A 57,266-nucleotide genomic window follows, 5' to 3' on the forward strand; every position below is an offset into this window, starting at 1 on the left:
CGGTGGAACTATACAGTTAGTAGTGCATGATCCGTTCGAAAACACTTGGTTGTCGTCGTCAACAAGTTTGTCGTCGTTTACTCCCAGCACATATGTCGATGAACCTTCGCTCTTGGCCGGGGCAGATATTACTACTCGCTTAGCGCCAGCCGTAACATGTTTTTTAGCGTCTTCAGTCTTAACAAATCGACCAGTCGATTCGATTACCACGTCAACATTCATGTCTCCCCACGGGAGTTTCTCTGGATCGGGTTCGTTTAAGACTTTAATCTCATGGCCGTCAACTACTATGCCGTTTTCGCTGGCTTCCACATCATGTGCGTAACGCCCGTACGCTGTATCGTACTTCAGTAGGTGTGCCAAAGTTGGGTTGTCGGTTAAGTCATTAAGTGCAACTATTTCAATATCTTTACGTTCAAACGCTACTTTAAAAGCGTTCCGGCCGATTCTTCCAAATCCGTTGATTGCTACTTTTAATGCCATGTATCACCCTTCTAAAAATCTATTACTAGTGAAATAGTATAGAAATCACCACTGTCGTGCAAACTGTTTATGCTTTAGGCAGTTTGCACTACATCGCTAATGACGTCACTGGTTAGTCCGTCAATAACTAACCGCGCTCGGCCTTCAAATATATGTCCTGTTTCTACTAAACTAACATCCGCAACGGCACGTCCGCCCTCATCGAGCCCAACAGCTTCAGTTGTAAATTGCACCGGTAGAGTTGGCTCTACCCAGCCGTGCTGCATCCATTCTTTTTCATCAGCATTGGCAAGTGTTACGGCTCCAATAAACTGACTAGCTTTTGCGATTCTTGTTTGCCCAACCCACTCCTGTGCAGCGAAGGCAGTTTTGACCTCTCGATGATGCTTCAAATCGACTCTCACGCCTGGTTCAAGAAGCCCAACTACTATTGGTCTATCACTGTTGCCTTCAGGCAAAATGTCTTTCATCTTTACGTCCAGCATAAGCAAGCGCTCACTGGGACGAATTTGCGGAGACCGTACTTCAACTGGCCCATACGGCTTATCAAAATACATTCGATCAAACCGCCTACCGACGCTATACCTGACTCCGGCACGTTGTCCGTATCGCATTCCAAGGTTAGGAGAAAAAGCAAGCGCCAATGACAAGTGACGCAATACCTCCGTATGGTCTATGATGCCGCCATACGCCACTCGCCTCATGCGCGTCAGCTCAGTCTTGCTCGCATTATCTTTTTGTGCAGTTTTATATAACTGGAATTTTTCAATTCCTTGTAAAACTTTTTCTATATTACTAAAATTACTCATCTGCTTTTTAGTGTATCACTCCATGACTTCAAGCTCGACACCACTATCAAACAAGCTCAAGAGAAAAATGCCATGTTCTTTTTGAACTGCAACGCTCAAAGTCAATGGCGATCGGACAATATCGGCCGTCTCTACTTGCGTAACCAATAGGTCTTCAATAACTGCAACAACAGTACAAGCTTTTAATTCCCCGGCCTCAAGTACAACGCTATAGGCATCTAATGCACGCTGTCGTAACTGATAACTTTCCCCAGGCTCACAACCACTCCCTAGGGCTTCATTTAATATATTTACTTGCTTAACAAATTCACCAACAGCGCATTCACTCACTTACAAGATAAAATTTCTAGCCAACACCCCTATAGTTTGTGATTCCTTCAGCTCACCGTTCTTTATTAGTTGGGCAACTTCACTCCAATTAAATTCCTTTATTTCGTGAATTATCTCCCCTTCTTCTCGCGCATGCTGGTTTGTTAACTCCCAGTTATGTGAAGTCATATAGTACAGGTCGCGTTCAAATGTAGCAGTCATAATTACTTTTTCTAGAAATTCAGGATTATCGTTAACAATAATCCCAGCCTCTTCTTGGGCCTCTTGCATTGATTTCTTTTGTGCCATATCAATAAGATCCTTGCCAGCTTCTAGGTATTCCATCCATGGCTTTGCGAAGTCAAACATTTTACCTCCAGGCAATCGCCAGTCCGTAGACTTCATTTCGCGTCGGTACTCAGACTGTAAAATAACCTTAGAGCTATCGCGGTTCAGGCACAATAACCGCACACCGGGTGGACGTCTTACACGCTCCCATTGCTTACCGTTCACATCCGCATATTCAAACACGAATAATTGTGAACCAGCTATGGGTGTTTGCTGCCAATCAGGCTTTATCATTTATGATTATCCCTGCTTGTTCCAGCGTTCAATACACTCATTAATTACGCCGATCGCAGCTTCAGTATCACCAAAGCCCAATACTTCAGTTGTGCCAGGCTTTTTAAGGTCTTTGTAGTGATTAAAATGGTGCTCTATTTGTTGCTTCCAAGCATTGCCAAGCTCGTCAACAGTGTTGATCGAGCCATAATGTCGGTCATCTTCCGGTACACAAATAACTTTATGATCCATCTCGCCACCATCGTCAAAATTAAGTACGCCAATTACTTTTGCTTTGGTAAAAACGCCAGTTGGAATTGGTTCAGACGTTACAACTAAGGTATCGAGCTCATCGCCGTCTTCGTCGAGTGTCTGCGGGATAAAACCATAATTAACTGGTTTTGCAAAAATTCCCGGTTCGACTCGATCGAGCTCAAAACACGCTAAATTGCGGTTCCATTCAATTTTTAGCATGCTGCCTTTAGGGATTTCGATAACTGTATTAATCGATCCGCTCGCTACATCGTCACCTGGTGTAAGAATTTGATTAAAATCTGGCACATTTCCTCCTATAAATAGTTCTTGGATAGTATAGCAAATTACGTTCTGGATTTAGGCCTGCTCGCTATAGCCGGCAAATTATACACTTTTTGACGATCATAAAAGTTTGTATAGTTCGCCCGCGGCTATTCAATTACTCTAACAACGCCGCGCATTGTAAATGGATGTGGTTCGCAAAAATAAACGTACTCGCCGCTTTCTTCAAACGTATAGCTAAAGCTTTCGCTATTTGCTAATAGGTCGCTATTAAGCCCTTGGGTTAAGCTATTGCTCCAAGAAACGATATTATGCCTAACATCACCAGTATTCGTCCATGTGACTGTTGTGCCTTTGCTTATAGTCAGCAGCGTTGGCTCAAAATAAAACTCACCAATGCTAACAGCAACGCTCGGTTGACCTACTGCATCAACCTCGCCATTATTGCCTGCTTCACTTAAATATGTTTGAGTGGCCTGGCTTAATTCGTTCAGAGCACTAGATTGTTCTGTGCTAGCATCCTGTTGTCTTCTGTCAGAATTATTTATCGTAAAAAATATTATGGCCGAACCGGCTATAACAAGACTAAGCCCGAAAAATAATTTATTCATAAGTATATAGTTCTTTCTTATTAAAAAATCCGACCTACCAGTGGCGGGTCGGATTTTATCTATAAACTCAAATTTATAGGTTTTGCTGTTCTGCTATTGCACCAGCCAGCGCGTCAGCGATTTCGCCCATTTGGTCATAGGCTGCAGCCTCGTTGGCAAAGTAGCCTTCAATGTCGCCTGCAGCTAGTGAATCAACTGCAGCTACAACTAAGTCTCTGTGGCCGACAAGCAATGATTTAACTGTTTCCGGTGGTAGATCCAAGCCAGCTGTTTCGGTAAAGAAAGCTGTAGCCTGCTCGCCGTATCCAGCCAGGTCGTCCAAGGTCTGTTGCTGAACGTCTTCGTCTCCGTCTAGTACACCTTGCGTATAGCTAACGAAAAAACCAATATGCTCGCGCCATAGACTTAAAAATGCCTCTTCTTGTTCTGGATAAACACTCCCTACCAGACCAGCTATAGCAACACTATTGTTATCAAGTTCGGACACCGCTGCTGCTGTTGTTTCTGAGTCAGCTCCATTAATTGCGATTGATCGCAACGCAACTGCTGCCTGAGTTACGTGTTGTTTTAGCTCTGTATTAAGCGCCAGTCGCAAGTCTGATGCTTCATCAGACACTGGTGACTGTTGCGTCGTTTGCGTAGTCTCCGAATCATCATCGCTCGCCCCGACTGTATACCCTATTACGCCCCCTAATACTAAACCTACGATGGCTAATGCCATTGCAGAACCTTTCATTGAATCCATGGATTCTCCTTTTTATAGTTATTAATTAGTCATAATAATTTTTGCTTTTAAAAAGCTCCCGACTAACTAGCAGTTAAGTGTAGGGAGCTGAATGTATAGCTTATGTGAGAAAAACGTATGACTATTGTATAACTATTCGTTGGCCTCTAGAAATTCGCGTATTTTTAGAGCTGCTGTAGCGCCTTCGCCAACCGCCGAAGCAATTTGCATAGTTGCACCGCTGCGCACATCACCAGCCGCGAACACACCATTAAGATTTGTCTGTAAATCCTCGTTGGTTTTTACAAATCCAGCTTCGTCGAGCTCAACTGAATCGCCCAAAAAGGCTGTATTTGGGCTCAAGCCAACAAACACAAACACCACGCCAACATTCATTTCTTGCGTTTCGTTTGTTTGATTGTTCTTAGTCGTAATTGAATGGATTCGAACCCCTTCACCCTGGATTTCTTCGATTTCAGTATTAAAATGAACCGTAATCTTGTCGTTTTCTTGTACTTTTTGAATCAATACATCAGACGCTCGCCAATGGTCTTTACGAATAAAAACATGTACTTGTTTGGCAAATTTTGTTAAAAACAAACTTTCTTGGGCTGCAGAGTTACCGCCGCCAATAACTGCCATCACTTGGTCTCGGTACAGAGCCCCGTCGCAGGTTGCACAATAATGTACGCCACGGCCATAGAACTCTTTTTCGCCTTTTACTCCTGCCTTTTTGTAATCACTGCCAGTCCCAATAAGAACAGTCTTAGCTTTATAGTCACCGTCTGTCGACTTCACCACTCGGTAGTCGCCTTTGTCTTCAATCGCGGTAACTTCAGCAAGTTGAATAGTTGTACCAAACCGCAGTGCTTGTTTTTCTAGATTCTGAGCAAGCTCCATGCCACCAACACCGTCTGGAAACCCTGGGTAGTTCTCGACGCTTTCAGTAACTGCAGCTAGTCCACCAACTACACCTTTTTCAAGTAAAACAGTTTCAAGATCCTCGCGGGTAGTATAAATCGCAGCGGCTAAAGAAGTCGGACCGGCACCGATACCAACTACGTCGTATATTTTGTCTTCTGAATGTTCTGCACTCATAGTTTTAAATTCCTCTTTTAACTCTTCGTTGCTTGGATTAACTAAAATTTTACCATTAATGTCCAGCGTTGGTATTTCATGATGGCCGTTCGTCTTGGCTAGCATTTCATCTACAATTTCTTGCCCATCGTCCGGATCTCGTTCGGTGTAGTCGGTTAGATTGTTTTCGGACAACCACCGTTTGACACGAACACAGTCCGGACACCAATCTGAGCCATAGTACACAAACGAAGTCATTGTCGATGCCGTAGCCGCAAGACTATGAAATAGCTGAGGCTAGCTGTCCTGGGTTGAATCCAACGACCACTTCCTCTGTTCCATCTTCTTTTGTGAACAAGGTCACTGGCACAGCCATTTGACCAGACTTTTCAATCATTTCTTGTTGTCGAGACGGATCTTTGTCGAGTTCAATGTATTCATACTCTAAGCCTTTGCCGTCCAGCCACTTTTTAACCATCGGGCAATACACGCAAGTTGTTGTACTGAAGATAGTTATGTTTTTTATATTGCTCATGTATTTCTCCTTTGATTAAAGTTTAAGTGATTACTTAAAGTATAGCAAGTGGCTGTGTAGTGACTGTTAACCCTCAACTGCTTCGAGCTCAATGTCGAAAACCAAGGTACCGAGTGGTCTTGCACCTTCGCCAGGCACGTAACCGTTAGGTGCAGCACCATATGCTAATTCACCAGGAATGATCAATCGTCGTGTTCCGCCAACCTTCATGCCAGGAACACCTTGTGTCCAACCTGGAATAACTTCATTTAAGCCAAAGGTTATTGTCTGGCCGCGGTCTTTTGACGTTTCGAATATTTCACCGTTAACAGCGTATGCGCCGGTGTAGTGCACTGTAACCCGAGCGTTCTCTTCAACTACTTCGCCGTCGCCTTCTACTAAGTCAATAATCTGCAGCTCTGTGGCTGGTTCTGCCTGTGCGTCAAAGTCTTCTAAATATCTCACTTGTTCCTCCTGTTGATTAGTGCTGTCGGTACCATCGGTTACCTCTAAGCTTGTTTCGTTATCGTTTGTGGTTTCGGCAATATCGACATTTAAGTCTGGTTCAGTTTCTGGCTTGCTTACAATAATAGCCGCCACAGCCACGCCAACAAATACCGCGACTACTCCAAATATTGCCCATTTATTATCTTTCACTAATCTCCTCCATTAAATGTTGATTGACCAGCATTGGGTTGCAACGAACTTTGCCCGCTACCTGGATTTTGCAACCCACTACTGTTTTGCGTAGACTGCTGAACGCCATCGGCTCCCTGTAGCGTATTGCCGCTACTGGCAGGAGCTTCGCTTCCCAGCCCGTTTACTTTAAGGTTTGTTGTGTTTGTTTGACGAATTGGTTGGGTGGTGGAATCGTCAGAAAACGTCTGCGCCACTGCATAGCCAGCTGCCGAAAAAACAAACAGCGATGCAAACGCCAGCATCCAAGCCGTACGCAGCAATAATCCGTGTGCGTGATGTATCAAAGCTACCCTCATAGTTGAAACAAAGTATAGACCATAACCGTATAGACGGCTACGTGGAATTTACTACTTTTTCCGCAATCTATTGTATCCCCGTTTAGCAAAGGCAGACGCCGTTTCGGACATTATGTAGTAATACGGGAATGACAATATAACTAAGATTGTGGAGCTCGCTAAACCAAATATGATTGTGTAGGCCAGTGGCTCCCAGAACGGGTCGTTTAGCGCCAATGGCAACAAGGCAACAATAGTTGTGATGGTTGTAGCAAGTAGCGGTCTAAAACGCTGCTGTAGGGCTGAGGATATAGCTTCAACTCTGCCTTTGCCGGCTTGCTTTTCTTGATTCGCATAGTCAGTTAATAGAATGGTGTTGTTAACTGCGATCCCAATCAAACCGATCATGCCGATTGCGCTAAAGAAACTCAGTGAATTGTCAGTTACATACAATCCCAAGAAGACACCAAATATGCTAAACGGAATCGCCAATATTATTAGTAGTGGTTGCAAAATAGAACGGAACTGAATCGCCAGTAAAACCAATATCGCCAAAATTGCTACCGGGAACACTACACCCAATGCTGCAAAACTCTCGGCACTATCGCTTTCTTGTCCAAAATCAAAGCCAAGCGTAATCTGGTCACCATATTCAGCCAGACGACTGTCGGTAAACTCTTCCTCAACAGCAGTTTGAGCTGCAGTTACAAGAGCCGACACATCGCTATCCTCAAAACCCGCACTCACTTCAACGTAACGATCGCCGTTGGTCCGGGCTACGCCACGAACGCCAGAAAGATCAGTTTCGGTAATAGTCGACGTTGTGCCGTTCGCTCGCTCAATAGTTCTGTCAGTTAAAAAATCCTGAATATCTTGAGCAAGTGGCACTGTGTTTGCTGGATCTTCGCCAATAATCTGTACTTTAAACGGTAGGTCTTCTACCGGTGGGCCGTTATCGATTTGGCTGATTGTAACTTCAGCAGCTTGTCCAATTTCTTGTTGCAGTGATTCTTCTAAGACCTCAATCAACTCAAACGAGGTAACTTCGCGGTCCGTAAATGGCACCAACTCAACAACAATGTCTGCTCCGCGCTCGTTGCTTGGACTAAAACCGCCATACAAAGCCCGGACCATGTTTTCACCAACTTCCTCAGTTATGACGGTATTAGCACGCTCTGCTATCAACTCGGCCTGCTGCAAACTTGTACCTTGAGCAAATTCGTAATTGATATTTAGTTGATCGGAATCGTCAGAGGCAGGAAAAATATTAAACTCAACTTTTTGGGCAAAGTACCCTGTACCCATCACAAAAACAAATGACAACAGCACCATACCCACTGCCACATGCTTACCAATTCGCGGCCGGGTTTTAAGTAGCAGCGGCAACCCCGCAAACGCCTGTGCAATAGAATCAAACATACGAGTTTTTGCATTTGGTTTGGTCTGCATGTTTTTTAAGCCAAATCGGCTCAAAAGCGGGATAAGTGTTAACGATAGTAGGAGTGACACGGTTAGTGAAATAATCACTGTTACTGGCATCAGTCGTATAAATTCTCCAAGAATTCCGCTAATAAATGTGAGCGGCAAAAAGACCAAAATAGTTGTCAGCGAGCCCGCAAAGCTGGCAGGTGCTACCTTGCTAACTGCTTCTTTTATGGCCTCTCGCGGTTTTCTGCCTTTCGCGCGGGCTGCCACAATTGCCTCAATAACTATTGTTGCATCATCGACAAACAAACCGAGCGACAGCACCAAGGCAAACAACGTAATAGTGTTAAGCGTATAGCCAACTGCCAAGAGTACAATCATCGTAACCAGCATCACCCCAAGCATAAATACAGCCGTTATTAACGAAGCTCGCCAGGTGATAAGCAGCCAGCTAATCAACGACACCGCCAAAATACCACTAAATAAATTACTTTGTAGCGAATTAATTTGAGTAGCTATCGAACTTCCGAAGTCAGCACCTATAGAAATATCAAAATAATATCCAGTGTTTAATGAATCCGTCCGCAATCGATCATCACGCTCAAGCCGCTCAGACAACTCTTTAACGACGTCGTTCAGCTCTAGAATATCAATACTGTCAGTCTTGTTTATGCCAACCGTCACAGCTTTATAAAAGATTACATCGCTAGAACCAGGGCTTGGACTTGTGCCAAAAAAGTTAAAACCTGTTTGTCGACTCACAATCTCGCCAGTTGCAGGGTCTGGAGCCTGTTGCACTAACTCAACAACCTCGGCATTGGCAATTCGCTCGTCTTGCTTAAATTCTTCAGCTACAATTGCCGCCTTGTCTTGGATTTCTTCGATGTCTACATTTACTTCTGAACCAGTTTGGTTCGGTACATAGCCAACAGAAAGCAGCAAGTCATACTCGTTCAAATAGGCCGCTGGGTTTAATGATATTGCGTCAAACTCAACTCCATCCGGGACATTGGCGTCGGCAAGCCGGCTCTGTACTTCCGTATTGGCAGCCTCGGCATCGACGTCTTCATCAAAAAAGGCAAAAAACGTAAAATTATTTGGCCCAGTGTTAGAGAATGTCTCAGTTATACCTTCAACATCTTCAATTGCCGCCAATGCCGGCTGGACCACATCACGGTCAACAGCTTCGGCGTCGTCGACAAAATACACCCCGTTTACAAGTGTTAACGGAAACTGAATCGGCGGGAACCCCTCTCGCGGCAAAAATGTCGTGTAACTAAGCAGTCCAAAAATAAAAATTAAACCAAATACTGCACTCTTAATCTTCCACTCATCAAAAAACCGCACACTTACATTACTTAAAAAATCCCGAAATCCCGAAGTACCTTTATTTGCCATTAAATCAACTCCTTAAACGTTACTTTGAGTCTATAGCAAGGAATCCCGATTAGCCAACCATGTCGTACTTCTTAAGCTGCTCAATATCAGCACCGTCTTTTTGCATTTTAAGGAGTTGTGAATAAATCCCGCCAGACTTTGCGAGCTGCTTAGGGCTACCTTGCTCAGCAATCCGTCCGCCGTCAATCACCAGTATTTTATCGACATTAGCTATGGTGCTTAGTCGGTGCGCAATAATTATGGTGGTACGATTTTCCATTAATTTATCGAGTGCAGCTTGAACCAGTATTTCCGACTTGCTGTCGAGCGAGCTCGTCGCCTCGTCTAAAACAAGGATTGGAGCGTTTTTAAAAATTGCCCGAGCAATGGCTATTCGTTGCTGCTGCCCACCACTCAGTTTTAGGCCTCGTTCACCAATAAAGGTGTCGTAGTCTTTTTTGAACTTGTTAATAAATTGGTGTGCATTGGCAGCTTTGGCAGCAGCTACTATGTCTTTCTTTTTATAAGACGATTTAGAATAAGAAATATTTTCAGTAATCGTGCCGCTAAATAAACTGGCGGTTTGAAACACTGCTCCTACAGCTCGCCGTAAACTTGGCAGATTTATGTCGGCAATGTTCTGCTTGTCGACTAGAATTTGACCGTTGTCGGGGTGATAAAACCCCATTAACAAATTAGTGATTGTGGTCTTGCCTCCACCGCTTTCGCCGACAAGAGCGATCTTTTCACCCGGTTCAATAGTAAAATTTAAATCAGATAAAACCTGAGTTTTGTCGTCATAACTAAAGGTCACGTTTTTAAACTCTACTCTACCGTCGTGTACGTGCAGGTTTTTAGCCTGAGCATTTCGTTCCTCGTCGGCTTTTTCAATAACGTCAAAATAGTCTTTGCTGTTACTAATTACCCGTTGGGTTCTGTCGACAAGGAAGCTAATAGTGAAAATAGGAATACGAATTTGATTGGAATATAAAATTAAAGCAACGGCATCGCCAGCTGTTAGTGCTCCGCGTGCTCCTTGAATAAAAATAAAGCAAAACACCGCAAAAAATATGACATTCAGCACTAATCTCCGCTTAAAATCGCTTATATGCCAATGTTTTGACTGGGGACGTACTAAACTGATTATTTTTGCTAGTTTTGATTGATAGTAATTTAGTTCGCGTTGTTCTTGGTTAAAACTTTTAACTGCTCTGATTTGGCTGATTGCCTCGTTAAAGCGACCAAACGCCATATCATTATTTTTGTTAATTTTGTCTTGGTAATCCATCCATAAGCCGCTGCTGCGCGTTGTCATAAAAATGTAAATTGGGTACAAAGCTGCTAAGAATAACGCAACTGGCAAACTGTAAAATCCAATCACTACTAGCCCAAAAATGGTGCTAAAAATAAATTGTAAGAAATTGTTACTAAACGCAGACAAAAAATCACTAATTTGACCGACTGACCGCTCCAGCCTGTTGACGACTTTGCCTGTTATTTCGTTATCAAAATACTGCTGCGGTAGAATCATTAGCTTTTCATAATATTTGTTACCCAAAATGCGCCGAACATGAAACCCCATTTGGTCGCCAATATAGCCATTAACATTAGTAATAATGTTATAAAGAATGTCCGCCAAAAAAATAACAGCTGCATAAAAAACAGCTTTAGAAATATCAAAGTCTTCGCCTTGCCCAAATAAATCAATAACTTTACCTGTAACTGCTGGTAAAAGCAGAGTTAGTAGCGCAGAAAATACTGTAAAACAACCAATTGCAATGTAATAACGTTTTAGTTCTTTGGTGGCGCTAAAAATTTTTCGGATTTGCTGCATTGTTAAAACTCTACTGTGTCACCAGCGCTGAGTCCAAGCTTAGCTACGGCACCAGCGTTAAACTCAATAACATATTTGCTATTTTCTTCGGGCTTAAAAATTCTTGGGTAGGTGTCAGGACTAATATTCGATTCTATGTGGACGACTCGTTTTTCGCTGTTTAGCCAGACAATATCAATACTAAATAGCATGTCTTTCATCCATATACCGTGTTGGGCTGACTCATCAAACACAAATAACATTGCTCGATCGTCGTCAAGTCCTTCGCGCCCGCTAAGGCCGGTTATTTGTTCGTGCGGTTCATCGGCTACTAGTAAATCAAATGTTTGCTCACCAACTGTAAATGAATATTCGGCATTTAGTTGGTCGGGCGCAGTTGCTTGTTGATTGATAAAAAATAGTCCACCAAGCAGACTCGCAGCCAATACAACTCCAATACCAATCACCTGTCGCGCGTTCATAATTTTAGTATACTGTATGTATGCCACAATTTTCGTTCGACATAGTAAGTGAGTTTGACGTCAGCGAAATGAACAACGCTATCGACCAGTCAATTCGCGAAATCCGCACTCGTTATGACTTAAAAGGTACTGCAGCATCAGTTGAATTTGCTGATGGCGATAAAAATAGTTTGCTTATTAAAGGCGACGAGGAATTTCAGCTAAACTTAGTGCTCGACATCGTCCGCAGCAAACTCGCTAAACGCGGGATAGATCAATCCGTTTTGGATACCTCCACTAAGCCCGAAGCCGGCAACCCGTGGCGCTGGACGCTTCCACTTAAGTCAGGCATTCCATCCGACACTGCTAAAAAAATCAGCAAAAGCGTGCGTGAACTGGGGCTAAAAAAACTCAACTCACAAATTCAGGGTGACAAACTGCGTGTAACTAGCCCAAGCAAAAACGACCTGCAGACTGTCATGGCGCATATTAAAAAGACCGATTTTAGTATTCCGCTGCAGTTTAATAATTTCAAATAACTCTGTATGCACACCCCTGAAACAGTCCCACCCCCAGAGACGGCTCTTGAAAGATTCCGGTCAAAAGGAGCTTACAGCTTGGCAGCGCTTGCGCTCACTGCCAGCCAGTTACTACCTACATCATCAACAGTTGAGCAACTAACTGTTGATTCACCGGTGTTTTTAACGAGCAATTGCACCGACGAACACAATGCTCCAAGCGTGTCCGACATCGAACTCCTTCGTCAGCGCGCCTATGACGACAACAAACCAGTCGCCCGTGAAAACGCCACTACAAACGATGACGTACCGAAAGAAGAACTTTCAGGCATCCATACACGATTAAATCCAGAAGATTTTTTTGAAGTAGAACGGTTCCAGCTTGATTCAATTGAACTAGAAGTTGTCTTTAAAAGTGACAGCCCGGATGCGGCTGGAATGATTAACCATATCGCGCTCGAAGAACTATTGCTGTGGCCATATAAAAACGCACATTTATTTGAACGCGAAAACCAACACCCCTTAGATCAAGACTCGCTAGAGTGCATCTACAACTACTTAACCCAGACTACATTCAAGCGACCGCTGGTGCTAAACATCCCGCATGAATTTTATAATTTTTGCAAAAATGACGACCAATACGTTAGCCCTCCTATCGGCTGCACTGCTAACGGCAGCACCAATACAAAATTTTTCGGACCATTTATATTTGATTCGCAAATTTATTTAACTGCCGGAGCCAATACGCAGATAGACCCAGAAGAAACACTGCGACGACTTATAGGGCATGAACTTAATCATTGGGTACTTGGCCGTATGTACGAGGACGCCAATGTCCGACCACCCGATAGCAAAATTAAAGAAGCAACCGCCTACGACATTGGGCGATTTATTCGTCGGTTTTCTGATCAACTACAGCCGTTAATCAACCCTCAGCAGTAGCTTACCAACCGCCGCCGCCACCGCCGCCTCCGCCGCCACCAGAAAAGCCCCCGCTGAATCCACTACCACCACTGGCCCCACTATTGCTTGGTGGCGTAAACGCATTTTGAGCTGAACTCGATAAATTATTTAAACTGTCAGCCAATAACAGCGAATTAAAGGTACGGGCGTTGGAGTTGTACCAGTCGGGTGGTTGTTGATACAGGTCCTTAAACTGCTCACTCCAGCTTTCAGTCAAACCAAACAACATGGCGTATGGTAATAGTTCTTCGTAAATGCGCAGTTTAAACTCATTGCTGGAAACTTGTTCGCTGCCATATTTTGAGCCCTCAACACCTTGGTGAAACTCTAACCTGTCCGCCTCAGCAAGTTTTATGTACTCTTCGAGCCCTTTAATGTGGTCAAAAGCGGCGCTGCCTTTTGAAGTACGAGCAGGCATGGCATTTGTCCAAAACAACATAAGTACTCCAGCAGCTATAAATCCAAACCCCACGCCGGGCAAAATAAAAAAGAACGGGACGCTCAGTAATGCCATCAAAATCGACCGGCCTACCCAGCTGGCTTTTGCTTTGTCGGGTGCAACCTTAAAATACCCTTCTTTAGCAAGCCGTGTTGGCGTATTTTTTATAAGTTTTTGCGCTCCGGTATACAGTTTGTTTTTTTGTGTATCGAGCTGGATAACTTCGCCAATAGTAGCGCTACCCGCGGCGGTCGCCTGTAAAGCACTTTCCCGCACTCCCTTAAGGTCGCCCTTAAATAATGATGTTAAGACTTTTTTGGGGTCGAATTCTACCGATTCGAATAATATCGATACTATTTCTTGTAAATCATGTGGTGCTGAACTTGGGTCTTTGGTTAATTCTAGACTTAGTTCGTGCTTGTCTTTGCGTAGTCGCCGCTTTGTTTCTTTGTCGATGATTTTTATATAGCCAAGAGTTGCGAGCTGCAATATGCCGGCTGAAATTCCAGCCGTTGTTAGCTTCTCTTTTAAAATCACTTCACTGCTAACTACATTGAGTCCTGCTGGTGGTACGTATTGCGGGGTTGTGTAACCACGCTTATTGTCATCTCGACCATGCTTTTTCCAACGACGGTAGCTGTAGCCCAGCGCTAGAATCGGAACCCCAACAAAACCAGCCGCGTTTAATAGTGCTTTGCGCTTAATCCACGGGTCGGCAAAAAATTCACCTTTTTCGAAGCCCAGTACAACCGAAGCATTTTCGTACGCTAACAGGTTGTTTGCAGTTGCAGTAACAGTTATTCCTGCCGAAGACTCATCTCTGGTGATCGTGCAGTCAGCCGCTGAAGACCCAAAACTTCCACTAAAACATTCTTGCCTGTCCTGCAGAGATTCAGCAATTGATGCTGGTATATGAAACCTCGCCTCTAAACTGCCAAATGATTGACTCCATCCGGTGCCGTTAGTGTCCCAAAATAGCTCATCGTGATCATCGAAAAAACTAATAACGTTATCGACCGAGTATTCGATTACATAGGTCTGTTGCCCGTGCACAAAAACGTTAGCATCGCCGATTCGCACAATAAGAAAGTCGCCAGACGTATAGGTTGTATAGTTCCACGGCTGGCCGTTGCCATCAGTAACCGATGTGATGTCGATATTAACTGGTGCGTTTTTATAGCTTTTAGGGATAGCCCGTTCAATGCCACGATTTTGATTAAAATCTGGAAAAACAGCAACTAACTCTTCTGTAATATCCAGCCTGCCCACATTCTGGTCGTCTTTAGATAAAAAGTAGTCGGCTTCAAACGATTCGAACACAAAGTTTTGGGTGTTTTGCGCCACTACTGCTTGGCCGCCAATCACCATCAAAGCTGCAACTAATAAACCAACTAGATACTTGTTCATTAACTTAATTCTACAGCCCAAATATATGTTTTGACTAATTTGCTCCTAGCGCAACGTGCATGCTTGTTAAATTTTCACCAACAACAAACTGCACAACCGCATACCAAACACCATCTTTTTGGTAAAATTTCCGCACCTGTGGCTCAATTTGCTGGGTAGTCTTTCCCGCTGCTATTTCAATTTTTGGCAATAAATCTTCGATACGCCCCATAGCCGATCCTCCAAAATAATTAGTTTAAAAGTTATAAATATATATTGCTTATAGGATTTTGATTTTTTGTGGTTTCGCTAAATCTTGGAGCGAAGATTTGTGTAAATAGGTTCACTCAGTGACCGTAGTATGAGTGCCTGATGTCTATAAATATACGCTTTAAGCATGTACTTGCATATTGTAGATATGACCGCCTAAAGTGTGCATAAAAAACAAATAGTTCGTGAAATTATATACAAAAAACTTCTAGTTACTATGCTTAGCTTAGTGTAATTAACCAAGAGGTATGTTATGAAAAAATTTATGTTTATTTACAAAGGCCCAGCTACAGCCGCAGAAGACATGAGCCCAGAACAATCAAAATCCATTATGCAGGCCTGGTCTGACTGGATGAACGGTGTCGAAGAAAATCTAATTGATATGGGCACACCACTTGCAAATGGCCACGCTTTATTCGACGACGGCACAGACGGAGATGGACTCGATCTTAGTGGGTACAGCATTATCCAAGCAGACTCTATGGAGCACGCCATGGAATATGCCGATAGTCACCCGTTTTTAAGTGACGAAGACGGTAAATTTTCAATCGAAATTCACGAAATGTTGCCCGTTCCAGAAATGTAGCATTCATGTAGTATTAGTCTAATATGTAAATTTTTAAAGCCCTACTTTTGGATTATATATACCTACTAGTACTGTTTGTTTTTTCAAATGCAATAATACTGCTGTCTTTTTATATTTTATCTAGAATCAGAATCCATAAGAAAAGTAATGGACTCTTTTTTATACACCTATTCGTTATTCTGGCCTGTGCTTGCGCGCTAATAATATTCTTTAGCAAATTTCTTTTAAGAATTGCTATCTAAAAACATCGTAAAAACCCAACACTATATGAATTTACCTATATAAATTACAGCCAACCAAAGAACATATTTGACCACACCGCACCGCAAGTACTACAGTTAAAGAAATAACTTATGCTTAAAGGATGGGTGCGTGAACCAAGAAGAGCCAAAACAAGAGCAAAATAAACCTAAGCCAATAACAAAAAACTCAACTAAAAAACCACACGGAAATTACCTTATGTGGGTGGTGCTCGCGGCCGTGATAAGTTTTTTGGTGTTTCTGACATTTGTCGTTGTCCGGAACGTACAGCCGCAAACAGCAACGCAGCCAAGCTTACAATTCCAGCCAGTCGAACAATTAACCCTTGGCATGATCTCTTCTGGCTTCAATTTATATCCACAAAATTCTAGTATCGAAAACGACATCATCCTTAACCGGCAAATTTTTGAAGGTCTAGTGCGGTTTGAGGATAGAACAACCGTAGTGCCTCTGTTGGCAGAGTCGTGGTCCAATCCCGACACTTCAACGTGGGTATTCAAACTAAAACCCAACATTGCCTTTCATAGCGGCAATATATTGACTGCAGATGACGTTGTTTATAGCGTAGAGCAATTCAAAAAATATCACGGAGAAGACGCTACCTACATTTCGACCATCGAATCAGTTGAAGCTACTGACCCGCAAACAGTTACTATTAAAACAACCGCTCCCGACCCAACACTGCTCAGTAAGCTGACATTGGTGTATATAATTGACTCTGAATACTCAGGAGATAACCCAGCTTTAGCAGGAACTGGACCATACCTAACAGATTCTATCCCAACTGAAGAAACTGTGCGCTTAACCGCATTTGACAATTACCATAATGGGCCAGTTGGCGGAGTTCAAACACTAACCATAACGGCAATTCCTACAGAAGAAGAAGAACTGCGATCAGCCCTTGAGCAACACCAATTTGATTACATCAGTACACTTAGTGGGCTAACTAATGTAGGTATAGACCCGAATCAATACGGCTACGAAACAATTGTTCGCGAAAGCATTTCGGTGAACTACCTTGGTCTTAATCAAGCAAAGGATGGGCCCTTGCAGAACGAATCTGTTCGCCGTGCTATATACCTTGGAATTGATGTCGACGAACTGCTAGATGCCTACGATAAAACTGGTACTCCAGCTAGCCAACCAGTCACCGTTGATATTCCCGGCTTCAATCCATTAATCGAACGGCCTGCACATAACCCAGAAGAAGCTAAAGAGCTATTGGTGGAAGCTGGTTACGCCGACGGATTAGACCTCGAGTTGACGTACTTTGTTACTGCGCGGCTCGCAGCAGAAAACATTAAAACCCAACTAGAAGAACTTGGCATCAATGTTACTCTCGACGAGCACGATAGCGGCCAAACCATTGGCCCAAAAGTCTTCGCCAGCGGTGAAGTCGACATGTTCTTCTCTGGATATTTGCCTGACATTAACGACGCAGTAGACACCCTGTCGTTCATGTTTGTAGACTCACCTAACTATTCAAATCAAAGTATTGCCGATCAAATTAATCAGTCGTCCACCATCTTTAGCAATCAACGCCTAGAATTACTGCAATCAATAGCCGACCAACTAATGAAAGATGTCGCAGTGGTGCCACTGTATGTATCGGATGTTGAACTACTTGGCTACAACGACAGTGATTATGTTTACGAAATTGACGCAAACGGCACTGCTTTTGAGGGGATCCACTATGCAGAATTTTATAAAAAACAAGCTACAGAGTAGCATTACGATGAGGATTACATAGCCCATGCGTCTCGGCTTACGTTTACGGGTTGTAGGGTTTGTCAGTTTAGTGCTTTTTGCCATTGTTGGCTGGGCAGTGGTTATGTTTTCGCAGTCCTTCGCTAGCAGACTGCGAGACGGCCTCCTAATGCAAGCAGACCAGTTTGCCGAGCTAGCAACCGAGCCTATTGGCGAGGCGTTTTTGCAATATAAAGATTCTGGCCGGGTAAGAATCACTCAGCAGATCGAAAATTTTGTTGCCCTAAATGACACCATTACTAACGTAAACATTTACGATGTAAGCGGAAACCTGCTGTATCAACAAAATAACTCATCTGACACCAGCAACCAAACAGTCTCAGACCAAGCACTTCAAACTATCGACACCACCTATCTCTACAGCCAAGACAACACCATCCAACAGGTAGTTAGTCCATATGTAGAAGACACGGGCGTGCATCGCTACACAATTGTGTACCAAATAGACTCTTCGTCGATTTCTGCAGACGTATCGCGTACCGTAAACACAACTATTGCAGTTGGCATTGCTGTTATTGCCGTTACTATTCTTGCTGTTTCCCTGTTGCTAGAATTATTGTTGCTTAAACCAATCTCTAAACTGCAACAGGCTGCAGAATCAGTAAGTAAAAGTGATAACAACACAGAAATACCAGTTTTTGCTAGAAACGATGAGATTGGTGATTTATCACGCTCAGTAGAAATAATGGCAAACAAACTGCAGGCCGATATTGAGCAGCTGCGCGGTGTCGACAAATCAAAATCAGAATTTATGGCTCTTTCTTCACATTATCTACGGACACCCATAACTGTCTTAAAAGCCTGCATGGAGCTGCTTGGAGATTCCAAAAATAACAATCAGAAGTCTCGAGCTTTAGCTATTGCAAATGCAACTCAGGCAACCGAAAAACTGTACGAACTGACTGAAAATATTCTGCTTATTGCCAGGTTCCAGGTTAATACTGGTGACATCGAATCAGAAGAAGTTGAAATCAATTCATTCCTTACGGATTTGTGTACCACTTATAAAGTCCAAGCGGCTGACAAAGGTCTGGATTTTACAGCCAAGTTTGAAGGTCAGGACTCAACTGTAAACATTTCAAAAGAATATCTTAAAATTATTATAGACAATGTTTTTTCTAATGCTCTTCACTTCACTGCTTCTGGGGGCATTACCTTGCAAGCGGCTAAGGATAATAATGCGGTCTCGATTTCTATTACCGACACCGGCCGCGGAATTGCACAAAAAGAGTTATCACGATTGTTTGAAGGTTTTCATATCGGTGAAGACTTTATGACAATGACAGAAAGCCACACCGGTCTGGGCCTCTACACTATAAAACTAATAATCGAAAAACACGGTGGCAACATCTCTGTAACCAGCGAACAAGACAAAGGTACCTGCGTTACAATTACTTTGCCGTCTATACAGTAGACCAGCAAGCAGAGTTACAGATTGCAAAGAATAGTGCGCGCGTATTGTATTAAATTTTCCGAAATACTACTTTGAAGAAGTATTTCAACAGTTCAGCTTATTCTTGAATTATCCTTAAACCCAGTCCGAATCATTAAAATGATAAGCGCTACCGTTAACCGGACTTGCAGGCATAGACCGGAATTTATCAACACAGGCCTCTATGTCACTAAAATCGTTTGGTTGCATAGCATTAATTATGGTTAGGTTTGCTGGACTTAACTCAAACCCATCTACAATAGACACACTCCTGTGGCTTTCTTGTATCCCCACCATAAACACTAAGGGCTCCCCGTCTGAAGCTTCTAGATCTTCAAGACCTTGACCTATCGTGGCAAGTGCAATTCGGTTGCCTTTTAAGCTCATGACTTTGCCATCTTTATGAAGATTAGCTTGTTCTGCAAAAACAGACTTTACGATGTAATCTGTAACATTCGGTTTTCCTTCTACTCCAAGCGCACTAGTATTACGTGGCGGTAAATCCAAGCCAGCATATCTATATTTCGCGCCTTTAATTGCTAAACGAGCGTCTTCTAAAACTCTGCCTATCGGTCCTAATTCTTCCCGTCTTTCAGACTCTATACGCTCTTCATTTTGTCGTTTTATTTCCCATGCCCTTAGAGCTTCGAATCTCTTATGCTCATCTATAACCGCTCTCTCGGCTTTCTCGCGCGATCTTTCTTCGATGGCAGGGAATATCCTACGAAAAAACTTAACAGCTTTATTACTCTTATTGAGTCTTCGCTGCGCTTGTTCGCTAATTTCCTCTGCACTAATTTCCTGTACAGGAGCTGAAAATTCTTCAATCATATTACATATTATATTACTATGTTGGGTAATTGTCAATATTATTCAGGTTTGTGTAAAATTTATAGATCTTGAATATACGATTAGATACCAGCTAGCATTAACCTTCGCTCATTTGTTGGTTCTGAGGATATAGTTCTCTTATCATTATTCGAAAATTTATCTGTTATTTGATTGAATTTAGAGTTGTATCTGTTTAAAATCTTGAAAGGAAATTTGCCTTCCTAGTTCTTTAAACCAAGACATTCTACTGAAAATTTATATACAAATGCCTGTTCGAGGAACTAAAGAGGGGAAATTGCGGTAAACTGTATGTATTCAAAATTGTTTGAATACGAAAGTTGGCAGCAATTTCTACGATGGGGCGTGGCCAAATGGTAAGGCAGCGGTTTCTGGTACCGAAGATTGTAGGTTCAAGTCCTACCGCCCCAGCCAATAAAAACGAGTCCATTTTTGGGCTCATTTTTATTGATTTGGCATGATGGACTTGAACCTAGTTAGGTGAGAAATGACTAAATGTCATTTCGCAAGACCCGGAAGCCCGGATTGGCTTGGCAGCCAACCGAGTTGAGGAGGGGTGAAACATGCTGGCAGCATGTCGCAAGGAAATCTACTCTTGAAAACTGGTTTTTCAAAGATGTAGTTTCGGGATCGCAGGATGTGATGCGGAATTTTTACAAAGTAAAAATATCTGTGACCAAGTCCTACCGCCCCAGCCTAAATAAATCAGTAGCCTCCGTCCATTCTTTGTTTATGCAAGCTGTCATTGCCGACAAGAAATAGATATGTATACCGAAATACCCGAGAACTGCTGCTTGATACTTATTGCTATACTTTTATTATGAGATCTATTAAAAGGGATATTGTTGGTGGCTTTATATTTTCCAGCGATGGAAAATTATTGCTTGGCAAAAATCGTAAAGGCGGCGTGTACCAAGAGTCATTTGTAGTCCCCGGTGGTGGAATAGACCAAGGCGAAACAAAACATCGGGCACTACAGCGTGAAATGCTTGAAGAGACAGGTATAAATATTAGAGGTTGCAAAATTACGCCTATAAACACACTTCACGTTCAATCGCAAAAAACCTTACGTGAAACTGGTGAAACTGTATTAGTTAACATGACCTTTTATAACTACAAGATTGTGGTACCAAAAAGTGCAAACGATATAAAAATAAAAGCCGAAGATGATTGGACAGAGCCACAATGGTTCACTAACGACAAACTACAATCTATAAATCTGAGCCCGCCTACAAAAACTACATTAGGCATATTGAATATACTTAAATAATGAAACAGATTATTTTTACACCAGTAAATGAACGGTAACTAGAGCAATGTCACACCACCCTCATTGAGTAACGACCAAGCATGAAAATATCTGACAATTATTTCGTTACTAAATTGACTAAAACAATGTTTTATTATAATGTCAGTCCATGGAAGACCACAGTAAGTTACCCCCATACCTAGCAATACCGCAATCAATAGATATTACTCCAGACGGTACGGTAGTAAGAGAAGATGTACTTATGCCAGAAGATGCTGACCCACAGCAAGTAGCAGAACACATGGCTTTAGATCGGGGTGTAGACCCAAGCGATATAACGGTTAAAGAACAAGGCACGTCAGCTAGAGATGCAAGTCGTGGCAATAGAGCTGGAAAAGTTTTTGGCTTCAGTAACTGGAATGGCAGCAAATGGGAACCAAGAGGCCCCAAGGGTGACCCGACCCTCAACTAATAGTATTGGTTCCAAATTTTTGAGTTTTTTCTGTATCTACAGCCGTGCTAAACCCTCCCACTGCGCAGCGCAGTTCTACTCTACTCATACCTCAACGATTTAACCGGGTCTTTGCGACTAGCTTTAATTGCTGGGTATAGTCCGAAAATAACACCTGCCAGCACCGAAACAACCTGCACATTTATAATAAAATTTGCATCAACAATCGCCACAGTTCTAGCTATAATCACATTTTAGTACTCATAAAAATTTAAAAAAATTGCTGAAACTATTATTTTTATTAAAAATTAGATCGATGTTCGTGAACCGACTACAGACTATTACAGATGGCTAACTCAATATCTAATTACCGCAAGTTGCTAGTGAACGTGCGAAAAATCCAGCTATTGCAGCTGCTATAAATACGAACCACAAAACAAATTTAGCCAATATGCGTATTGATTTATGTGTAATCTTACCAGCATAACGATTAAGCTTTACCGTTATAAAGATCGCTAATGCCAGCCCACCAAAGTACAAAAGGTTTGCTCTTAAAATTTCGTCGCTATCGGGAGCAGAGCCAGTGCATAAGAAGGCGATAGTTTGATAATTCATTAGTTAAAGTATACATCAGCAGTATAAAATCCCGCATATCCTTCTTTAGGCGCATGCCTCAAATAACAGCACAATCTACAGCATAGTCATGAGCTGCTAGAACTTCGCCGTTTTATAAGATTCTCCCATTTTGTATCATAGCCAAACACAATTGCATACGGTGCCGATTTAGTCATAAAAGCATCGTCACCTTGCGCTTCAAACTGGATATTATCTAAATCGACTGTTTCTAAAAAGATTCTAAATCCTTCGATCTCTGGCCAAATTTGGCGAATCTTTTTCGTATATAGCCAATATTTACCAGCATGCTTGATCCAAAACTTAACTACTATATAGGCTATTAATAAATACACTGGGAATAAAAGAAACCCAAGCCCGAACGTTACAATCAACCCAGTAAATATTGAATACAAGCTAAGTGGACCATATTCAACACCGTTCCAATTTGTCGGCAAAAACGCAAAAATCATAGGCAGTAAACTTATTATAAATACAGTCCTGGCTATGCGTTTTCGCCGTTGTCTTCTAAAATCGTCAACCACAAAGCCTTTTTGACTTAACTCATGTCTAACAGCAGCCGTAAAGCTTGTAAGATTATGACTCACAGGAATTGTGAACGAATATTCTTTTCCATTAACAAACGCACTAATTTGATTAGTATCTTGAATAACATCAGGCTGGTTTTTGTTTGATTTGGTGAAGAATTCGACCGCGATTTTTTGATGCTCTTTAGCCAAAGCTAACTTAGACGTATCAAGTATCTTTACAGAATTCATGCCAGTTATGCGTAGGGCGCCCATGTGCTCAAGTTCCAACACAGACGCAATCACTTCTTTTGTGTCTACCTCCATGTCGTACAAAAGCCCAACTTCAGCAGCCGTCATACCTTGCGGCGGCTCGAACTGACTAATAATGGTGCCAGCTCGTTCGTTTGCGATTTGTGTTGCTTTTCTGCGAACTCGTGCGGCAAATAAAATTACTGGTGAAAATAGCAAAAACACAATAAAAAACAGTACGAAAAAAAACAGCAAGATTATAATATATCCGGAAAAATCATCGGTACTTGCACTTATTGTCGCTGCAATACTATCCATACAACTAGTTAAACATCCTTAATTGGTGGCAAAAAGCGAATTCTGCTCAAGCGCTGTGCTCCATCGGCTCCTGGCTTGCAGTCAATGTCGTGCAAACTGGCAAAGTAGTCGCCGTCACTTCCCCGGTATAAAATTTTGCAGTCTTGAATATAATTTCCGTAGATTTTAGGGCCATTATAAATCTGAAACTCTCGTCGTTCACCGGGCTCTAATTGTCGTTGTAACTCCATTTTTTTACCAAACATATGGATTTCATCTAAGAAAACAATTTGTTTCGAATTGTTAAGAATAAAGGCGTCACAGGTCATTATATTTCCGTTAAAACTACAGTCGTACCGCTGATCAATAAAAACCTCTGGCACATCTTTACCATCTATTCGGCTTGGTCGCTCGGTCGGCTTGCTAGTAGCTTGTTGGTCGTCAGGCTGAAATACTGGTTCACCGCTGAGCATTCTTTTTATAAATTTTCCTAATGCCATATTATTGGTAGGAGTTAAGTTTCTCGAGTAATTGCGACGGAGTGTTTTCAGCTTTGATAAGAAAGTCGGCTACTCCGAGGTTGATTGCCTCTGACACAGTTTCTGGCTTATTGAAGTCACTTAAAACAATAACCTTAGTCTTCTCTGGTTTATCAAATTGTTCCAGAAATTGGATGCCGTTTATTTTAGGCAGCAGCAGGTCAAGCAATATAAAGTCGAATTCTATGTTTTGTAGCAACTCAAGCGCCTGGTCGACGTCGGTAACGGTTTCAACCTTATATTCACCATGCCGTTCTAAATAATCGCCATAAATTTTGTGAAGGACCGGAAAGTCTTCGATCATTAAAATTCGTTTCATTTTTTCCCACTTCTTTCTAAGATTACTGTTGTTAGTGTACCCTGCTTTCCACTATTCATCCGCAAAACTCCTTTATACGATGTGATTATTTTATTCGCTACAAACATTTCTAGTCCAAAACCTTGTATTTCGGGTTTGTCAGTATCAATCTTAAATTTAGAAAAAATCTTTTTTATCTCCTTAGTCGACAGTTCGACTCCGCCGTCTTGAATAGTAACAATGACTTTTTCTTTAGTAATTTTCAGCCCAACCCTAATCAACTGCTTTTTTTCACTGCGTAAAAACGCTGTTTTAAAAATATTACGCATAGCAATTTGTAGCCGATTTTGTTCGGCGTTAACCATGGCAGTTTGATCTTTATCATACTCAATTTTTAAATCTGCTTTTCTGTCAAAGCGTTCTGCTATTTGTTCTGCTGCTGCCGTGATAACAGTAACCACATCAGACTCAAAATCTTGTGACACCTTTTTTTCAGACGATAGACTTTCAAATAAATTATTCAAAGACATCAACAAGTCCTGATTTTCGTCTTTTAATATTTGAATATGTTTCTTGAGCTCTTTAGGCTTAACACCCGAGTCATCCAAGACATCAAGCACCGAACGAGCTGTCGAAACCGGGTGCATTAACTGATGCATTATTAGGTGCAAGAAATTATCGAATGACTTTTCTTGAATTTCAAAGCGATCAAGCTTCATTAAATAGCCAACAATTACCCCAAGAATCACGAAGAACGCCGGATAAAATAACAGTGGGACTAAAAAATCGTCCAAAGCGACCGATTGTGAATTGATTTCACTCAGTACCACTACTGACGCATAGGCTAGCGAGGCAATGATTGAGGTTGCAAACACCATTTTCCGACTCGAAAGCAGGCCTGCCGACACAATTGGCAATGCAAACAAAGCCGTCGTTCGTGCTTCAAGACCACCCTGGTCATAGGTGATAAAAGCAGCCAACACGACGTCAAACAATAACTGCCCAACCAGCACGGCCCGTTGTAGTTCAAGTTTTTGGCTGTTAACGTGCGCAAGTAGCCAAATACCCATGTTTACTACTAGTGCAGCTCCGCCAATCAATACGTAGCGAATGTAGGTGTCGGCTGGCTCGTGTGCGAAAAAACTAGCCAACGTAGCACCAAGCCCAAGCGCTGTAACATATATAAATCGCAGACCAACCAGACGCAGATTTCGATCGAAAATAAATAAGGATTTTTCCTTAGTCGAATTTATATCGAAATAACTTAAGTCCATTGCGGCCTATCTATTGCTATTGCTCATTATACACAAGCGTTATAGTTCGCTCGCTAGTGGCCATGGATTAAAGGTGCAGCCCTGAAGATTGATCGATTGTTGCTGCATAACAGGAGCCGGCTGTCCTGTTCCTGGGCAATTACTGTGGCCGTTGCCGAGCCAATGACCAACTTCATGATTAATCACCATGTGCTGATAATCCCTCAAACTACCGCCTGCGCTATTCCAGCTATCTGTTGCTGTTCGCCAGCGATTATCGTTAATAATTACGTTACGTCCAACACGACACGAATACACCGCAGAGCAAATTGGTGCCGCCGACTCTACTCGCTCTGGACTGGCCAACACTAACGTAAAATTGCCGCCACTGCTGACTTGCGTAAAGCTATTTCCACCACCCGCCCAGCCTCGCCCATCAGCCAGCGTCGCTGCTGCCTTGGCCTTAAAGTCGTTAAAGTCAGATTGGGTCGTACCCCAAATCTCAACACTATAGGTGTACGAATTTAGTTTTATGCTGTCATCTACGGTAACTTCGGTTGAATCAAACGGCACTTCACTGAACTCAAACGACAGGCTTGCACCCTGCGACTTTTGAACCGCCTCGACAAGCTGAGCAGCTATCTGTGACTTGTTGGTAACTTGCGTCCCGTTAACCCCAGCTGTTGTTATTTGCGGCGTTTTACCGCTCACATAAACGCTGGTAACTTCATTGACTGGCGGTTTTTCAAGTTGCACAGCAACAAAATCTACAAATTTACCAACTGCCGCCTGATCAACAACTACATTTTTTTGCTCATCTAGATCGAGCCAGCCAACAATTTGTTCAACAGACGCGGCAACATCATTGATAGTGTAAGACTGGCCTATAATTAGCTGCACTATTCCCTGTTTTGACTCAATTTCTGACTCGGTTACCGGTGGTGTCAGTGGGCCTGTCTGCAACGTGACAGAAATTGACTCCATTGACTGACTATATGAATCCCGCAGCCGAGAGCTCAGTTCACTAACGTTTACGCCAAAACCCTCAGCAGACGGAGTTGGCGCCAGACCACCACTGTCGTTTAACCCAAAGTCGGCTGATACTGGTTCAATAAATGTATCGTCGGTAAACTGCTCAGTTGCCCGCATAACGTCTTTACGATCAATTCCCACCGCTGTGTCTAATCTAGACGACCCTACGTACGGAAATAGCTGCCTAACTAGAGAACGCGTAGTTAGTAGCTCCTGAATGTCTTGCTGTTGAATTGTAATTCCTATCTGGGGAGCTGTGTAGGTTTGGGTTTGGCCATCAAGAACTAGCGTTACTTCACTAGAATTCAAGGTGGTAGAAAGCGTGTTAACCGCTTGGTCGATAGTGTTACCTGACACGTCTATGCCGGCAATTTTAGTATTGGGTAAAAAACTACTACCATACGTTATCTTGGAAACTGCTAAACCGGCTAGCGGCACTAAAGCCAGCACACCTACCAATACGCCTATTAACTTAGACCTTCGGCTACTAAAAGACAAACCTGACAAGCGTCGTTTTTTGACCTTCAAAACACCCCTAAAATTTACTACTTCAATTGTATCCTAGAATCGCTAAACTCGCTTGTGCTTAGGCGGTAATATTTTGAATTCCAGTAATTATAAGATCAACACCAAATGCTCCAACAATAAAACCATTCAGTCGCAAAATTATTTCAATATTTTCATCAAAAACAGTTTTAAACCTATCAACAAGTTTATGTCGCACAAATGCCAGGCAGGCTACGATAGCCAAATTTGCAATCATAACCATGATAATTGTCAGAATTGTTCCAAGTGCTGAAAACTCACCACCAATTACAACGCTAAGCGCAATTGTGCCTGCGCCCACCATAAACGGCAAAGCAACTTCGGACGCAATCTTGCTAAGCTTGCCTTTTATAGTAATAAACGACTCTTTACCTTGAACTATGTAGCTTAAGGCAAAGGCTAGCAATACGACACCGCCAAAAATCCGCAAACTATCAAAACGTATTTTTAATACATGCTCAAATAGATAGGTGCCACTTAGGGCGAACAGTAAGTAAATAGAAGCTGAAATAAGCGACGCAAAGGTCATGATCTTGATGTAGCGGCCAATACCAAACTCTTTTTTAAGCGGTAGTGTATACACAAAAAGAGCGAATGGATTTAATAGCGCTAAGAAGTAAATAATATATTCAATCACAGTCTGCAAATGTAGTTAAAAACAGTCTCTGCGTCAACCATATTATATTTGAATTAGGTTAAGTTGCGTGGGTGTGGTAAGATTGTCAAAGTTGTTTTTTAATGATCTAGTAGTTATTTGTTTATCTAGGACTCATCAAAGAACACCCTAGATACAACATAACGAAAGGTTATTCTCTTGAAGAATGGTTATAAACCACGCAACGCACGTGGAAAAAATTACTCGCGTAACTATAGTAGTAATAATAGACGCCGAGGTGGCGGTGGTGGTAAACGAAAATTTGGTAAGACAATCGACCCAAAACGGTTTGTTAAGCCTGCAAAATTTAGTGAGGTCAAAGAATACGAACCAACAAATACGTTTTTTGACTTCGGCTTTAACGAAGTTATTACACAAAACCTCGTAGCAAAAAACTTTGAAAAACCAACACAAATCCAAGACAAATCGATACCGGTTATCTTACGCGGCGAGGACGTAGTTGGAATTGCCAATACCGGAACCGGCAAAACTGGGGCATTTTTATTACCGCTGTTACACAATTTAATGGCTAATCGTTCACAAAAGGCTTTAATTATTGCTCCAACCAGAGAGCTTGCTATTCAAATTGAAAAAGAATGTGCAGCCTTCGCCAAGAAAAGCGGACTTTTCGGCACACTACTAATTGGCGGCGTGCCAATCGGGCCACAACTGCGAGACTTACGCAGTCGGCCAGAGATTGTTATCGGTACACCCGGAAGAATCAAAGATCATTTGGAGCGTAAAACACTTAAACTGCACGACTTTAGTTACGTAGTGCTTGATGAGGTTGACCGTATGCTCGACATGGGCTTTATTAACGACATCCGCGACATTCTAAGTAACTTGCCTGATCAGCGCCAATCGCTGTTCTTTTCAGCAACTATGAGCAATACAATTAAAGGCTTAATTGAAACGTTCACCAATAGCCCTGTGCACATAATGGCACGGACTGCTGAGACGAGCGATAATGTCGACCAAGCTGTCATTAACTACAAACAAGATGTTGATAAGATCGAACGATTGCATGAATTGCTGGTTTTAGAAAACGTCCAAAAAACGTTGATCTTCAGAGAAACCAAATATTCAGTTGAAAAACTGCATAAAGAACTAAAAACTCGCGGATTTTCTGCTGACTACATGCACGGCGGCAAGAGCCAAGGTGCTCGCCAACGAGCTTTAAAGAAATTCCATAAGGATGAGGTTGATATCTTGATTGCAACCGACGTAGCGGCTCGTGGGATCGATGTTGACGGAATTAGTCACGTGATTAACTATGATATTCCTCAAACCTACGACGACTACACTCACCGCATTGGTCGAACTGGCCGCGGCGGTGAAATTGGCTACGCAGTAACGTTTGTTGGCCACAGGCGCTAGTACCAAAACCAAAAACAACAAAAAACCGACTTGCTTCCAAGTCGGTTTTTTTGATCTACACTAAAATATTTTAGTAACGTCGATCGTTGTTTCGAGGCTCTTGTGGACGAGCTTCGTTAACAGTCACAGAGCGACCATCAATTTCTTTCCCGTTCATGCCATCGATAGCAGCTTTCGCTTCTTCAGCTGATTCGAATTCTACGAATCCGAAGCCTTTTGATCGGTTTGTTTCACGATCTACGATAACCTTAGCTGATGATACTTTACCAAATTCAGCAAATGCGTCTGCTAAAGCTTGGTCATCTACACCCCAACTGAGGCTGCCAACAAATAACTTTGTTCCCATATTTTCCTTATTTTCTCACCGGCTCACTGAAATTCAGTCGCTGCTTCCCAGATACGAACTTTTAACTATTACTCACACTCAAAACTTTAAGCAGTTGTCTTAAGTTCTATAAGAATACCACGTTTTGGGCTTATAGTCCTATTGTATCCGTAAATGCCTTCGCCCACACCTTATACCCCCAATTATTCGGGTGAAAGAAATCGGGGGCATAGTGCAACCAATGGTTAAAGTTTTCCTTAGTTTCTGCCTCAAGTGGTACAGAGTTAAGACGTGGCTGTTTTGATAGTTCATCTCTTACTATTTTGGAGGCAGCTTCTGCCTTATTTACTAATGGTCCCGTACCAAAATCAGGGATGTCTGCTACATATGCACCATCCGGCAGGCCATCTATTAACTGCTTAAACTCACGCCTAAACGTAGCTGGCTCAAAGTCTTTTATGTTATTTGCGCCAATTTCAACAGTAATTACGTCCGGCTTATATTTTGCAAGTTCAGGAAGTTGGTCATTAATCGCTTCCGTTATAACTGCGCCACTTTTACTTAAATTAATGATTTTAACGTAAGAGCCTGTTTTTTGCTCTAAATGCTTAGCAACCAAGCCAACATAGCCGCGCATTGGGCTCGTAGCTCCAATTCCTTGTGCGGCAGAATCACCTAAGGCTACATAAATCAATTCTTGCTGGTCCCCCCTAAACTTACTCTGCTCAACATTTAGTTTGTCCCAGTAATTACTGTACATGCCAACTTGGCTTCGTAGAACCAATAGCAACAATACCTCAACAATAAGAAGTGCAGCCAAGGCTAATCCAATAATCCACAGAGCTCTTTTAACAGGCCCAACTGTAACCGGCGGAAGAATTTTACTTAAAATTTGCATTGATTAAAAGTATACACTGTTCTGGTATCATTATAGTGTTTACTTAAAATGAGGATCAGGAATTTATTATGAATAAAACAACGCTTGGCGTCGGTATATTTGTGGCTCTATTCGTAGCAGGGTTAGGGTATTTAATTGTTTCATCAGACGACACACCGGACACCGCCAACACTTCACCGTCCTCAAATTCTCAAACCGAAACTAGCACCACTCAAGAAGACGGCTCGTCTGAAACAAGCCAAGCAGTTAGCGGTATCTATACCGACTACTCACAAAAAGCTCTAACTAATGCCGAAGGCCAAGTCGTATTATTTTTTCACGCACCGTGGTGCCCGCAGTGTCGACAAATGGAAGCTGATATCTTAGCGAACGGTACACCAGCTGGCTATACCATCCTAAAAGTTGACTATGACAGCAACCAGGACTTACGCGATTTCTACGGCATACGGCTGCAAACAAGCTTCATTAAAGTTTCAAACGACGGAACTGCTCAAGACGAAGTTTACATAGCCTACAACGAACCAACGCTAGCCACTTTAGCTAATGATTATTTAAACTAAGCTCATGACTCAACTAATTATTTCATTCGTTGCTGGAGTTTTGACTGTACTTGCCCCGTGCGTTCTGCCATTGCTGCCAGTTATTTTAGGCGGTTCGGTTACTGCAGCTAGCGAACCGTCAAAACCCAATCTTAAACGACCACTGGTTATCACTGGTAGTTTAGTACTTTCGATTGTTGCATTTAGCATATTGCTTCGCTCAACAGTGAGCTCGTTTAGTATTTCTGACCAAACGCTGCAAATTTTCTCTGGCACAGTTGTTGTTTTATTTGGTCTTAGTTTTGCCGTTCCTAAATTATGGGAATGGGTAGCTCTAAAAACTAAGTTCTACCAAAAATCGACTGGGTTTTTTAGTAAATCTACTGCTAAGAAGAGTAAGTACAGTGACGCTATTTTAGGGCTTAGCCTGGGGCCAGTTTTTACAAGCTGCAGTCCAACCTATTTTTTGATCGTTGGGCCACTTATTGCCAACAACTTCGCAGAAGGGTTACTAAACCTTATTGTGTATAGCATTGGCTTGGCTGGAACTCTGCTGCTAATTGCTATTGGCGGACAAAAAATTGCCAACAAGCTTGGCTGGCTGACAAATCCTAACGGTAAATTCCCGAAAATACTGGGTGTAATTTTTATTATTGTCGGATTAATGATTCTATTCGGTATCGATAAAGAAATCCAAGAATATATCCTTGAACAGGGATGGTACGATCCAATTGGTAATTTTGAACAAGGTTTAGGTATATAGCCGTATTGTAAGCTCACCAAAATTGCCGCTGTGGTCTTACCGTAGTACCACAGGCGATGATGCTGGCTGGTAGCTGTGACTAAAGCGCTGTTTAATTTGTTGCTGGCTCTTGCTAGTCCAATTCGTTAGCCTTCCGCCTAGCCCAACAACCCACCCTCACGCACTCAAACCCTCACACATTCACACCCTCACACGTTCATACCTTCACTCCAGCCTATCCACAAGTAAACCTCCCAACCTCATACCTATACACAATTTGACGATCGTCAAATTGTGTATAGTGCTGCCGCGAGCACTGGCTGTTTTTTGGTTTTTGTTATTTTTCTGCTCACTTCAATCAGTTTGTTCGCGGCCAAACCAATACGCCCTGTATGCTGTTCCGATCAACAATTGCATTGTGGTGGCTGTCCGCATTGTCGCCTTCGAGCCAAATTTTATCGCCATGATCTTCTATCCTGACTATTCGCTTTACCACATCAACGTTTTTGTGTCGTGCTAATGCGATCGAATTCAGTCTAAAGGTTTTCTTTCTAAAGACCAGAATTTGGCCTTCGCGGAGTGTTGGTTCCATGCTGTGACCGACTACTCGGCGCACATATAGTCTGGGTAATTTCATAGTGCTCATATTCTGCCATTTACTTTAATGTTAGCTAAAACTGATTTAAATCAGTTTTAAATCAGTTTTCGTTAGTGTTTGTTTTTTTTATTTTTTTACATCTATAGACTGCGATCGGTGCAAGCCTCTTAATGATACTTTTTTGCAGACTTAGCTTAAATTCTTAACAACTGCCGAATAATTGTAGTTATCTTTCGTTGTTGCAAATAACTCCCCTACTTGGTCAACGAGGTTTATTAAATCTTCTGCGTCAGAAAGCTCAACAGTTTTTTTAGCCTGACCAGCAGCCTTGGTGGCTCTCCATATTAAATCGTGGAGTTCTGGGTGAGCCTCGGCGTGTTCTGGCTTAAAGTAATCGGTCCATAGCACCCACAGGTGGCGCTTCACTTCTTCTGCCCGCTCTTCTTTAATGGCAATTGCCCGGGCCCTAAACACCTCATCGTCACTGTCGTGATACTTTTTAACAGCATTTAAAACCGATTGAGCTTCTATGCGAGCTTGTGCTGGGTCATAGACACCGCACATTAAGTCGCAGTGTGCATGAGCCGGTTTAATAAATTTTATACGCATAAATGTTCTCCTCGCTTAATGTCGCCTATACCTAATAGTATAGCTTGGTTTGTATACATGCAGTAAAACCTTCATGAACGAACAGATGATAGCAGCCTAAAGCAATTCGACATCAGTAAGTGACAACGCAGCAACAAGACTTCTTCCCACATCTCTGTCTTGAACACCCGTCCTATTAAGCTTTGCGATAGTTTCTTGGGCTCTCAACTCTCGAAGAACACCAACAATAGTGCCAATGTTGTAATCACCGGACAGCACCTGTCTTGGTGGTATACTATTAAATACCATAAAGCGAGCAGTTAAAGATTGAGCAATGCCTGAAACCAATCTTTCTCTGCCATAAAACGCCCCATAATCGTTGTTATTAAGTCGAATTGTATCTAGTAGACCGGCTGATTCTTGAGGGACATCTTCACGACGTGCAAATTCCTTAACTGCAAGATCCCACAAACCCCGCGAGTATGATTTTAGTCCAGTCACACTCGGCGGCAACACTCTTCGGGCAATACTCGCACTGGCAATGCCGACAATTGCAGCTTGACTGCACAATTCTAATGACTCTCGGTCCAATGGCTCGACAAGCCCAATCAGTTGTTCGCTGAGAGCTTTTGCGTCTTCGGTGTACGTTGTAGGTCTTTTTAAATCATCTTTGGTTTCTAAGACTGCAGCTTTTAATTGGAATTTCGGTGGTTGATAAATATCATCCACTAAAAGCTCGTGTTGTATCCCTTCAAAGGGGCGGCCTAGTTGATCAAATAAACCATCTAATATCCTGTCGTAGCGAACTCCACGCATAGCTTCTGGATCTGGCAAGAGGTTGTCTACAAGTTCCGTTACCCCAGGCTCTTTTTTTAACCTTCGGTTACGATATTCATTTATATCGGTTACGGTAGCTTCAGCACTCATACTAATACCGTACAACTTTTGCATTATATGTCAACCTTTTTGGTTATCAACTCTCCATTTTTCTACCGCCGCGTGATTTCCGCTTTTAAGTATCTCTGGCACTGTAAGCCCTCTAAATTCATCTGGTCGGGTGTATTGTGGATACTCAAGATTGTCCCCATGGCTGAAAGATTCTATCTCAGCACTTGCTTCTCCTCCTAAGACCCCAGGAATTAGCCTGACTGCTGCATCTATAACCGACATAGCCGGCAGCTCGCCGCCAGTAAGCACGTAATTACCGATGCAGATAGATCCATCCACGAATTCCCTAATGCGCTCGTCAAAACCTTCGTAACGCCCACAAACTAAAATAAGTTCAGCTTCACGAGAGAGCTCTTGAGCAAATTTTTGGTTAAACGTTCTGCCGCGCGGCGACATTAAGTATGCTTTTGCTTTTGGCAGCTTTTCTTTAGCGTACTCAATTGCGGCTACTACTGGCTCTGGTTTAAGAAGCATGCCGTCACCACCGCCATAGACTGTATCGTCGACTTGTTTACGCGGGCCAAGCCCAAAGTCACGCAAATTAACAACTTCAAGCTCTAAATGACCATTTTTTTTGGCTTTAAGCATCATAGAGTGTTCAAAATAGCTTTCGAACATTTCAGGGAATAGGCTGATTGTAAATATTTTCATATCTGGGGTAATTATACGTAAATAGTGATAAATTAAAACACCATCGCAAGCGGCGCGATGGTGTTTACACATAAACCTCTCTCGTGTTTTGGTTTGAATGTGTTTATTTTTGAGTCCTGATTGTTTTAAACAAAAACGGCTACATACCAAGCGCTGTTTTCGTTTTCAGGTTATGTTAATTATAGGCCGATATCATCGAGATCAGCAAGATCTTTTTTGTGCTTTTCAACGGTGTCATCTTCTGCTTCTGTGGATGACTCTTCTGGCTCATCTGTTGTGTTGTCCACATCCTCATCATCAGAATCGTCATTAGATGAACTTAAGTGAGCCCATTGGCTAGCGGATTCACTTGGTTCAGGAGTCGGAACTGCTGCCGCTGCTGGTTCTGCAGTCGTTGTTTCTTCCGTCTTTTTGTCTTCGTCTTTTCTATCATTTCGCTCGGCACGGCGGGCGTCGCCCTCTGGATCAACAATTTTTAAATTGTAGCGAGCGTCATTTTTTGTGCCCAAAGCACGTAAAAGTGTACGAATACTTTGTGCCGTATTGCCGCGTTTACCTATAACTCGGCCAAGATCTTCTTGAGCCACACTAAGCTCTAAAAGCACACCCTTTTCATCAATTGTTCGGTTAATACTTACTGAATCTGGATCGCTTACTAACGCCTTTACAACGAATTCAACGAACTGCTGGTCTATTGTCGCCATGGACAGTCTCCTCCCAAGTTGTTAATGACTAAATTGTATACGAAAGAATTAGTTTAGTAAAAAACAGACTATTCTGCTTTTTCTTCGTCTTCAGGCTTGCTTTCTTTGGTTTCTGCAGGTTCTTCCGCTTTTGATTCTTCTTGAGCTGGCGCTTCCTCTGGTGTTGCTGCTTCTTCTGCCGCCTCTGACTCTTCAGTCTCAACTTTTTTTGGCTCTTTAGTTTCAATAACTACCCAGTCAGGCAGTTTGATGCCTTCTTTTTTAAGTAAAATTGCAACTCGGTTTGAAGGCTGCGCGCCGTTACCTAGGTACTTCTCAATTTCGTCTTTTTTAAATTGTGCTTTCTTTGTATGTGGGTCGTAACTACCAAGATACGCTGCTACTTTGCCGCTAGTTGGCTGCAAGCTGTGTTCTTGTGCAATTAATCTGTATTGTGCAAGTTTTTTTCTACCTACACGCTGTAAGCGTAGTGCTAACATGGATCTCCTAAATAGCCTTTATTTTATAAGTGATTATGACTCGTGCTACATTAACAGATGAACAACAGGGGTGTCAAGCGCCATAATGATCAAGCGCTTTTTCGGCTGCAGCTTGTTGAGCCGTCTGTTTTGACGGGCCGTCACCCTGTCCGCGCAAATCATCGCCAACGTACACGCCGACAGTGAATACCTTGTCATGATCAGGGCCTTTTTCGCTTAAAACTTTGTAGGTTGGTGTGTGGCCTTCTTTGGCTTGCGAAAGCTCTTGTAAACGTGACTTGGCGTCCTGCCACGAGCCAGTTTTTAAAATGCCATCAAGCGTTACTAGCACAGTCTTTTCAATAAATTGCTGAGCGGCATCGTAGCCCTGATCACAATAAATAGCCCCAACTATCGCTTCGTAAGCATTCGCCAGCATCTGTTGACGAGCGCGAGCGCTGGCGCTTTTTTCACCGCGGCTCATGCGCATCATTTCAAAAAAACCAAGCTTTTCAGCGGCATCACCAATGCTTTCGGTGCGAACAAGCGCACTACGCCAATTGGTCATAATGCCCTCGGCTTCGTCATAGTGACTATATAAAAATTCAGTAGTAACCAGCTCTAAAACTGCGTCACCTAAAAACTCTAGTCGTTCGTTGTGTTCAATTCCTTTACTGCGTCGGGCTTCATTAACCCACGACCGATGCGTAAGCGCCGTTTGCAGTAAACCAATATCTTTAAATACTACCCCAAGAGTATGTTTTGCAAAACCAACGTAATCTTTTTGACTCATATTAAATTCCTAAAATTTAATAGAGTACTGAGTGCAGAGTTCAGAGTGCGGGTTTTAATCATTATACTTTCCTTGTTTAGTAGACTTAATGAGCCCGCCAAGTAATCTCCGGACTTCATAAGACATTTTCTTTAATGTAGCGTATTCCGCTTCTTTAAGATAGCCCAGGTCCTTGGCCAATAGGAGTTGATTCTGAACCTCAATTAGAGAGCCCTGAGCAATAATGTAAAAATGTAGACGGTCCGGACTAGTTGATCGGCCAAAACCTTCAGCTATATTTGATGTAATCGAGACCAGCGCTCTTCTAGTCTGGCTAGTTAGCCCAAAATTCTCTTTCGACGGATACGCGTCGATTTGTTTGTATGCCGCTAAAATAAAAGTGTGGGATTTTTGCCATGCTACCAGATCTATAAAATCAGAGATTTTCTGTGCTCTATTCTCCATACACTTTACTCTGCTCAAATAGTAGGACTATTTGAGCTGCCCGCTTCGTATTCGTTTCATGGCAAGCAAGACTAACTTACCAATATCGTCGTATTCAATAATGTCAAAAGCCTCGGTTGCAGGAAACCATTTAATGTCATTCATCCAAGATTCTTTACGGAGTTTGTTGGTATCGCCCAATGCTTCTACTAAATACACGTGCATAGTTATAAGTACTAGACTGTCTTGTCGGCGATAGCGAAAATTAACTTTGCCAAGGTGAGCATGCACATTCATTTTTTGGAGCCCAGTTTCTTCCATAATTTCACGCTCAGCAGTTTCGTCTGGTTTTTCACCTTCTTCAATATGACCTTTAGGTATTGTCCAACGGTCTTTAGCGTCTTGAATTAAAAGAATTTCTATACCGCCTCTGTTATTGCGACGATAAATAATCCCACCTGCCGTTAACTCACGAACAACTTCTTGAATGCCGCCACGCCGAAAAAGCTTTTCTGCACCGCGTTTTATTGGGTTCATCGGGTTTGGGCGGTGTCTTTTTTGGTCTGCTGGTGGAGTTTTTGGTTTACTAGACTGGTTATTAGCAGGGCGATTTTTCTGGTTGTGGTCTTTATTCTTGTTATTCTTTGCCATCTTTTTCCTCTAGATTCTTTAGAGCAGTACCCAGCACACCGTTTATAAACTTACTGGAGTTATCGCCACCGAAGGCTTTCGCCAGTTCGACAGCTTCGTTAATAATAACCTTAGAAGGCGTTCCGTCACCTTGATTTAATTCAAATAACGCAACACGTAAGATAATTTTATCAATTCGAGCAATTTGGTCTACAGGCCAGTCAGGAGCAATAGGAGCAATAATTTCATCAAGCTCGGCGGCTTTTTTACTAACACCAAGTACTAGCTTCTCTACGAAATCAGTATCATCGATTTGCTGCTTAAACTGATCAATGTTGCGTTTATATACAACCATCAAATCAAGACCAGAATCTTCACCGCCACGAAAATCGTATTCGTACAGTGTTTGTAGTGCAACTATTCTACCAAGGTGTCTATTACTGGCCACAAAGGCTCCTAATTGTTAAATTACTTGTTTTTCTTGCCAAATTCTTTTTTGGTTGTAAAAGCCTTAACAGGGCTGGTTTTATTAACTCGTCGAGCTAAATCTAAAACTCTGTGACTTCTACGGTTGCCGGTTCTTCGCGGTGTTACGCGCTTTTTTGGTGTTCCACCAATCATAAACAAACACTCTCTTATCTATTACTTAACTTCTATGGCATTATAGAGTATCATCTGATCCATATCAATACTAGGTATTGACTTTTTTAATATTATATTGTAATATTGTTTCATTAATCATAAGGATTATTACACATGGCAAATAACGAAATACCATACGAATCTAGAACATTACGCGAAAGACTAAAAAGTCGTACCGCTAAGGTTATTGCCGTAGTAGGTATCGCTGCTACATCATTTATGGCAGGTAATGCAATGGGTCGTGACGCTGGATACAGCACCGGTCACGAAGCTGGCCGTCAAGAAGTCTACCAACAACTGCTACCACATATGCCGGCTGTACAATCTGAAGCTCCAGCTAGCGCTGAAGGCACCGCCCTCAGCCCCGAAGAAAACGACAACGATGTTATGTCTCATGAACACGAAATACGTACAGGTTGGGAAGCCTCTGGTGTTGAATTCCCGGACTATTAACCCTCTACCACAAAGTTAACAAGCCGCCCCGGAACAGTAATAGTTTTCTTCAACTCGCCGGATTCCAAATATTCGGCGATTTTTGTATCTTCTTTTGCAGCTTGAACCATTTCTTCCTCGGTTGCTTCAGCCGACATCGTAATATTTGCCCGTACTTTACCGTTTATTTGCACGACTACAGTAATAAGCTCTTCTTTAACTAATTCATCGTCCCATTCTGGCCACCCGCCGATATGTATCGATTCAGTGTTGTGACCAAACGACTGCCACAACTCTTCTGTCATGTGCGGGGCAAATGGTGCAAGTAGTCGTAGAGTGCTTTCAATGGCGTGCATCCACGTACGTGGGGCATGTCCAAACGGCAATTCTTTTTGTAATTCTCTTAGCTCATTACTTAGCTTCATTTGTGCTGCAATTGCAGTGTTAAAACTAAGATTCTTAAGGTCTTCTGTAACTTTTTTAATAGCCCGGTGAGTACTGCTTGCAACTGCGGTTTCTAGATCAGAAACATCTTTGCCTGGGTCAGCCGGCCTAGCTTCCATAAATTCTTGAACAAAATCCCACACACGGTTTAAAAACCTATATGTTCCCGGTACCCCGTTTGGGTTCCACACAGCATCTTGGTCATATGGACCAATAAAAAGCATGTAAGTTCGTAGCGCGTCAGCGCCGTAGCCGCTATCAATAACTTCCAGCGGGTCAACCACGTTACCTAAACTTTTACTCATTTTGCGACCGTCAGCCGCATTTATGTAGCCGTTGTATACAAGTTTTTTAACTGGTTCGCGAGTTTGTGAGTCTATATAGCCTTTGTCCGCAAAAAATTTATTCCAAAATCTAAAATACAGTAAATGACTAACCGCGTGATCACCGCCAAAGTAAAAATCTACTGGGAACCAATAGTCAGCTGCTTCTTTTGAAAATGCAGCCGTAGTGTTTTTTGAATCTGTATAGCGGTACATATACCAACTACTACAGGCGTAGCCATCCATTGTGTCTGTTTCCCGTTTCGCTGGCTTGTTACATGTAGGGCACTCGACGTTTACCCAGTCCTCGACACTAGCAAGCGCAGTTTGACCGTCGTCGGTCGGTTGATAACTTTCAACCTCGGGCAGTACAACTGGTAAATCCTGTTCTGGCACGGCAACAGGGCCGCAAGCATCACAATGAATAATTGGGATCGGCGCGCCCCAGTAGCGCTGGCGACTAATCAACCAGTCGCGCATTCTGTAATTAACCTTTTCTTGAGCTTTTTTGTCATCGGCTAATTTGGCGACAATTTTTTCGCGGGCATCCTCGGTCCGCAAACCATCAAACTCACCTGAATTGATAACAACCCCTTCGCCACCAAATTTAGACTCTTCTGGGTCAGCCTTTTTATATGTTTCTACAATTTTAAGTTTAAACTTGTCAGCAAATTCATGATCTCGTTCGTCGTGTGCCGGCACAGCCATAATTGCGCCGGTTCCGTAGCCCATTAAAACGTAGTCAGCTATCCAAATTGGAATTTTTTCGTTGTTTATCGGGTTAATGGCATAAGCGCCGGTAAACACACCGGTTTTTTGCTTTTCGTCCTTTTTGCGCTGCAGATCAGTCTTTGATTTGGCTTCATGTACATATTTTTCTACTTCTTGTTTTTGCTCGTTGGTAGTAATCTTTGAAACTAATTCATGCTCTGGCGCTAACACTAGATAGGTAGCACCGTACAAAGTGTCAGGCCGTGTTGTAAAAACTCGTATTTGGCAGTTCGTATCGTGCAGTTCGTTGCTCGCAGCGCTCTTTTCCCTATTCTCTGATTTTGCGACAGCAAAATCTATCTCTGCTCCTACGGAGCGGCCTATCCAATTCCGCTGGCTTTCTTTAATGCCGTCTGGCCAGTCGAGTTCATCAATATGTTCTAGCAGTTCGTCTGCGTAGTCGGTAATTTTAAAGAACCACTGCTTTGTGGTGCGTCGCTCTACTTCTGGGTCTTCTGGCTTGTCGTGTCGCCAACACTTGTTGTTTTCTACCTGTTCGTTGGCCAGCACTGTTTTACATTTAGTACACCACCATTGCTGGCTTTCGCCTTGATAGGCTAGGCCTTCTTTAAATAATTCCGCAAAAATCCATTGGGTCCATTTGTAGTACTCTGGTTCGGTCGTATTAAGTTCGCGCGACCAGTCGTAACTCATGCCCAGTCGACTCAACTGTTCTTTGAAGCGGGCGACGTTATCTTTGGTTGCTTGCTGAGGCGATATGCCAGTTTTTATAGCATAGTTTTCTGTTGGTAAACCAAAGGCATCCCAGCCCATGTTAGTCATTACATTAAAGCCGCGCTGGCGATGAAAGCGCGCCACGGCATCGGCGATTGAATAATTAAAACAATGCCCCACATGCAACCCAGCACCACTTGGGTACGGCAGCATAGGTGTGGCGTAAATTTTTGGCTTGTCTGAATCTTCGGTTACTTCATACAGCCTAGTGTCGGCCCAGGTTTTCTGCCATTTCGGTTCTATTGTTTTAGGGTTATAGCGTTGCATACCAAAACAGTATACCGCCCATCTGTTGCAATGACTAGGCTGCAGCGATTTCCAAGCTGCTTTGTTCTAAATTAGTTTCGGCAACAATTTTGCCAAGTTCTTTGTAGCGAGCATTCTGTCTTTGCATGTGTGCCGTAAACTGCTCTTTGGTCATTTTCGGTTTTTGTAAAACTTCATTCCACTTACGCTGAATAAGCCGAAAGCCGTTATGGAGTGCTCTTCTGTCTTCTAGCGTTAACGGATTACCGTCAATGTCTTTAAATTTTGTAAGATCGATCACAACCTGACGGGCTTTATTGCCATTGGCCTTCACCGCACCTACAGCCCCCGCAATTGCGGGAATACTTGATGTTCGGAAAAAATCAACGCCATCAAGCTTAACCACAGGGTCAAGATATCGGTCTTTTTGAGCCCGTAATTCGATAACTATGTGCGTGGGGTCGCTACCGCCAATTAATTTAGTATGCTGCTCGTCATCGACGTCGAGCCTAACCTGTCCCATATGGAGCCAATCAGGTAAATGGTCGGGGCCAGTATAGGGGTTGGCGAAACTATACTCAGCATGAACCGGTCGCTGCTGAGCAACGATGGCATCAATAATTCTACTTGTAGTGTTTATAAAACCGTGGCGATTACCTGCTGCCCGCAGGTGCTCTTGGTGGTCTTCGTGGGCCACATATAATGTATCGCTCGGGTGGGCTTGATTCACATAATTAAAATCCGTATGCGACGAAGCTAGCGCAAATTTAATTTGCTGGTTTGCAAGGTCGGCAACAGTAAATCGAACTGGTTCTGCCCAGTTTTCGGCTTGTAAACGTGCTTGTGTGCGCTTCCATAAAACCGCTGCATCAATATTCGTAAACACCAACTGTTCGCCATAGGGTGTGTTGTGCATGTGCTGTATATGTTGCAGTGACTCTTGTATATCATTTTTGGGGGCCGCCCAAATATACCCTTCTGAAGCAATGTAAAATCGGTCAATTTCCATAAAGCCATTCGGCTGGCAAAGTATACCCGTCTCTGTCTCTTCCTTAACGAGATCATCAAGAGTCATATCGATACCAACAAACCTATTACCTTCAACTAGCCCTATGTCACGCAAGTGGTCATAAAACCCACTTCGCTCACCGTTTTCGCCAAGCACTTCGTCGTGATGATTGCCTTTGTGTTTTGGCTGAAATAAAATTTCGGTGTCATGCGAACCGAGTAAATGCGCTTCATCATGAAACGCCATAACCATTACTTGTTGAGCGGAGCAGCCGTACTCAACCGCCGCAATTACCGAAGTTATTTGGTGCTGCGCTCGTGACCATCGGCCAATGTCAGGCTTTATACTACGTGCTTCTGTTTCACTAAGTTGGCGCGTACTCGAACTAAGCCCGCCGTACTTCCACAGTTCTACAATAAACTGCTCTGCAGCGTGCGCCCCTTCGCCAACTGACTGCTCATTTATAAACGACCCGTCGCCAATTGTGACAATGCGGTTAAAAACTGGCTCGTAAAACCCCAAGGTGTCATCGCCATAATCAATGACATATGACTCATGCTCTGAAATACTAGCGACTTGCCCGCCACCATACTCACCAATTGGCGTCGTGTAGTACTCGACTGTCGAACCCTCGCGTCTCATTATTTTAATTGTATATTATTTTTTCTAGAGTTTATTATTTTTCTGGTAGAATTATCAGCTACGGGGCTATAGCTCAGCTGGCTAGAGCGCTTCGCTGGCAGCGAAGAGGTCTGGGGTTCGAATCCCCATAGCTCCACCAATTCAGACTATTGTATTTTTCATACTTTATTGTATTATATCCTAATGCCATCGACTACTGTAACCACACCACAAGAACAGCTTATTATTGGGTCACCTGAACGTTTCTTCGTCGATCCATACACTGTTGTCGAAATAGGTCACGGCGAACATCCAATTTGGATAAATAATCCAAGCTTTTACGAAACTACCGCTAAATATATAGGGGTAGAGTCTTGGTTGCGCTGCACTAAAGAAATTGGTGATTTATTAGTTAAAGAGGCGCTTCAGCATCCTGCGGCTAAAGTGGGATTCCAAAAGATAAATGCTTCTCTAGAAGTCTATGACCCTACAACAGAACTTCCTTCAGGGTTAGCTCACGAGGTGGTGCTTAGTAATGTTTTTACAGATCCACAAATCGCAGATAATTCTGAGCACACACAGCGGCTACTGCAAGAGGTGTCGCGTTTACTTGACCCAGATACTGGGATAGTTGTACTTCGAGAAACGCTAACACCAGAAATTATGAATATTGATGAATTTAGTTTATTTGCAGATAAAGCTGGATTAGAAGTAGCGGGGATAGAAAAAAATGGTGGAGAATTTTGGCTTGAATTAGAGAGACTTTACTGTGCTTCAGGGTACGGAGGGAAGAGAAATAGTTTCTACATGTTTTTACAAAACTCCAAGCAGCTCCTGTGATCCCACCCAGAGAGCAATAATAAATAAAGCCCCCTGTTCACACGAACAGCGAGCCTCACACTGTCTTTAAGCATAACCAAAAAAAAGCTACGAGGCAATAAAATTTGCTTACGTGTCTGAACTATACAGATTTTTACGATCGTCAATTTTTGTATAGTAGCTGCGCGATTGTGGTTTGTTGATTTGGATTAATCGCGATGGAAAGTCTACTGCGTACGAATGATTATAGGGCTGTGATCTAGTAATTAACTAAATTTTACAGCTTATTTATATAAAGTGGTTATACTTAAAACATGGTTCTACTCTTACAGTTTAGAAGTGACGCTGCTGGTTGGCATGAACTTAAATGCTTTTGTGACGCACTGGAACTTCCTTACCACCAAATTCAAACCGTGAACCTGCTCAACCCAAACACTGACTGGCAATTAGTACGAAAATTAGCTGCTCAATCAGACAAAATTATAATTGGCGGCAGCGGTGAAACAGGGTACGAGCATCCTGACCATGACCACTATTTTGCTATGCTCGACTCGTTCCGCCCGTTTTTAGCCGAACAAGTTGACAAAGGAAAACACATTTTTGGAGTATGCCTTGGCCATCAGATATTGGGTGACGTCTTTGGTGGCAATGTTCAACCCAGTCCCAAACACGAAGAAACTGGCACAGTTCAACTCGAACAAAGTGCAGCAGCTCGCAATGACCCGTTATTTAGCGATCTACCAGAAACGTTTTTCGTTTCAACCGCTCATAAAACATCCGTTCTGTCTGTTCCCAACCATGTTGAGGTGTTAGCAACTAATCACAACTCCCCGATTCAAGCTATGCGCTACAAAAACGCCTGGGGTGTTCAGTATCATCCAGAGCTCGATGATGAAAAACTAACTTTTCGCCTAAAGCTGTACCAAAGCTATGTCCGGAACCAAATAGATGACGTAGAGCCAAAAGACTTTAGTGCTGCAAAAGAGGTGCTTAAACGCTTTATTCATCTCCCATTATAGATTGTTCGGCATCCGCAAGAGATCGTACTCCGATTGCTAAAACGCTGCGGTCAACAAACTTAATCTCGCGTGTAAAATGCTCGCCCTCAAGCGTAGCGGATAACCAACTGTGGGCATCATTGGCCTGAGCCTCAACCAGCAAGCCTGATCCTTCAGCTCGACGATGTGCAGCATCGATATCCGTAACGAAAAAATCGACATGATCAACTGTGCCAATCTCGTCGCTTGATCCAGGGCGACGTTGCATTAATTTCACCACTTGTATGCCTCGCGCAAAACTTTCCGAAAACACCAAGCTAGCAATTTTTCTATCGTTAACTGTGCCTATATGCACCTGCTCCACTCCACCCCAAAACTCCATTATTGCTCTTAAAGAGCTGTGAAAATCGGAGCCGGCAACTTTCCAGCCTATAGCAGTCGGTTTTTCTAACAAGTCCCCGAGCTCTGTTTGGTCGACATCGTTAAAATATTTTTCTACATGGCGTTCAAAACTATCTTTATGCATGTATTTTCTCCAAAAATTCTTTAGCTGTTACTTCAGACACACCTAAGCTAGCGGCCTTTCTACGTTTACTTGCGCCTGGCTTTTCACCGACAACCAACATTGTCGTGTCTTTACTTACAGACGACTGGACTTCTCCGCCATTTTTTCGAACTAATTCAAAACCTTCTTCGCGGCCATAGCCAGGTAGCGAACCAGTAATTACTACCTTTTGACCAGTCATGCTTCCTGTAGTTTGTTTATATGGCTGTGGCCAAACGTGGTTAGCCTTAAATTTCTCTAGCATAGCTATTGTTTGGTCGGCCGATAGCCATTCCTCAATTGAATGCGCAACCACTTCGCCAACGCCCTCTATTTCTTCTAACTCTTCGAAGCTTGCGTTCAGAAAGTTCTCTAACGTGCCGTATTTTTTGGCTAAATCAAGGGCGGTTTGTTTGCCAACGTGACGAATGCCAAGCCCAAAGATGAATCGTGCTAGTTCGGGGTTTTTCTTTTCAGCAATGGCGTCTATTAGCTGTTGGGCCGATTTTTCGGCAAAGCCTTCTAGGTTGTAGATATCAGTGTAAGTTAGGCTGTAAATGTCAGCTAAATCGGTTGCCAAGTTTTGGTCTACCAACAGTTCTACAACTTTTTTGCCCATTCCATCAATGTCCAATGCACCCTTGCTGACAAAATGCTGCAAGCTGCGTTTAAAAATTTCTGGGTCGTTTAAATTCACTGCTCGCCACACGGCTTCACCGTCTTTTCTTTTAAACTCCAGCGGGTGATCAGCGAGGGCTTTTTGTATATCGTAGGGTTTTTCGCTGCCATCACGCAGACTTTCGATTGGTCGAACTACCTCTGGAATGATATCACCAGCTTTTTGAATAATTACCGTGTCACCAATACGAATATCTTTGCGAGCAATCTCGTCTTCGTTATGGAGCGTTGCACGCTGAACCGTACTGCCCGCTACCAAGACTGGTTCCATTATTGCTACCGGTATGGCGGCCCCTGTGCGACCAATGCTAATAACAATGTCCATTATTTTTGTCGTAGCCTGTTCTGCTGGGTATTTATACGCGCAGGCTCCACGTGGAGCTTTGCCGACAACCCCAAAATCTACAAAAGCCTGTCGATCATTGACTGTCAATACTACCCCGTCAGTGTTATAGGGCAAGCCTGTGCGCTTTTGTTCCCTGTCGGTAATATAATCCTTAGCTTCGCGCGGGCTATTGCAAACGGTGGCGTATGTATTAGTAATAAACCCTAAGCTGTTGGTTACTTCATATTCTTGCTTCTTAGTTGTTATGTTGTCGTGAAAAACAGCGTATGGGTGAAACTTAAGCGGTCGGGCAGCTACTAGACTTGAGTCAAGCTGACGAATTGATCCTGCTGCGGTGTTCCGTGGATTCGCGTACTGCTCAAGGCCTGCCTGCTCGCGTTCCTTGTTAAGCCCTTCAAAGTCCTTATTTTCTAAAATAATTTCACCGCGCACTTCAAGCCTGCCTGTCAAAAAAACCGGATTAATAGTATCGCCTCGCAAACGGAGCGGAACTGTCTGGATAGTTTTTACATTTTGCGTTACATCCTCGCCGACATATCCGTCACCTCTGGTAACAGCGGTGGTTAGTACACCGTCTTGGTAGATCAAAGCACAGGCTAAGCCGTCGAGCTTTAAGTCAGCTAAGACTTTTTTATCCCAGTCAGGGTTTAGTTTCAGTAACCGTTCGTACCACTTGTCGAGCTCGTCAAAGTCAAACACATCATTTAAGCTAAGCATTCGCTGGCTGTGTTCAACTTTACTAAAGCCTTCGGCTGGAGCACCGGCAACCCGTTGCGAAGGAGAGTCGGCTGTGATCAAATCAGGGTACTCGGCTTCTAGCTGGGTTAGCTCATGCTTCAAGCCATCGGCTGCAGCCTCTGACATCGTCGACTTGTTTAGTACATGGTAGTTATACCGATAGTCGTTTATTTCCTTGCGCAGTTTTTCTAGTCGGGCTTTAGCTTCGCTTTTTTTCATAGCTCAATAAATCTCTATATAACACAAATACGTAACTCCAAAACAACGGAACCAATACTGCAATTGAGTAGTTTGGTATTTGCAAACCAAACACCTCACGCCCCACTGCAAAAGCACCGACAACTGCCGCTACCAAAAGAGCTGAATATATAATTAAAAACACCGAAACTCGCCACGTAACCTGAATCGTAAAGCCTTTAACTAGCTGTTTAGCAGCCTGCCATGCAGCCACCGGGCGGACATCGGGAATGGTAACAATTAAAAGAGACATCAACGTTGTGCTAAGCCAGTACATGCTTGGCAACGACAAAATAAACCACAGTATTCCAAAAGCGATTTGCTCCCACAGCAGTATGGCGATGTCGGAAGCAATGGCAATTTGAAAAATAAGTGCACCGAAAGCAAATGGCAGTATTTGGATAATTGTCAAAGACAATAACGTTATAAAGCCCATTATCTGGCTTGGACCATCAAAAAATGACGTTTGTACTTTTGGTTTTGGGTTTTCTCTCGCGGCTTCGCGCAATAAATGGATATACATCATGCTGATCAACAGTGCGACTATTACGCCAAAATATACTTGGGCATTGGTTTGTAGTATTTCGTCACTAATTACAAACACGATAAGTAATGAATGGGCAACAAAAAATATGCCAAACTGCCGCTTAATTGACCACAATACCTTAACTGCCTCCCATGCAATTCGCCAAAACGGCAGTAATTTTAATTTTTTATAACGCTTGGCTTCTTTTTTTTGGCTTTTTTTGTGCTTTTGATCTTGCTTAGCATCAGTCGTTTTACTCGATTTTTTAACAGCCTTTTTAGTTTTTGTAGTTTTTTTCTGTACCACTACAATTGAGTTCCGGCTTGGTTAATACGCTCAATTCGTTTGGCAATCGGCGGGTGAGTGCTAAATAAGTTCGCAATAAAACCGGCGTTTTTGTCGGTCTTTTTAAGAGGGTTTTCAAAAAACATATGAGCGGTTGCACTACTGCCGCTACTAGTCGGACGCGAATAACTGCCTATTTTTTGTAAGGCGCTGGCTAGTCCGTCCGGGTAACGAGTCATCATAACTCCTGATGCATCGGCCAAATATTCCCGTTGCCGCGACACAGCCATGCGGATTAAGCTCGCGACCATTGCAGCTAAAATTGACACCCCAATACCAATCAACAACGTCACGCCATTATTATTTCTGTCTCGGCTACCGCCGCCCCACCATAAACTACGCAAAAAGAAGTCACTAATGAGCGAAATAACACTAAACATGCCAAAAACTATAGTGGTAACTCGTATATCGTAGTTGGCGACGTGACTTAGTTCATGCGCCATAACACCTTCCAGCTCGCTGTCGCTTAACATATCAAGTAGACCTGTGGTGGCGGCCACACTGGCATGATCTGGATCTCGCCCGGTTGCAAAAGCATTAGGGGCTGGGTCGTTCATAATATAGACCTTAGGCATGGGCATGCCTGTAGCAATAGTGAGGTTTTCAACTGTTTTGTATAAACGAGGAGCGCTTGACGCGTCGACTTGCTTGGCTCTTGAAATACTTAGCGCAACTTTGTCGGCAGCGTAGTAATTAAACAGGGTGTAAATCACCGCACCAACACCAACAAAAAGCGTAATACTTGGACTGTCGTACAAAACAGAAATAACGTACCCTATTAGTATGATTAGTCCAAATAAACCGAGGACTAAATACACCGTTTTACGTTTATTTTCTGCAATCTTAGAATACATATCTAAAATTTACCCCTGTCCTGTTGCAATGAAAAATATTAGAAAGAAACTTGAACGTTTTGTTTTTCTACTTCGTTCTCGACTTCAAAGAATTCTCGTTCAGTAAAACCTAATGAACGTGCGAATAAATTTGTAGGAAACACTTTGATCTTAATGTTTAAGTCACGCGCAGCGCCATTGTAAAAGCGGCGAGATGCTTGAATTTTGTTTTCTGTATCACTTAGTTCGCTTTGTAGCGCCAAGAAGTTTTGGTCTGACTTAAGCTGTGGGTAAGCCTCAGCAACTGCAAACAGGCTTTTTAATGCTCCGGTAAACATGTTTTCTGCCTGAGCTTGCTCGGCTGGACTACCAGTAGCGTTAATAGCATTCGCTCGGGCTTTAGTTACGTTTTCAAAAACTTCTTTTTCTTGTTTAGCAAAACCTTTAACGGTGCTGACCAAGTTTGGGATCAAGTCGTAGCGTCGCTTTAGTTGTACCGAAATATCACTCCACGCTTCGTCTACGCGGACGTTTGACTTCACAAGACCGTTATACACACCGATCAGCCACAGCACTAGCGCACCAGCGACTATAAGCAAAACAATTAATACTGTCATTACATACCTCTTTTTAATTGTTTACATTTTAACAAATTTTATAGCTAAAGTGGTAGCGGCTTATTTTGCGTCGCCAGTATCTGGAAGTTCAGCTTCTTCTTCTGGTTCAGATTCGGTATCAACCGGTTCTGGCTCAACACAGTCTGGGTCGTCGGCAGTAAGTATGTCGCTGTACGGGCAAGGCTCTGGCTTAACACAGTCTGGGTCTGTGCTTAGTATGGTGGCATTGTATTGACACGGTGGAGCTTCTTCAACTTGCGGAGTAATACAATCTGGGCTATCGGCTGCTAGTGTTGCGTCAAATTCACACGGTTCAAAACAATTAGGGTCGTCAGCTTCAAGACTTGCATTAAATTCACAAGTTTCAACCTCAACACAGTCGGGGTCGTCGGCTAGTAGCGTGGCGTCATACTCACAAACCTCTTGCTGCACAACCGGCGGTGTTGTTGGTTCTGGCTCTGGCTCACCTCTATTCATCAATAAGAGCGTTCCAAGACCACCGATAATCACCAGCGCAGCAATTGCTCCAACTATCCACCATAATTTCGAGCTGCTTTGTGGCGCCTGTACTGGTTCTGGCTGAGAAACAACCGGTGCAGGAGGTACAGGTGGTTCTTGAGAAGGCGGCACAAAATCCTCAGCATGCGCTAAGTCTACGTGTGCGCTTGATAATGCATTGTTTTTTTGAACGGCTTTAGTTGCCGCTATATCACCATTCACTTTTTTAATTTTCCTCTGTTTTTGTCTCTCGCGTTTTTGATTTTATGCGATTACAAATATTTAACCATAAACTCTATGGTAAAATCAATCGTCTTTGTCAAAAAACATAAAGTGAACCATAGCTGCCTTGCCCAAAAGGCCAGACACTCTTCGACCAACTACCCCTGCAACCCATTCTGCGCTCGATTTTGCAGACTCGGTTACGCCCTGTCTAACAGTAGTAATCATACCCCCAGCCGAGGCTAATATTTCTTGTTTTGTGCGACGTCTTAGCTCTTGCTTGATTAGCTCTATGCTTGCTTCTGCCAGTACCAACTCGTGGGCGGTGGGATTTTCTTCGTCATAAATTCTGAGCTGATCGTGTGCAAGCTGCTCAAGATCAGTTTTTGGCATTTCCGAAAAAGGAGGCACAGCAAGCATAGGGTTATTGGTAGCAACCGGCTGTTCTGCTGTAGACATTACCTCTACTATAGACGCTAGCGTTTATATAATGCAAGAATACTAGGCTGCTCGCGGTTTGCCACGTAAGGGCAAGCCGCGCTCCGCCTGTTCGATGCCACACGAAAACCAAGAAATTGGTTTTCATCCTCAGCTCACAATAAAAAAAGACCCAAAATCGGGTCATTTCTTATTTGGTGGGCGAGGAGGGGCTCGAACCCTCATGCCAAAAGGCACGGATTTTAAGTCCGCTATGTATACCAATTCCATCACTCGCCCGGACTCGTAATATTCTAAGTGTCATCTGTAAAATTGGCAATAGTAATCCAAAGCATAAGTTTTTTATTTAACATTCTTTACACAAGCACTATAATATGATAATATAAATACAACAACTAGAGGTGGTTGTAATTAACAAAGGAGTTTGTAAATGAAGAAATTATTACTCGCAGCATTTCTGCTTATGGGTGTAGGTGCGTTTTTTACCTACGGTTCACCAGCAGCTGCTCAATCAACAGAATGTCAAGTTAGCGGCGACTACGGTGGTATTGAAGTTAACGGCAACACAGTAACTGGTACGTTTAGCATGAGCGGCCCAGAAGACTGTACTGAAACAACAGTAAACCTAGCTGTATGGCTATGTCGACCTGAAGGCTGTAACGAAAACCTTAAGGACCAACTTTTCTATGGTTCTGATGGCGGACGTTTTGACTACAGCGATACTACTGGCTATAACCGTGCACACCCTGTAGCAAGCATTACTACTAACCTTCCTACAACTGAACGTGATGGTTTTGGATGTAAGATCCAAATCGACTTGGTACGCGGAAGTGACCGAGCTGATCCAGATCACCAATACCCAGAAGGTCCATTCTACGATGAACGACGAATGTTGGCAGTTATTGTCGATAACCCAGCGTGTGAAGAGCCACCTGAAGTAGTTACAGAAACAGAAGTAGTACGCTGTAACACAGAAACTGGTGAATTTGTAACAGTGCCAGAAGACGAAGCAGATGACTACGCTGACGTAAACCACGAAGCGTGTAGAGACACAACAACCGTTACAGAAACTGTAACCGAACGAGAAGTTGTTCGCTGTAACACCGAAAACGGTGAATTTGTAACAGTTGATGAAGACGATGCTGATGACTACGCAGACCCTAACCACGAAGCGTGTAAAGACGAAGTAGTTGTTACTCGTACTAACACAGTTGTAGAGCGTGAAGTAACTTCACTCCCTAACACAGGTGCTGGTGCAAGCTTGCTTGCCATCCCAACACTTGGTGGTGCAATCTCAGCCTTTGTTAAAAGCAAAAACGGTCTTCTAGACGCTTTCTTAAGCAAATAAACATTGTAACTAAAAACCAAAGAACCGCTCTGCCTGAGCGGTTCTTTTATTTCTTTGGGGTTTACTTTCATTTAATAAATCGATGAGAGGATTCATCGATTTAAAAGGAAGATAATCGTTTTGATGAATTTATTTAAAAACTTGTTTTTAAACACAGAATCAATTGATATTTATCTGACGTGGAGGTGCGTACGGGTAACGCTCCCGTCTACTAGGTTTTGTCTCCCTGCGGGAGATCTACCGAAGGTACGACAGACCTATACTAAATTTTTTCTTTGGAGGCGCGTACGGGTAACGCTCCCGTCTAGCAGCTTTTGCAGAGCTGTACCTAACTTCTCGGCCAACGCGCCATTTAGGCTATTATAGCTGATGTCGTTTTTTAATAAACTCTCTTTGTTGACTAGTTTTAAAATACTTTTCTGCTGCGACTGCTTCGTTTCTTGATTTAAATGGGTGTAATTCCAAAAGTATCCACGGGCGATATGGCTGAGTTGATTTTACATATCCGGAGTTATGCCGATGCAATCTGTTTGTTACATCTTGAGTATGACCAATATAAATTCTGTTTTGTTTAGTGCTTTTTAATATGTAAACATAGAATTTTTCTGCCATATAAACTAACTTCTCGCCTGCCTGACGGTAGGCAGGGCCAACGCACCAAACTTGAACTATTGTAGCTTATTTTTAGCGTTTTCTTGAGTCAATCTCACTAAAATCGTGCGTTACTTCGGTTTCAACTAAGTGCTTAAAGCTGTTGGGCTTTCGTTCAAAATGGATTCGTCGACCAAAAATATAAAGGGCGAGGCCAATTGCAAACATGGTGCCAGCATATAAGAACGTTAGGCTTGCACCTCTGTCTTGGATTAATGCAGCTATATCTTGCAAGGAGCTACTTGGCGAACTTAGTTGAGTTTGAATCTCCTCAGCAGCGCGGGTTGGTAGTTTAAAAATTACAAATACAAGCAGCCCAATAACAAACACTCCAAAGCTTGGTTTTATAAGGTTTTTCCCGACGAATTTCATGCTCTCACTTGGTGTACGAATTATTGCAACCGCTGCCGCTAGGGCAATAAACGCAGCGCTCAGTGCGGCAAACGGCAATGCCTGCAGCGCGCTATAAATGTCTGGTAAATTCTCTACCTCGGCCTCATTAAAATCGAGCTGTTCGTCTGTTAGTTGCGCCGACTCATACAGTTCGTTAAATTGCTCGTCTGGCACAGTCGCTAAAAAATCACCGGCAGTTTCGGCGTTAAACCCTGGCGGATTACATTCGGCAGAAAACGGCTCTTTTAGGGCTCTGTTTGTTTCTTCTTGCGACCGACAGTCTTCAAGCCCACTCAACTTTACCACCAAAAGTTCTTCTATAAACGACTTAAATTCTGCCTGAGACCCCAATACTTGAATGTCAAAATCAATATCCGGTGTTGTTCCTTCAAGCCAATTAAAAACACTGTCAATAAAACTGCTCGACGACTGCGCAAAGGCCTCGTAATCAATATAGTCGTTTACGATTGACTCAATTTCAACCACACTTTGGTCGACATCGTTCTCGCTAATGCCCTCTGCCACTGTGTCGCCAATAAGGGTAAATACGCCTTCGCTGGTAATGATTTCTTTCATAAAGGCTTTGTCGAGCACCGTGCTGTTTACAATAGACACCACAATAAAAACACTCAAACTCAGGCTCGCAATAAGCCCAAAAAACCATACAAGTAGTCGCTGCCAAACTGGTCGATGTTTCATTCAGCTAAAGTATAACACTTATGGTTTTAGCGACTTACTTCTATCCTGTCGAACTGCACTATGTCGTGACCGTTAACCGATAACCCCACTAGCTTGCAGCCCATTCCAGTTGGGCTATTTCCGTTGGCGTGTGACCTATAAAACGGCTCTATCCCTTGTTTTATTGCTGGTGAAAGCTGCGTGTCGCCAGATTCATCTGTCATGACCCTGCCTACATCGACAACTGTTCCTTCGGGGACAACATTATCTTCAATATACGGAACAAAATGGGAGTCAACTTCTGCCAATGAGTCACTATCAACCACAAACCCTTCTGCAACTCGAGTTAAGCGAAGTGACCGAACTTGGTGTAAAATCGATATCCTGCGCTGCTTTTTTTCTGGATACCCATGCCTAGTGCGGACAGTGTATTCTTCGATCGGTGTAGATTTAGAACCTAAATACAAAACCAGCTCATCACCGTTTTTAAAACGGTCAACACTTATTCCGTTGCCTGAGGTAAATTCATCCCGCAGTTCAGTTATGTCCAATTCACGCTCTCTCTGCCTAAGCGCCTGGGCCTGCTCCTTAGCTCGAATTTGCATCAATGTGTCGGCGTCTATTGTCTCTAACACCGCTACCTGCGACAGCTCGGCCCACTCCTCTTCTAGTTTAGCTCGTCTTTCCTGTCTATAGCGCGCTGCTTCTTCAGACTCCATGAATTCCTTGGCAGCCTGCTTTTTAAATGCTTCTTCTCGCTCTTGCTCTTCTTTATCAATACGCTGCTTACAGTCGGCTTCCACTTCGCTACGCCATTGTTCTTCATTGCTAGCCCTAACTTCGTTTTTGTAGTCGGCGAACTCATATGACGCTTCATATCTATCACGCTCTTCGTCTTTGAAATTGTCTTTATCCTGAGCTGCTTCATCTTTGGCTCGCTGATGTAGCTCCCCAAAAACTATCGCCCGTGCACTCTCGCGCATTTTTAGCTGCTCTTCTGCTGCTAACGCATCAAACGTCCCGTTGTTAATATAATTTTCTCTAATCTCTTCTAGAAGGCCCGGGAATTCACCAATAAGGCTAGCAGTAGACTTTTGAGTTTGTTCGGTTCGTAAGGCTTTCGCTAACTTCCCTACCACAGACTCTACATGGGCTTGCTCAGCATCAAAGGCAGCTACCCGCCAAACGTCTTCTTCAAATTCACCCTCTTCTAACCGCTGCTCTACTGCCCTAACTATGCCACTGCCTATAGACTGAGACCTTTCAATGAGTCCACGGTAGCGACCAGCCTCGTCCATAGCTTCATCGCGCTGTCTTACCACCTCATCAAATGTGCTTCTTCGTACCGGCATATTGCAATTACTATAGTTATTTATTGTTTATTTTTCAATTATGTTCTATTAATTAGCCGCTTGATCAAGCAATGCTACTTGGGGTAAAATCTACAAAGCTCAACGAGTTTTATGTTTCTTAAATTTTTAAACCAAGACATTCCTTCTATTATGCAAATGTCTGTTTGAAAATTTAGAAGGAAATGGAGCAAACAGCAGAAGTTTGCGCGTAGTATTGCGCGTCAACGAATGCTAACAGCATCCATTGACGCGCGGGTGTAGCTCAGTTGATAGAGCGCTTCCTTGCCAAGGAAGAGGCCAGGGGTTTGAGTCCCCTCACCCGCACCATTAAAAGGACCGTCCATTTTGGGCGGTTTTTTTAATGGTCTGTCGTCGATGAAGAGACTCAAGCCCCGTAGGGTGAGAAATGCATGTCTGCATTTCGCAAGGACGGAGACCTGGACGACATTAGTCGCCAAGTCGAGTCGGGCTCGCGGAAAATTTCTAGAAGAAATTTATCTGTGAGTGGAGTCCCCCCGCCTACCCTGACTGCCGTCAGGCAGGCGGCAGGCAGGCTCACCCGCACCAAGAAAAATGCTCTCCGTTTAAGGGGAGCATTTTCCTTGCTATGAATTGGCTCAAGACCTGGGCCGAATGAAGTTTTAAAAGAGACTAATGTAGCAGAAATTTATCTGACAGGCTCAAATCCATCAATAAACTTTAAAAGTTCATCAAGATAATTTTCATCTGCCTGCGGCAATGAACTTGCTGTCACTTCAGCCTCCCAGCTGTTATCTCTATCCATATGAAGTACTGTGATCGTGTCGTCGATACGGAAGTAAAATAGCTTGGGTATCTCAATAGAACCTGGGTAATTTTTGAAAGAATCATACACTAGCTCCCTTCCTCTAGGCGAGGTTACTTGTATGCATCTGTCGCCTTCACGAGGGGCGGCTGTCGAAAATTCTGACTCAAGCTCTCGTGATGCCGTTAAGCTTGAATCGTCGGTAGCGATAGCTAAGTCGTATATCGATTGGATGTCGCACTTTTCATCATTATATAAAAATGGCTCCATGTTCTTTTGGTAGGGAAACTGTGTCATCTGTGTAAAGCTAAGTATCAGCAAAATTTCACCATCAGACCCAGTATAATTTTCTACAAGATATTTGTATGAAGAATCAGACAAGAAACCTGGGTACTCATCAATTTGAAATGTACAGACAAAAATATCCGAAGATCCTCGATTAGTCCCACATCGATGAAAATCATTCACACCAGCTGGTATATACGTTGGTACGTAGGCCCATTCGAGCTGGTTAACTATAACCTCGGTGTCTTCTTTGTCTTTCTCCAGAACACTGCGTGTGATGGTTTCTGGCAGTTCGGAAGCAGGTACAGCAATAAATGACGAGATTAAATCTATAACGTCCTGAGTCGATGTGTCCGCACTCTCAATCTGGACTACAGTGTCACCCAGCAACGCGAATACAGTGGTATATGACCCAATTGATGTGTTCTGTATTGCTCCCGGTCGCTGGCCTTCATACACATAGACTTCGCCCGAAAGAGTCGATTGATCATAAGCAAAGCATTTCACAGCGCTTGATGCGCCTGGCCCTAGACGACATGATTCTGGCGGGCTAAACGCGTCGGTTTTTTCATACTGTGTAACAGTGTGCACCCCTTTGCTAAGTCCTTGGCCAAATTGAATGGTGCCGATCGTGTAGGTTAAAACACTTTCAGTAGGGGCGTTTTCGTATTCTACTAAAGTTGGGTTCTGCATCTGAGAAGTCTGTTTAGGTATATAAAATGTCTGATTGCTGGATGATGAAGCGCTAGAAACGGTTTTATCTTCATTCTTTGTCAAAAAAAAGTAACTCGGTAGCGCAAGCAATAAAGCAATTACTAGTGCTATTGTGCCAAAAATTCTTTTTTTAGAAGGAGTATTAGAGTTAGGCTCGGGTTGTGCTTCGCTCATGCCAATAAATACGGGGGCGCTGCTAGTGGGCTGTTCGGTAGTTGGCGTATTGCTTTGAGGGTTTTGGTTTTCATTGTCCACAATGTGAGTTTACCAATACTATTTTATAAACACTAGCTCAACCCGTTGTCACTATTGCGCGTGATTATCCCTTTAAACTAACTCTCGACTCGTACTGCTTTAAAAAATGTTTTTTCGGGGTCGCGCAACGTGACTGAGTCCCCCTGCCTACCTGCAGGCAGGCTCACCCGCACCAATTCATGAAGCTGCCGTAAGGTGGCTTTTTAAATTGGT

At 43.0% G+C, this 57,266-nt stretch carries 62 protein-coding genes and 4 tRNA genes (1 of these 66 only partly in view); 17 read left to right on the forward strand and 49 right to left on the reverse strand.

Going from position 1 to position 57,266, the window contains the following annotated elements; translation table 11 throughout:
• The 14 genes from gap to EYO12_01920 all read right to left on the reverse strand — a co-directional run.
• Positions 1–483, reverse strand: the 5' portion of a protein-coding gene (gap, locus tag EYO12_01855; GenBank protein ID HIA91844.1) for a type I glyceraldehyde-3-phosphate dehydrogenase. It extends 531 nt beyond the left edge of the window; 483 of the gene's 1,014 nt are visible here — the first part of the coding sequence; its start codon is at positions 481–483; its stop codon lies off the left edge, out of view.
• Between the two features lie 74 nt (positions 484–557).
• The gene (locus tag EYO12_01860; GenBank protein ID HIA91845.1) at positions 558–1,292 is read right to left on the reverse strand and encodes a hypothetical protein; all 735 of its coding nucleotides are present in this window, start codon (positions 1,290–1,292) and stop codon (positions 558–560) included.
• Between the two features lie 15 nt (positions 1,293–1,307).
• Positions 1,308–1,622 (reverse strand): hypothetical protein, encoded by a 315-nt coding sequence (locus EYO12_01865; GenBank protein ID HIA91846.1) that lies wholly within the window; start codon positions 1,620–1,622, stop codon positions 1,308–1,310.
• Complete coding sequence (locus EYO12_01870; GenBank protein HIA91847.1) at positions 1,623–2,183, reverse strand: NUDIX hydrolase; 561 nt, start codon at positions 2,181–2,183, stop codon at positions 1,623–1,625.
• Positions 2,184–2,189: 6 nt separating this feature from the next.
• Entirely contained in the window at positions 2,190–2,723 is a 534-nt protein-coding gene (locus EYO12_01875; protein HIA91848.1) for an inorganic diphosphatase, read from the reverse strand.
• A 125-nt stretch (positions 2,724–2,848) separates the two neighbouring features.
• Positions 2,849–3,310 (reverse strand): hypothetical protein, encoded by a 462-nt coding sequence (locus tag EYO12_01880; GenBank protein HIA91849.1) that lies wholly within the window; start codon positions 3,308–3,310, stop codon positions 2,849–2,851.
• A 73-nt stretch (positions 3,311–3,383) separates the two neighbouring features.
• Positions 3,384–4,055 (reverse strand): hypothetical protein, encoded by a 672-nt coding sequence (locus tag EYO12_01885; protein HIA91850.1) that lies wholly within the window; start codon positions 4,053–4,055, stop codon positions 3,384–3,386.
• Positions 4,056–4,187: 132 nt separating this feature from the next.
• Positions 4,188–5,369, reverse strand: coding sequence for a thioredoxin-disulfide reductase (gene trxB, locus EYO12_01890; GenBank protein HIA91851.1), 1,182 nt, complete (start codon positions 5,367–5,369; stop codon positions 4,188–4,190).
• Between the two features lie 22 nt (positions 5,370–5,391).
• Positions 5,392–5,646, reverse strand: a complete 255-nt coding sequence (locus EYO12_01895; protein ID HIA91852.1) for a glutaredoxin family protein — start codon at positions 5,644–5,646, stop codon at positions 5,392–5,394.
• Between the two features lie 66 nt (positions 5,647–5,712).
• Positions 5,713–6,090, reverse strand: coding sequence for an FKBP-type peptidyl-prolyl cis-trans isomerase (locus tag EYO12_01900; protein ID HIA91853.1), 378 nt, complete (start codon positions 6,088–6,090; stop codon positions 5,713–5,715).
• 191 nt (positions 6,091–6,281) lie between these two features.
• Positions 6,282–6,620 carry a hypothetical protein gene (locus EYO12_01905; protein ID HIA91854.1) on the reverse strand — a complete coding sequence of 113 codons (339 nt, stop codon included), beginning with the start codon at positions 6,618–6,620 and terminating at the stop codon, positions 6,282–6,284.
• 51 nt (positions 6,621–6,671) lie between these two features.
• A complete protein-coding gene (locus EYO12_01910; protein ID HIA91855.1) occupies positions 6,672–9,422 on the reverse strand; it encodes an efflux RND transporter permease subunit in 2,751 nt (916 codons plus the stop codon).
• A 49-nt stretch (positions 9,423–9,471) separates the two neighbouring features.
• Positions 9,472–11,235 carry an ABC transporter ATP-binding protein gene (locus tag EYO12_01915; protein HIA91856.1) on the reverse strand — a complete coding sequence of 588 codons (1,764 nt, stop codon included), beginning with the start codon at positions 11,233–11,235 and terminating at the stop codon, positions 9,472–9,474.
• Positions 11,236–11,237: 2 nt separating this feature from the next.
• The gene (locus tag EYO12_01920; protein ID HIA91857.1) at positions 11,238–11,696 is read right to left on the reverse strand and encodes a DUF192 domain-containing protein; all 459 of its coding nucleotides are present in this window, start codon (positions 11,694–11,696) and stop codon (positions 11,238–11,240) included.
• A gap of 20 nt (positions 11,697–11,716) precedes the next feature.
• Between EYO12_01920 and EYO12_01925 the strand changes: the two genes are divergently transcribed.
• A complete protein-coding gene (locus EYO12_01925; protein HIA91858.1) occupies positions 11,717–12,214 on the forward strand; it encodes a YajQ family cyclic di-GMP-binding protein in 498 nt (165 codons plus the stop codon).
• Positions 12,215–12,220: 6 nt separating this feature from the next.
• Entirely contained in the window at positions 12,221–13,135 is a 915-nt protein-coding gene (locus tag EYO12_01930) for a hypothetical protein (GenBank protein HIA91859.1), read from the forward strand.
• A 1-nt stretch (position 13,136) separates the two neighbouring features.
• Here the strand turns inward: EYO12_01930 and EYO12_01935 are convergent, their stop codons facing one another.
• A complete protein-coding gene (locus EYO12_01935; GenBank protein HIA91860.1) occupies positions 13,137–15,002 on the reverse strand; it encodes a DUF2207 domain-containing protein in 1,866 nt (621 codons plus the stop codon).
• 502 nt (positions 15,003–15,504) lie between these two features.
• Between EYO12_01935 and EYO12_01940 the strand changes: the two genes are divergently transcribed.
• From EYO12_01940 to EYO12_01950, 3 genes are all read left to right on the forward strand, one after another.
• Positions 15,505–15,837: a hypothetical protein gene (locus EYO12_01940; GenBank protein ID HIA91861.1), complete on the forward strand. Its 333-nt coding sequence runs from the start codon at positions 15,505–15,507 to the stop codon at positions 15,835–15,837.
• A 372-nt stretch (positions 15,838–16,209) separates the two neighbouring features.
• Entirely contained in the window at positions 16,210–17,826 is a 1,617-nt protein-coding gene (locus tag EYO12_01945) for an ABC transporter substrate-binding protein (GenBank protein ID HIA91862.1), read from the forward strand.
• Positions 17,827–17,851: 25 nt separating this feature from the next.
• On the forward strand, positions 17,852–19,279 hold the full coding sequence (locus tag EYO12_01950; protein HIA91863.1) for a HAMP domain-containing histidine kinase: 1,428 nt from the start codon (positions 17,852–17,854) through the stop codon (positions 19,277–19,279).
• 114 nt (positions 19,280–19,393) lie between these two features.
• Here the strand turns inward: EYO12_01950 and EYO12_01955 are convergent, their stop codons facing one another.
• Complete coding sequence (locus EYO12_01955) at positions 19,394–20,128, reverse strand: hypothetical protein (protein HIA91864.1); 735 nt, start codon at positions 20,126–20,128, stop codon at positions 19,394–19,396.
• Positions 20,129–20,485: 357 nt separating this feature from the next.
• Here EYO12_01955 and EYO12_01960 point away from each other — a divergent pair.
• The 3 genes from EYO12_01960 (at position 20,486) to EYO12_01970 (ending at position 21,867) form a co-directional block, all read left to right on the forward strand.
• Positions 20,486–20,560 (forward strand) — tRNA-Gln (locus EYO12_01960).
• Between the two features lie 406 nt (positions 20,561–20,966).
• A complete protein-coding gene (locus EYO12_01965; GenBank protein ID HIA91865.1) occupies positions 20,967–21,416 on the forward strand; it encodes an NUDIX hydrolase in 450 nt (149 codons plus the stop codon).
• A gap of 148 nt (positions 21,417–21,564) precedes the next feature.
• On the forward strand, positions 21,565–21,867 hold the full coding sequence (locus EYO12_01970) for a hypothetical protein (protein ID HIA91866.1): 303 nt from the start codon (positions 21,565–21,567) through the stop codon (positions 21,865–21,867).
• 342 nt (positions 21,868–22,209) lie between these two features.
• Here EYO12_01970 and EYO12_01975 read toward each other — a convergent pair whose 3' ends face one another.
• From EYO12_01975 to EYO12_02005, 7 genes are all read right to left on the reverse strand, one after another.
• Positions 22,210–22,461, reverse strand: coding sequence for a hypothetical protein (locus EYO12_01975; protein HIA91867.1), 252 nt, complete (start codon positions 22,459–22,461; stop codon positions 22,210–22,212).
• 86 nt (positions 22,462–22,547) lie between these two features.
• Complete coding sequence (locus EYO12_01980) at positions 22,548–23,555, reverse strand: DUF2207 domain-containing protein (GenBank protein ID HIA91868.1); 1,008 nt, start codon at positions 23,553–23,555, stop codon at positions 22,548–22,550.
• Positions 23,556–23,563: 8 nt separating this feature from the next.
• Positions 23,564–24,034, reverse strand: a complete 471-nt coding sequence (locus tag EYO12_01985; GenBank protein HIA91869.1) for a hypothetical protein — start codon at positions 24,032–24,034, stop codon at positions 23,564–23,566.
• A 1-nt stretch (position 24,035) separates the two neighbouring features.
• Positions 24,036–24,392: a response regulator gene (locus EYO12_01990; GenBank protein HIA91870.1), complete on the reverse strand. Its 357-nt coding sequence runs from the start codon at positions 24,390–24,392 to the stop codon at positions 24,036–24,038.
• Entirely contained in the window at positions 24,389–25,645 is a 1,257-nt protein-coding gene (locus EYO12_01995; protein ID HIA91871.1) for a HAMP domain-containing histidine kinase, read from the reverse strand. The genes EYO12_01990 and EYO12_01995 overlap by 4 nt, the downstream gene beginning before the upstream one ends.
• A gap of 39 nt (positions 25,646–25,684) precedes the next feature.
• Positions 25,685–27,184 carry a DUF3152 domain-containing protein gene (locus EYO12_02000; GenBank protein ID HIA91872.1) on the reverse strand — a complete coding sequence of 500 codons (1,500 nt, stop codon included), beginning with the start codon at positions 27,182–27,184 and terminating at the stop codon, positions 25,685–25,687.
• 58 nt (positions 27,185–27,242) lie between these two features.
• On the reverse strand, positions 27,243–27,848 hold the full coding sequence (locus tag EYO12_02005; protein ID HIA91873.1) for a MarC family protein: 606 nt from the start codon (positions 27,846–27,848) through the stop codon (positions 27,243–27,245).
• A gap of 168 nt (positions 27,849–28,016) precedes the next feature.
• Between EYO12_02005 and EYO12_02010 the strand changes: the two genes are divergently transcribed.
• On the forward strand, positions 28,017–29,234 hold the full coding sequence (locus tag EYO12_02010; GenBank protein HIA91874.1) for a DEAD/DEAH box helicase: 1,218 nt from the start codon (positions 28,017–28,019) through the stop codon (positions 29,232–29,234).
• A 70-nt stretch (positions 29,235–29,304) separates the two neighbouring features.
• On the opposite strand, the gene EYO12_02015 is transcribed toward EYO12_02010, so the two are convergent.
• Both EYO12_02015 and EYO12_02020 read right to left on the reverse strand, forming a co-directional pair.
• Positions 29,305–29,580, reverse strand: coding sequence for an RNA-binding protein (locus tag EYO12_02015; GenBank protein ID HIA91875.1), 276 nt, complete (start codon positions 29,578–29,580; stop codon positions 29,305–29,307).
• Between the two features lie 130 nt (positions 29,581–29,710).
• Positions 29,711–30,457, reverse strand: a complete 747-nt coding sequence (locus tag EYO12_02020; protein ID HIA91876.1) for an SGNH/GDSL hydrolase family protein — start codon at positions 30,455–30,457, stop codon at positions 29,711–29,713.
• 68 nt (positions 30,458–30,525) lie between these two features.
• Here EYO12_02020 and EYO12_02025 point away from each other — a divergent pair, with 68 nt between their 5' ends.
• Both EYO12_02025 and EYO12_02030 read left to right on the forward strand, forming a co-directional pair.
• On the forward strand, positions 30,526–31,017 hold the full coding sequence (locus EYO12_02025) for a thioredoxin (protein ID HIA91877.1): 492 nt from the start codon (positions 30,526–30,528) through the stop codon (positions 31,015–31,017).
• A gap of 4 nt (positions 31,018–31,021) precedes the next feature.
• Positions 31,022–31,759: a cytochrome c biogenesis protein CcdA gene (locus EYO12_02030; protein HIA91878.1), complete on the forward strand. Its 738-nt coding sequence runs from the start codon at positions 31,022–31,024 to the stop codon at positions 31,757–31,759.
• 337 nt (positions 31,760–32,096) lie between these two features.
• Here the strand turns inward: EYO12_02030 and EYO12_02035 are convergent, their stop codons facing one another.
• From EYO12_02035 to nusB, 10 genes are all read right to left on the reverse strand, one after another.
• A complete protein-coding gene (locus EYO12_02035) occupies positions 32,097–32,384 on the reverse strand; it encodes a hypothetical protein (GenBank protein HIA91879.1) in 288 nt (95 codons plus the stop codon).
• Positions 32,385–32,525: 141 nt separating this feature from the next.
• Positions 32,526–32,945, reverse strand: a complete 420-nt coding sequence (gene sodN / locus EYO12_02040) for a superoxide dismutase, Ni (protein HIA91880.1) — start codon at positions 32,943–32,945, stop codon at positions 32,526–32,528.
• A gap of 96 nt (positions 32,946–33,041) precedes the next feature.
• The gene (locus tag EYO12_02045; protein HIA91881.1) at positions 33,042–33,851 is read right to left on the reverse strand and encodes a hypothetical protein; all 810 of its coding nucleotides are present in this window, start codon (positions 33,849–33,851) and stop codon (positions 33,042–33,044) included.
• Positions 33,852–33,881: 30 nt separating this feature from the next.
• Complete coding sequence (gene trmD, locus EYO12_02050) at positions 33,882–34,523, reverse strand: tRNA (guanosine(37)-N1)-methyltransferase TrmD (GenBank protein HIA91882.1); 642 nt, start codon at positions 34,521–34,523, stop codon at positions 33,882–33,884.
• A gap of 179 nt (positions 34,524–34,702) precedes the next feature.
• The gene (locus EYO12_02055) at positions 34,703–35,227 is read right to left on the reverse strand and encodes a KH domain-containing protein (protein HIA91883.1); all 525 of its coding nucleotides are present in this window, start codon (positions 35,225–35,227) and stop codon (positions 34,703–34,705) included.
• A 68-nt stretch (positions 35,228–35,295) separates the two neighbouring features.
• Positions 35,296–35,706, reverse strand: coding sequence for a 30S ribosomal protein S16 (rpsP, locus tag EYO12_02060; GenBank protein HIA91884.1), 411 nt, complete (start codon positions 35,704–35,706; stop codon positions 35,296–35,298).
• Between the two features lie 73 nt (positions 35,707–35,779).
• Positions 35,780–36,478, reverse strand: coding sequence for a ribonuclease III (rnc, locus tag EYO12_02065; protein ID HIA91885.1), 699 nt, complete (start codon positions 36,476–36,478; stop codon positions 35,780–35,782).
• Between the two features lie 54 nt (positions 36,479–36,532).
• Positions 36,533–36,901: a four helix bundle protein gene (locus EYO12_02070; GenBank protein ID HIA91886.1), complete on the reverse strand. Its 369-nt coding sequence runs from the start codon at positions 36,899–36,901 to the stop codon at positions 36,533–36,535.
• Between the two features lie 48 nt (positions 36,902–36,949).
• Positions 36,950–37,552: an NUDIX domain-containing protein gene (locus EYO12_02075; GenBank protein HIA91887.1), complete on the reverse strand. Its 603-nt coding sequence runs from the start codon at positions 37,550–37,552 to the stop codon at positions 36,950–36,952.
• The gene (gene nusB, locus EYO12_02080) at positions 37,539–37,979 is read right to left on the reverse strand and encodes a transcription antitermination factor NusB (GenBank protein ID HIA91888.1); all 441 of its coding nucleotides are present in this window, start codon (positions 37,977–37,979) and stop codon (positions 37,539–37,541) included. Before nusB ends, EYO12_02075 begins: the two co-directional genes overlap by 14 nt.
• A gap of 308 nt (positions 37,980–38,287) precedes the next feature.
• On the opposite strand from nusB, the gene EYO12_02085 reads away from it, so the two are divergent.
• Entirely contained in the window at positions 38,288–38,626 is a 339-nt protein-coding gene (locus EYO12_02085) for a hypothetical protein (protein ID HIA91889.1), read from the forward strand.
• Here EYO12_02085 and EYO12_02090 read toward each other — a convergent pair.
• The gene (locus EYO12_02090; GenBank protein ID HIA91890.1) at positions 38,623–41,145 is read right to left on the reverse strand and encodes a leucine--tRNA ligase; all 2,523 of its coding nucleotides are present in this window, start codon (positions 41,143–41,145) and stop codon (positions 38,623–38,625) included. The two genes, EYO12_02085 and EYO12_02090, sit on opposite strands and share 4 nt — an antisense overlap.
• Before the next feature lie 34 nt (positions 41,146–41,179).
• Entirely contained in the window at positions 41,180–42,775 is a 1,596-nt protein-coding gene (locus EYO12_02095) for a hypothetical protein (protein HIA91891.1), read from the reverse strand.
• 62 nt (positions 42,776–42,837) lie between these two features.
• Here EYO12_02095 and EYO12_02100 point away from each other — a divergent pair.
• The 3 genes from EYO12_02100 to EYO12_02110 all read left to right on the forward strand — a co-directional run bounded on the left by EYO12_02100 (position 42,838) and on the right by EYO12_02110 (position 44,592).
• Positions 42,838–42,914: transfer RNA gene (locus EYO12_02100), tRNA-Ala, on the forward strand.
• Between the two features lie 44 nt (positions 42,915–42,958).
• Positions 42,959–43,594, forward strand: a complete 636-nt coding sequence (locus EYO12_02105; protein HIA91892.1) for a hypothetical protein — start codon at positions 42,959–42,961, stop codon at positions 43,592–43,594.
• 293 nt (positions 43,595–43,887) lie between these two features.
• On the forward strand, positions 43,888–44,592 hold the full coding sequence (locus EYO12_02110) for a hypothetical protein (GenBank protein HIA91893.1): 705 nt from the start codon (positions 43,888–43,890) through the stop codon (positions 44,590–44,592).
• Here EYO12_02110 and EYO12_02115 read toward each other — a convergent pair.
• From EYO12_02115 to EYO12_02150, 8 genes are all read right to left on the reverse strand, one after another.
• Entirely contained in the window at positions 44,573–45,097 is a 525-nt protein-coding gene (locus tag EYO12_02115; GenBank protein HIA91894.1) for a hypothetical protein, read from the reverse strand. The two genes, EYO12_02110 and EYO12_02115, sit on opposite strands and share 20 nt — an antisense overlap.
• A complete protein-coding gene (ligA, locus tag EYO12_02120) occupies positions 45,090–47,096 on the reverse strand; it encodes an NAD-dependent DNA ligase LigA (GenBank protein HIA91895.1) in 2,007 nt (668 codons plus the stop codon). The genes EYO12_02115 and ligA overlap by 8 nt, the downstream gene beginning before the upstream one ends.
• Positions 47,077–47,946, reverse strand: a complete 870-nt coding sequence (locus EYO12_02125) for a hypothetical protein (protein ID HIA91896.1) — start codon at positions 47,944–47,946, stop codon at positions 47,077–47,079. Before EYO12_02125 ends, ligA begins: the two co-directional genes overlap by 20 nt.
• Positions 47,946–48,839 (reverse strand): protease, encoded by an 894-nt coding sequence (locus EYO12_02130; GenBank protein ID HIA91897.1) that lies wholly within the window; start codon positions 48,837–48,839, stop codon positions 47,946–47,948. The genes EYO12_02125 and EYO12_02130 overlap by 1 nt, the downstream gene beginning before the upstream one ends.
• Positions 48,840–48,877: 38 nt before the next feature.
• Positions 48,878–49,435, reverse strand: a complete 558-nt coding sequence (locus tag EYO12_02135) for a LemA family protein (protein HIA91898.1) — start codon at positions 49,433–49,435, stop codon at positions 48,878–48,880.
• 60 nt (positions 49,436–49,495) lie between these two features.
• Positions 49,496–50,155 carry a hypothetical protein gene (locus EYO12_02140; GenBank protein ID HIA91899.1) on the reverse strand — a complete coding sequence of 220 codons (660 nt, stop codon included), beginning with the start codon at positions 50,153–50,155 and terminating at the stop codon, positions 49,496–49,498.
• A gap of 84 nt (positions 50,156–50,239) precedes the next feature.
• Positions 50,240–50,614: a hypothetical protein gene (locus EYO12_02145; protein ID HIA91900.1), complete on the reverse strand. Its 375-nt coding sequence runs from the start codon at positions 50,612–50,614 to the stop codon at positions 50,240–50,242.
• A 174-nt stretch (positions 50,615–50,788) separates the two neighbouring features.
• A tRNA-Leu gene (locus tag EYO12_02150) sits at positions 50,789–50,872 on the reverse strand.
• 151 nt (positions 50,873–51,023) lie between these two features.
• On the opposite strand from EYO12_02150, the gene EYO12_02155 reads away from it, so the two are divergent.
• Positions 51,024–51,941 (forward strand): hypothetical protein, encoded by a 918-nt coding sequence (locus EYO12_02155; GenBank protein HIA91901.1) that lies wholly within the window; start codon positions 51,024–51,026, stop codon positions 51,939–51,941.
• A gap of 360 nt (positions 51,942–52,301) precedes the next feature.
• Here the strand turns inward: EYO12_02155 and EYO12_02160 are convergent, their stop codons facing one another.
• The 3 genes from EYO12_02160 to EYO12_02170 form a co-directional block, all read right to left on the reverse strand.
• Positions 52,302–52,553 (reverse strand): GIY-YIG nuclease family protein, encoded by a 252-nt coding sequence (locus EYO12_02160; protein HIA91902.1) that lies wholly within the window; start codon positions 52,551–52,553, stop codon positions 52,302–52,304.
• Between the two features lie 72 nt (positions 52,554–52,625).
• Positions 52,626–53,684: a hypothetical protein gene (locus tag EYO12_02165; protein HIA91903.1), complete on the reverse strand. Its 1,059-nt coding sequence runs from the start codon at positions 53,682–53,684 to the stop codon at positions 52,626–52,628.
• Positions 53,685–53,710: 26 nt separating this feature from the next.
• Complete coding sequence (locus EYO12_02170; protein HIA91904.1) at positions 53,711–55,015, reverse strand: hypothetical protein; 1,305 nt, start codon at positions 55,013–55,015, stop codon at positions 53,711–53,713.
• Positions 55,016–55,266: 251 nt separating this feature from the next.
• Between EYO12_02170 and EYO12_02175 the strand changes: the two genes are divergently transcribed.
• Positions 55,267–55,342: transfer RNA gene (locus tag EYO12_02175), tRNA-Gly, on the forward strand.
• 340 nt (positions 55,343–55,682) lie between these two features.
• On the opposite strand, the gene EYO12_02180 is transcribed toward EYO12_02175, so the two are convergent.
• Positions 55,683–57,053, reverse strand: coding sequence for a hypothetical protein (locus EYO12_02180; GenBank protein HIA91905.1), 1,371 nt, complete (start codon positions 57,051–57,053; stop codon positions 55,683–55,685).
• Positions 57,054–57,266 lie beyond the last annotated feature (213 nt).

This window comes from Candidatus Saccharibacteria bacterium, assembly GCA_012965045.1.
Taxonomy (GTDB): domain Bacteria; phylum Patescibacteriota; class Saccharimonadia; order Saccharimonadales; family DTSZ01; genus DTSZ01.

Bases quoted from the DNA above. Each gene is read 5' to 3' on its own strand.
- sodN (HIA91880.1), bottom strand. From the start codon at position 32,945: ATGCGTATAAAATTTATTAAACCGGCTCATGCACACTGCGACTTAATG.
- EYO12_01970 (HIA91866.1), top strand. From the start codon at position 21,565: ATGGAAGACCACAGTAAGTTACCCCCATACCTAGCAATACCGCAATCA.
- EYO12_01965 (HIA91865.1), top strand. From the start codon at position 20,967: ATGAGATCTATTAAAAGGGATATTGTTGGTGGCTTTATATTTTCCAGC.
- EYO12_02015 (HIA91875.1), bottom strand. From the start codon at position 29,580: ATGGGAACAAAGTTATTTGTTGGCAGCCTCAGTTGGGGTGTAGATGAC.
- EYO12_01925 (HIA91858.1), top strand. From the start codon at position 11,717: ATGCCACAATTTTCGTTCGACATAGTAAGTGAGTTTGACGTCAGCGAA.
- EYO12_01975 (HIA91867.1), bottom strand. From the start codon at position 22,461: ATGAATTATCAAACTATCGCCTTCTTATGCACTGGCTCTGCTCCCGAT.
- EYO12_02020 (HIA91876.1), bottom strand. From the start codon at position 30,457: ATGCAAATTTTAAGTAAAATTCTTCCGCCGGTTACAGTTGGGCCTGTT.
- EYO12_01905 (HIA91854.1), bottom strand. From the start codon at position 6,620: ATGAGGGTAGCTTTGATACATCACGCACACGGATTATTGCTGCGTACG.
- EYO12_02035 (HIA91879.1), bottom strand. From the start codon at position 32,384: ATGAGCACTATGAAATTACCCAGACTATATGTGCGCCGAGTAGTCGGT.
- EYO12_01885 (HIA91850.1), bottom strand. From the start codon at position 4,055: ATGGATTCAATGAAAGGTTCTGCAATGGCATTAGCCATCGTAGGTTTA.
- EYO12_02130 (HIA91897.1), bottom strand. From the start codon at position 48,839: ATGTATTCTAAGATTGCAGAAAATAAACGTAAAACGGTGTATTTAGTC.
- EYO12_02135 (HIA91898.1), bottom strand. From the start codon at position 49,435: ATGACAGTATTAATTGTTTTGCTTATAGTCGCTGGTGCGCTAGTGCTG.
- EYO12_02045 (HIA91881.1), bottom strand. From the start codon at position 33,851: ATGAGTGCTGAAGCTACCGTAACCGATATAAATGAATATCGTAACCGA.
- EYO12_01880 (HIA91849.1), bottom strand. From the start codon at position 3,310: ATGAATAAATTATTTTTCGGGCTTAGTCTTGTTATAGCCGGTTCGGCC.
- EYO12_01870 (HIA91847.1), bottom strand. From the start codon at position 2,183: ATGATAAAGCCTGATTGGCAGCAAACACCCATAGCTGGTTCACAATTA.
- trmD (HIA91882.1), bottom strand. From the start codon at position 34,523: ATGAAAATATTTACAATCAGCCTATTCCCTGAAATGTTCGAAAGCTAT.
- EYO12_02160 (HIA91902.1), bottom strand. From the start codon at position 52,553: ATGGCAGAAAAATTCTATGTTTACATATTAAAAAGCACTAAACAAAAC.
- EYO12_01915 (HIA91856.1), bottom strand. From the start codon at position 11,235: ATGCAGCAAATCCGAAAAATTTTTAGCGCCACCAAAGAACTAAAACGT.
- rpsP (HIA91884.1), bottom strand. From the start codon at position 35,706: ATGTTAGCACTACGCTTACAGCGTGTAGGTAGAAAAAAACTTGCACAA.
- EYO12_01910 (HIA91855.1), bottom strand. From the start codon at position 9,422: ATGGCAAATAAAGGTACTTCGGGATTTCGGGATTTTTTAAGTAATGTA.
- EYO12_02145 (HIA91900.1), bottom strand. From the start codon at position 50,614: ATGTCTACAGCAGAACAGCCGGTTGCTACCAATAACCCTATGCTTGCT.
- EYO12_02165 (HIA91903.1), bottom strand. From the start codon at position 53,684: ATGAAACATCGACCAGTTTGGCAGCGACTACTTGTATGGTTTTTTGGG.
- EYO12_01935 (HIA91860.1), bottom strand. From the start codon at position 15,002: ATGAACAAGTATCTAGTTGGTTTATTAGTTGCAGCTTTGATGGTGATT.
- EYO12_02155 (HIA91901.1), top strand. From the start codon at position 51,024: ATGAAGAAATTATTACTCGCAGCATTTCTGCTTATGGGTGTAGGTGCG.
- EYO12_01950 (HIA91863.1), top strand. From the start codon at position 17,852: ATGCGTCTCGGCTTACGTTTACGGGTTGTAGGGTTTGTCAGTTTAGTG.
- EYO12_01995 (HIA91871.1), bottom strand. From the start codon at position 25,645: ATGGACTTAAGTTATTTCGATATAAATTCGACTAAGGAAAAATCCTTA.
- ligA (HIA91895.1), bottom strand. From the start codon at position 47,096: ATGAAAAAAAGCGAAGCTAAAGCCCGACTAGAAAAACTGCGCAAGGAA.
- EYO12_02110 (HIA91893.1), top strand. From the start codon at position 43,888: ATGGTTCTACTCTTACAGTTTAGAAGTGACGCTGCTGGTTGGCATGAA.
- rnc (HIA91885.1), bottom strand. From the start codon at position 36,478: ATGAGTCAAAAAGATTACGTTGGTTTTGCAAAACATACTCTTGGGGTA.
- EYO12_02090 (HIA91890.1), bottom strand. From the start codon at position 41,145: ATGCAACGCTATAACCCTAAAACAATAGAACCGAAATGGCAGAAAACC.
- EYO12_01930 (HIA91859.1), top strand. From the start codon at position 12,221: ATGCACACCCCTGAAACAGTCCCACCCCCAGAGACGGCTCTTGAAAGA.
- EYO12_01955 (HIA91864.1), bottom strand. From the start codon at position 20,128: ATGATTGAAGAATTTTCAGCTCCTGTACAGGAAATTAGTGCAGAGGAA.
- EYO12_02030 (HIA91878.1), top strand. From the start codon at position 31,022: ATGACTCAACTAATTATTTCATTCGTTGCTGGAGTTTTGACTGTACTT.
- EYO12_02095 (HIA91891.1), bottom strand. From the start codon at position 42,775: ATGAGACGCGAGGGTTCGACAGTCGAGTACTACACGACGCCAATTGGT.
- EYO12_01940 (HIA91861.1), top strand. From the start codon at position 15,505: ATGAAAAAATTTATGTTTATTTACAAAGGCCCAGCTACAGCCGCAGAA.
- EYO12_01985 (HIA91869.1), bottom strand. From the start codon at position 24,034: ATGGCATTAGGAAAATTTATAAAAAGAATGCTCAGCGGTGAACCAGTA.
- trxB (HIA91851.1), bottom strand. From the start codon at position 5,369: ATGACTTCGTTTGTGTACTATGGCTCAGATTGGTGTCCGGACTGTGTT.
- EYO12_01860 (HIA91845.1), bottom strand. From the start codon at position 1,292: ATGAGTAATTTTAGTAATATAGAAAAAGTTTTACAAGGAATTGAAAAA.
- EYO12_02170 (HIA91904.1), bottom strand. From the start codon at position 55,015: ATGCCGGTACGAAGAAGCACATTTGATGAGGTGGTAAGACAGCGCGAT.
- EYO12_02055 (HIA91883.1), bottom strand. From the start codon at position 35,227: ATGGCGACAATAGACCAGCAGTTCGTTGAATTCGTTGTAAAGGCGTTA.
- EYO12_01920 (HIA91857.1), bottom strand. From the start codon at position 11,696: ATGAACGCGCGACAGGTGATTGGTATTGGAGTTGTATTGGCTGCGAGT.
- EYO12_02115 (HIA91894.1), bottom strand. From the start codon at position 45,097: ATGCATAAAGATAGTTTTGAACGCCATGTAGAAAAATATTTTAACGAT.
- EYO12_02075 (HIA91887.1), bottom strand. From the start codon at position 37,552: ATGGCAAAGAATAACAAGAATAAAGACCACAACCAGAAAAATCGCCCT.
- EYO12_01980 (HIA91868.1), bottom strand. From the start codon at position 23,555: ATGGATAGTATTGCAGCGACAATAAGTGCAAGTACCGATGATTTTTCC.
- EYO12_02105 (HIA91892.1), top strand. From the start codon at position 42,959: ATGCCATCGACTACTGTAACCACACCACAAGAACAGCTTATTATTGGG.
- EYO12_01895 (HIA91852.1), bottom strand. From the start codon at position 5,646: ATGAGCAATATAAAAAACATAACTATCTTCAGTACAACAACTTGCGTG.
- EYO12_02085 (HIA91889.1), top strand. From the start codon at position 38,288: ATGGCAAATAACGAAATACCATACGAATCTAGAACATTACGCGAAAGA.
- EYO12_02025 (HIA91877.1), top strand. From the start codon at position 30,526: ATGAATAAAACAACGCTTGGCGTCGGTATATTTGTGGCTCTATTCGTA.
- EYO12_01990 (HIA91870.1), bottom strand. From the start codon at position 24,392: ATGAAACGAATTTTAATGATCGAAGACTTTCCGGTCCTTCACAAAATT.